Raw genomic sequence first — 56673 nt, forward strand, 5'->3', positions numbered from 1 at the left:
TAGTTTAGTTTTTAATAGTATAAAATACTAGTTAAGCTAATCTTAAAAATCTCATTCTGTACGATTTAGTTTTTATTTCTATGTCTATGCTCATAACACACTTTTTTAATTGATTCAAATACTTTCTCTTCAGGATCGTTTTCAATAAGAGGAGGTGGTCCTGAAGGAGAACTAGGAGGATTTAAAAACATAAAATAATTATCAAAAACATCAGTGAGTCTTTTCTCTATTTTATAATAATCTTTTGCATCTATATTAAGCTTTTCATCTCTACCCTCTATATTAAGTGGATTATCTTTGCCATATTTAATATGCTTAAGTAATTCTTTAACTTTTCCCTTATCATTCAGTTTTAATAAAAACCTTTTAATATATCCCTCTATTTTAGATACATCTCCTTGTAAATAAATATCAAAATGACTTGAACCACCCTTAGGTAATTCATTTTTTAACGCATTAACAAAAAAAGTTAATGTATCAAACTCTTCTTTATTAAGCTTAAGATTATCTCTCCAATCTGACTTTAAATTAACATGCCCTAGATTTTGAAATAAATCACCTTTATTATCAGAATTTTTAAATAATTCACAACTTACAAAACAAATTATACAAAATATAAATACAATTCTATATATAAAATTTATCTTCTCTCTCACACACAAAATCCAACATCAACTTACTTTTTATAAAGTATATCTCATTATTACTGTTATTCAACAGAATAATAGAAAAACTTTATTTTTATTATTTAATATTAAGCTTATCTTTTAATCTATTTAATGCCTTATCATCCAATTTGAGTTTACTAATATTTAATGCACCAGAAATAGCTATTATCTCTTCATAAGACAACCTACACCCTTTTAAGATATGATTCTTAAAACTTTTAGTAGCAATAGGCACAAGCTTTTCAATAACATCAAGCAATATTTTGGCATATTCACTCATCTCTTTTGATGAATTTTCACTAACCTCTTTCGATTCATTTAATGCCAACCTTAATTTGATAAAATGAAAAAGATTATTTAAATCAATCTGCCAATACCATTCAGTATACAAGCTTAAAGGTAAAGCTATTCTAGAAACTTCTTTTGAAACATTACTATTTATCATATCTTGATATAACTTGTAACAAGTTTTTTGACTCTCTCTTAAATCACTTAACACATTCTTTGCAAAATTAGCTTCAATTTGATTACTCTCAATATTTTGTATTTTTAGATCCTCCTCTAAAGGCACATAAAACTCTTCTCTAAGAAAACTATATGAACCAGATACTTCATTAATCCTTGCTGTTCTATGTCTCATCCATTGCCTTGCAACAAATATAGGAGCCTTAATATAAAATGTAAAAACCACTTGTTCAAATGGACTTGTGTGCTCATTTCTAACTAAATAATCTATAAGTTCAGCATCTGTCCTCCTAATTCTCTCACCTCGATATGAAATCCTTGCTGCATTCAATATTCTCTCCTCACTACCCATATAATCAACAAGTTTGATAAAGCCTTTATCTAAAACCTTATATTCCTTATTTAATAAATCTTCTCTCTCAATATCAGTATTCAAAACAATTACACCTCAACACCTTAAAATAATTCACTAGTTATTCAATTTAAATCATTATATAGTTTTTAGAAACTTATTTAAATAAAATTAAAGAAGGTCCCTTATAAAGGAACTCTTCTTGAAAATACTAATATTATAAAATATTTAAATTTTTCAGTCTCTATCTTGAAAGATTACCTAGAGCAGACTTTGCCTCACTAATAAGTTCTTCTATTTCTTTTATCTTTGCCATTGCTTCAATTAACTTCACAGAAGAAGATTCTAGTTGTTCTAAAGAACTTTCCGCATTACTTCGTGCCTTTCTAGCTAGAAAATCACCATTCCCTCTTCTTGACCAGTAACTTCTACGTTTGTTATTTCTTAATCTGTCAGTAATAGCTTCTTTTAAAATCTTTTCAGAATCTTCAAAAAAATATTTTGCAGAACTTCTTTCATTAAGTCCAACCTCAACTTCATTCATAAGCCTCTCGAGATTAGACCTTTCATCATTTAACTTATTTTGCAATTGAGTTAACTTTCTTATCTTTTCTATATTTTCCTTACGCTTTTTGGTTAGTGATATTCTTTCACTCTGAATTTTTCCCATTATATCATAAAAATCAGCTCTTCCTCGCTCACATCTATCTTTAAGCTCAAGTGCATTCTTAATTAATTGCTGGAATCCAGAATCTCCAAGAGCACCTTTTACTTTTTCAATTTCTGCTTGTGCTTCTTTTTCGGATTCAGTACTTGGAACTAAATCTTTTTCTTCTATTTTTATTACTTCTTCTTGAGGATAGTATGGATACTCTTGCCTAAACACCTCAAATCCCGCATTAACAGGTTTTACTTCCATGTCTTGTTGTATTTCTACTCCTTCTTCAAGAGAATCTATAACAACTTCTTTTTGTTCCTGATTTCCTTGTTCATGGTTTAAATATTTATTATCTTTGCTTTCATCTAAAACCTTTTCCCTTACTTCATTTAATAAATCATTAAGGGCATTCATATCACATGATAACAAACATAATAATGCTAACATACATACTGATAAAATATTTCTCTTCATATCTCCCTCCTGGGATATTAGATTATTTAATTATTGAATCTCGATATTGAAATACAATAATTACTGACAAATGTACACCCTTTTATTTTAAATAACAAAAATAAATTCCATAAAACCTCAATTATTCTATTCTGTAATAATTAAAGGTAATTCAAAATTATTTTAATAAGTAAATTTATACAATAAAGAACAAAAATATAATCTTAATCTAAAACTTGTAATCAATCACATCCAATTTAAACTTAAAAAAATAAATAATCAAAAAACAATTAACTAAAGTAAACATATCATTCAATAAAAACAAAAACTAAGAAACCTGGTTCCTACCTTTACTTTCAGAATAATTTTACTCACTTACTAATCAAAACTAATCTCATAATACTTACTTACACCTAATTAATATGGAACTGAATAAAAGTTACTGTCTTATCTTTAGTACAAATATCTATATAAATAAAGTCATTTGAGGAAAACGAATCTTATAAAAAGAATAGTTTTCCTCAAATGACTTTATTTAGTTATATATTTATTTTGTACTAGTTATTTATGTTAACTGTTAAAATTGCAGGTGTAATAGCATTTCAAGATTTATTTTATTATTTAATCGTTTAGTATATCTTCTAATTGCTATTAAAAATACTGTTGAAATTACTTTACAAGCACTAAAAACAGTTCTTGCGATAGATTAAATGTCTTAGAATTAGCACTAATAACAACACCATTAGCTGCATAAACAGATTTATCTTAACCTTTCTTAACATTAAACAAGATTGCTACAGGAACAAATAAACTAAATTAACTATAAGAGGTTAAAATACGGTTTGAAGATTCTCTGCATTACTACCGAACTATTCAACTTTTTAATTTCATTACAACTAATATAGAAGGCAGACTTAGAGATAAGTTTGCCTTCTAATCTTAATTTTAAGTAATGAATCTAACTATCTATTTTACTGCTGAGCTGCTGGTTTTGGGGATCTAGCTTTATCTATTTTTTCTTTTGCTTTCTCAAGAACATTCTTTTACTGCCTTCTTAATTATATCCTCTATTGATACCAATAACTTATTTACTGCACTTACTCCTACTGCTTGTACTACTTTGTCATCATCATTATTATTCGCAGCTAATTTACCATCCTTAACTAAAGAACGTAATGCTATACCTCCTGCTACAGCTGCTGCTTTAGCTACATCTTTTGCTAACTGACCTGTATCACTTCCTCCTCTTGCAAACTTTAGTGCACTTGTCTGTGCAGTTGCATCAACTGCTAGTGCTGCATCAGCATCACTTTCTTGTGACTTAACTATTGAAGCTAATATTTCTTCACCACTAACTGCTGCTACTATTGCTGCGGCTTTATCTCCCACAGCTGCTCCTGCATTAGCACCTGCAGCTAAGACTTTTACTCCATCTTTATTATCTGCATTACCTACTTTTACTGCTACATTTCCAGCTTCTGGCTTTGGAACACCTACCTTACCTGCTTCTTCTACAATTCCTTTCAATGCATTATATACTTTCTTTAATTCAACATCAGTTGGTGCTGTGCCTTGAGCATTACTTGCAGCCTCACCTACTGGTTTAGCATCACCGATATCTTTTAAAGAGTCCAAATGAGTTTTTAATGTGTTTAAAATAGACTTAGCAGAATCAACTGCACTTCTAATTATCTTGTTTAGCTCACCTTTATCAAGCTCTGTCTCTGACTTTTTTGCTATCTTTTCTAATTCTGTTGATGCGTCTCCAAGCTTAGCACCTAAGCTGTTAAAATACCCTCCTACATCCTCTTTCTTTGTAGTTGATTTAGCAGTAAAACCTAATGTACCAGAAAGTAGCTCTAAAAATGCATAAAAAGCATTCTTAGCACTTCTACCTACATCCATGAGAACAGAACTTAAACTGCTCCCTCCTGTAGCTGCCCCGCCACCATTAGCCGAATCAACCGACTGTTGTCCACTGCCACAACTAAGAAGTAAAAATAAAGTCAAAAATAACGCACATAAAGTAATTCTTTTCATTATCACGTGCCTCCTTTTTACCTCAGAAAGACTATATAAACACAAAAGGAAAACAATTCTTATGAAAAGAAAAGTTTTCCTCAAATGACTTTATTTAGTTATGTATATTGTTATTAAATTCTAACTAGTTTTTCTTAGCTTCAGAAGCCTGATTATCATTAGTTAAAGTAGTATCAGTAGGATTAATATTCATAGCATCTTTAATAGTTTTAAGGCCTGAGTCAATAGTATTTCTTATTGCTATTGTTAAAGTATCTAATGCTTTAGTAACTGCACTTATTGCTGCACCTTTAACTGCAGTAACAGCATCATCAGCAGCAGCACTAGGACCAGCAAATTTACCATTCTTAGCCATCGCTCGCAGTGCTATACCTCCTGCAATAGTAGCATCTTTAGGGGCAGCTCCAGCATTCTGAGAAGTAGCTAATTTAACAGCATCACCATCATCCTTAATCATAGCTTGTAAAATGTCAGCGCCAGTTACAGCCCCAACAGCTTTAGCAGCATCAGCTGCAACCTTTTTTGAATTGTTAACATCACCAACAGCTCCCGCACCAGTAGCAAATAATTTACCTGATTCACCATCCCCAGCAGCAGCGGTTCTTGCAGTAGAACCATCACTAGCCTTTTTATCATCCCCAGCATCGGAATTTCCTTTTTTTTCACCAAGTACCACATCTACAATTGATTTAATACCCTTTACTAGTTTATCGACTTCACTACCAGCAGCACCACCGTTATTCTGAGCAGCAACATTACCAAGCAGGTCATTACTATCAGTACCAATAGCCTCACTAGCAGTCTTAGCACCCTGGATTATTTGATCAAGAGTATTAGTAATTAGAGATTTTACAGCGGTATCAGTAGCCTCTGCATTAGGATTATTATCAGATTTCATGTCAGCAACAATTTTCTCAAGAGATGTCTTAGTAGATGAAAGAGTATCATGCATAGTCTTAAAATAGTTCCCAACATCAGATTTTTTAGTAGTAGTATTAAAACCTAAAACCCCTCCAACCATATCAGAAAGGGAAGTAAAAACATTTAAGAAATCATTACCTAAACTAATCACAGACTTTAAGAACCTACTCTGAGGATCTTCCATCTTAGTAGTACCACTGCCACAGCCAAGAAGTAAAAATAAAGTCAAAAATAACGCACATAAAGTAATTCTTTTCATTATCACGTGCCTCCTTATTACCTCAGGAAGTCAAGATATAAATAAAAGGAAAACAATTCTTATAAAAAGAAGAGTTTTCCTCAAATGACTTTATTTAGTTATGTATGTTTTATTGATAATTATTTATTATTACCTACCAATTGCTGTTTCTGCGGGTGTAGTAGAATCTACAGATTTATCTTCTTGTGTAACTGTAGCAAGAGCATCACTAATTGTCTTTAAACCACTATCAACAGTATTTCTTATTGCTATTATTAGAGTACTTAAAGTCTTACCAACAGCACTAGCAGTTGCCCCATTAACTGCATGAGCAGATTTTGCTTCATTCTTAGCAGCAAACTTACCATCTTTAGCCATTGCCCGAAGTGCAATACCAGCAGCAATAACAGCGTCTTTCTTTGCAGCATCTTTAATTTCTTTTTTGCCGTTAACAGCCGGAGCAATAGCAATCTCAGCAGCATCTGTAGCTTTTTCAATTCCATCAGTACTATTTGCAGTAGGATTTTCTGTGGATTTAGCAATAGCTTGCAAAATGTCAGCCCCGGTCACTGAACCAATACTAGCTGATGCCTTTGCAATATTTTCTTCTTTAGCATCATCTTTACCATTCGCATCAGCAAATAGATTACCAACATCCTTTTTATCATCCTCTCCTGTTTTAGTAGCACCTGCATCACCCTTATCTTTTAAAACCAAATCAACAATAGTTTTAATTCCTTTAACTAAGGAGATAACAGAGTCTTTGTCAGCAGGAGTAGCCCCATGTCCAGCCGAAGTAGCATTACCAATAGCATCGTTACCAGTAGCCCCAGTAGCAGCAGTCTTAGCCCCATCAGCGATCTTGTCTAATGTGTTAGTGATAAAGTTATCAACAACTTCCTTTATCTTTAGATAGTTACCATTCTTTTCAACTTGATCTTGTAATTTCTCTTTAACTGTGTTCATAGCTTTTTCAATAGAAGTGAAATAGTTACCAATATCAGATTTCTTAGTCTCAGCCTTAATACCAAAAGCCCCAGTAATCATATCAGAAAGAGAAGTAAAAACATCTAAGAACCCTTTACCTAAATTAGCAATAGAGTTTAAGAATGTGGTTTTAGGATCCTCAGCACTAGTAGTACCACTGCCACAACTAAGAAGTATAATAAAGAAGTAAAAGAAGTAAATAGAGAATAAAGGAACAAAAAAAGCTAAGAGAAGCAAACTCCTAGCTTATTATTTATAGACTTTATTTTATAAGAAAATAACGATTGATTAAAAAGTAATCATTATAATAGTTAATTAACTTGTTTATCCCTTAGGTGTTAGCGGGTTTAGAAGAAGTTGTAAGCTCATTAATTGAAGCTGTTACTGCAGCGTCTGCAGCTGTTAACAATGCATCAATTGCTGTGTTTAGTTCACCGAGCTCTTCCTTACCTTTACCTCCAGTATTATCATTTTTATCTATAGCTTTTTTTGCATCAGCATCAGAAGCATCTTCTTTACCAAGAGCTGCATTCTCACCTTTCAATTTGTCTAAGAATTTTTTACTTGATTGCTCAGCAGCAGTAACCTTTGCCTTAAGTGACTCAGGGAGTTTAGCTGACTGCTTTAATGATTTCAACTTGGTTTCTACAGTCAATATTACTTGAAACACCCCAGCAAGTAACGCTCCATTATGACCAGAATTGGTAGTATCAAGCTCATAAGAATCTTTAATTTTCGCTCCAATAGCTTTAGCAAGGTCATCAATAGACTTAACTAAAGAATGAACTTCTTTAACATCTTTAGCAAAAGCAACAGAATCTGTAATGTTCTTAGTTATTTTAGCTAGGTCAATAACAGAACCATCAGATTTAGCCACTTCATCATCTTTAAGATTTTTTCCTGAATTATTACAAGATAAGAGTAAAAATAAAGTCATTAATAACGCACATAAAGTAATTCTTTTCATTATCACGTGCCTCCTTATTACATCACAAGGGCAAAAATACAAACAAAAGGAAAACAATTCTCACAAAGATAAAAGTTTTCCTCAAATGACTTTATTTAGTTATGTATATTTTAATAATTATTTATTATTGCTGGCTACCGGTTGCTGAGTCTGCAGGTGTAGTAGAATCTAAAGATTTATCTTCTTGTGTAACTGTAGCAAGAGCATCACTAATTGTCTTTAAACCACTATCAACAGTATTTCTTATTGCTATTATTAGAGTCCTTAAAGTCTTACCAACAGCATTAGCTGCTATTCCATTGACTGCATTGGCAGATTTCTCTTCATTCTTAGCAGCAAATTTACCATCCTTAGCCATAGCTCTCAGTGCAATACCTGCAGCAATAACAGCGTCTTTCTTTGCTGAATCTTCTTTAATTTCCGTCTTGTTAACAGCAGGAACAATAGCGATCTCAGCTGCATCTTTGGCTTTTTCAATTCCATTAGCATTATCAACTTGAGGATCTTCTTTAGAGTTAGCAATAGCTTGTAAAATATCAGCACCAGTTACAGCTCCAATGCTAGCTGATGCCTTTGCAATATTTTCTTCTTTTGAACCATCTTTACCAGCATCATTAATAAAAAGATTACCAACGTCCTTTTTATCATCCCCTGTTTTATTAGCTCCTGCATCCCCCTCATCCTTTTTTAGAACCACTTCAACAATAGTCTTAATCCCTTTAACAAGAGAAACAACTGAATCCTTACTAGCAGGAGTAGCCCCATGTCCAGTTGCAGTAGCATTACCAATAACATCACCAGTAGCCCCTTTAGCAGCTTCTTTAGCCCCATCAGCAATCTTGTCTAATGTGTTAGTGATAAAGGTATCAACAACTTCCTTTATCTTTTGATATTTACCATTCTCTGCCACGACAGTGTTTAATTTCTTTTTAACAGATGTCATAGTGTTTTCAATAGAAGTGAAATACTTACCAATATCTTCCTTTTTAGTCTCAGCATTAATACCCAAAGCCCCAGTAATCATATCACTAAGAGAAGTAAAAACATCTAAGAACCCTTTACCTAAATTAGCAATAGAAGTTAAGAAAGTGGTTTTAGGATCCTCCATCTTAGTAGTACCACTTCCACAGCCAAGAAGTAAAAATAAGTAATCCAAGTTATTATTAAGAGATAAAACAAGATAAAAGCAATGAATAAAAATAAGTCTAAAAGATAAAAGAAATCATAAAAAATCTAAAGAAGTATAATAAAGTAGTAAAGGAAGTAAAGGAAGAATTAAAGAAACAAAAAAAGCTAAGAGAAGAATACTCCTAGCTTATTATTTATAGACTTTATTTTATCAGATAATTACGACTAATTAAAAAGTAATCTTATAGTAATAAATTAACTTGTTTATCCCTTAGGTGTTAGAGGGTTTAGCAGAAGTTGTAAGCTCCGCAATTGCAGCTGTTGCTGCACCATTAGCAGCCGTTAACAATTCATTAATTGCTGTATTAAGCTCCCCAAGCTCTTTAGCTCCTTTATCTTTAGTAGCATCAGTTGTCAATATAGCTGATTTTGCATCAACATCAGTAGCAGCATTTTTACCAAGATCAGCATGCTTATCTTTCAACTTACCTAAAAATGCTTCCGCTTTACTTTTAACATCAGTTATCTTAGTTTTTAACTCAGTAGAAATTCCACTTGTTGTTTCCAATGCTTCCACTTTAGTTTTTACAGCTGATATTACACTATGCACTCCTGCAAGCAATGATCCATTCTTATCCGTCTCATTTTCCAAAGTGCCATCATTTTTAATTTTCTTGCCAATAGCTTTAGCAAGTTCGTCAATGGACTTAACTAAAGAATGAATTTCTTTAACATCTTTAGCAAAAGCAACAGAGTCTGTAATGTTCTTAGTTATTTTAGCTAAATCAATAACAGTGCCATCAGATTTAGCAGCCTGCCCATCTTTAGTAGCAGCCCCAGAACTATTACAAGAGCTAAGTAAAAATAAAGTCAAAAATAACGCACATAAAGTAATTCTTTTCATTATCACGTGCCTCCTTATTACCTCAGGAGGGCAAGATACAACTAAAAGGAAAACGAATCTCATGAATAGAGAAATAGTTTTCCTCAAATGACTTTATTATTTAAATTATTTAATTAGATAATTTATTTAGTAATAGCAGTAACAGTGGGTTGAGTAGTACTAGCTTCAGTTGCTTCAGTAGTAGTTTTAAAGTACTGTATTCCCTTAACAGCTTTTCCTACTTTATCTAAATTGCTTGCTACTGTTTTCCTAATTATTAAGTCAAGTACTCCCAGTACCTTATTTACCGCACTTACAGCAGCAGCTTTCACTGCTTCAGAGTCATCATTAGCAGCACTAAATTTACCACCCTTAGTCATAGCTTTAAAAGCAACAGCAGCTGCTAAGTCAGCATTACTTTTAGCACCAGCATTAGCAGAAGCATTATTATTAGAAGCGGCTAATGTCCCAGCATCTTTCTCACCAGCATCAAGTTGAATACCATTAGTAGCCTTAGCATTTTTAATCTTATCAATCATTGCCCATGAATCAGCTTTAGCAACTTCAGCTGCTAATTTAGGGCCAGCACCAGCAGTAGCCTTGGCAGTATGCCCCCCAAGAACAGCAATAGCATCAGTAGCAGCATTAGCAGTGGCTATCTGATTACCAGCATTTCCAGCTTCAATATTTACATCAGACTTAACTGCTACTCCAATAATATCTTTAACTCCTGAAATAATAGCATCAATCCCAGCCTTTTCAGCTGCAGCAGGAGGATTATCAGCATTATCACCAATAACAGCACTATCATTAGTTACCCCAGCAAGTTTAGTGAGAGCAGTAATTAGTTGTTCAAAAATATCATTTGCACCTTTAATCGCATCCTCAACTAATTTAATTGTGCTCTCATCAGCGTTTTTTGCTTCAGATATTTTATTTGATAGCTCTTTTAACTTATCTTTAGTAGTTGTAAGTCCATTCCCTATAGTCTTAAAGTGTTCACCAATTTTACTTTTATTGTCACCCGATTTAACTTCTGTAAGTCCCAAAGTGTCTCCAATAGCATTACCAAAGATGCCAAAAATCTCGTAAAACCCATGACCTATCTTAACTAAAGAATCTAAGAAAGTATTCTTACTCTCAGCAGCCAATTTCTCAGCCTGAAGTTGTCCACTGCCACAGCTAAGAAGTAAAAATAAAGTCATCAATAACGCACATAAAGTAATTCTTTTCATTATCACGTGCCTCCTTATTAACTCAAGGGAGCAAGACATAAATAAAAGGAAAACAATTTTCATAAAGAGAAAAAAGTTTTCCTAAAATGAATTTATTTAGATTATTTAATTAGAAAATTTATTTAGCAGCAGGTTGAGTAGTAGTACTAGCTTCAGTTGTTTCAGTAGTAGTCTCAAAGTACTGTATTCCCTTAACAGCTCTTCCTACTTTATCTAGATTGATTGCAACTGTTTTCCTAATTATTACGTCAAGTACTCCCAATACCTTATTTACAGCACTTATAGCAGCAGCTTTAACTGCATCAGTATCTGCATTATTAGCACTAAATTTACCACCCTTAGTCATAGCTTTAAGAGCAACAGCTGCTACTAGGTCAGCATTACTCTTAGCATCAGCAGCATTATCAGCTTTATCGTTAGAAGCAGCTAGTACTCCAGTTTCATTATCAGTACCAGCATTAAGCTTAGCAGCAGCAGTAGCCTTAGCATTCTTAATTTTGTCAATCATAGCCCATGGATCAGCTTTAGCAACTTCAGCTGCTAGCTTATCACCAGCTCCAGCATTAGCCTTGACAGTATGCCCCCCAAGAACAGCAATAGCATCAGTAGCAGCATTAGCAGTAGCTATCTGATTACCAACAGCTCCAGCTTCAATCTTTACTCCAGATTTCTCTGCTGCAGCAATAATATCTTTAATTCCTGAAATAATGGCTTCAACCATAGTCTTATCAGCAGCACCAGGTACAGCATCAGCATTATCACCAATGTCAGCACCATCATTAGTTACCCCAGCAAATTTAGTTAAAGCAGCAATTAGCTGTTCAAAGACATCACTAGCACTGTTAATTGCACCCTTAACAGCATCAATTGAGCTGCTATTAGCATTTTTTGCTTCAGATATTTTATTTGATAACTCTTTTAACTTCTCCTTAGTATCACCTAAACCTTTTTTTATTTTTGCAAAGTGTTCACCAACTTTACTTTTCTTATCACCGGATTTAACTGCTGTAAGTCCAAAAGCGTCTCCAATAACATTACCAAAAAAGCCAAAAATCTCGTAAAACCCATGTCCTATCTTAACTAAAGAATCTAAGAAAGTATTTTTAGATTAAAAAAGCCAATTTAACTTTTTAAAGTTAAATTACAAAAATATAGAAGGCAATCTTATTTTTTAAGTAATTAATCTAAATATCTGTCTTATTTATTACTATGCTGTTTTTGGAGCTCTTGCTTCATCTATTTTTTCTTTTGCTGTTTTAAGCACATTATTTACTGTTTTTTTAATTATATCTTCTACTGCTACTAATAATTTATTCACTGCAGATACTCCTACAGCTTGTACTACTTTGTCATCATCATTATTATTAGCAGCTAATTTACCACCTTTAATTAATGAACGTAACGCTATTCCCCCTGCTACTGCTGCTGCTTTAGCTGCATCTTGTGCTAAGTGATCTGCAGTAGCTTCTCCTTTAGCAAAAGAAATTGCACTTGTCTGTGCAGTTGCAGCTGCTCCTAGCTGTGCATCATTCTCTCCTGATTTAACTATTGATGCCAGCATTTCCTCTCCAAGTACACTTGATACTATTGCTGCGGCTCTATCTCCCACTGCTGCTCCTGCATTAGCACCTGATGCTAAGACTTTAGCACCATCTTTATTATCTGCATTACCTACTTTTACTGCTGTGTCTCCTGCTTTTGGACTTTCAACACCATCTTTACCAGCTGTATCCACTATTCCTTTAAATGCATTGTATGCTTTCTTTAATTCAACATCAGCTGCTGCTGTTCCTGCAGCATTACTTGCTGCATCACCTACCTTTTGACTATCACCTACTGTTCCTAAAGACTCTAAATGTGTTTTTAATGTAATTAAAGTAGCTTTAGCAGTATCAACTGCATCCTTAATTACCTTGTTTAGACCACCTTTATCGACATCTGTTTCTGATTTTTTGGCTACCTCTTCTAATTCATCTGATACTTCTCCAAGCTTCGCACCTAGACTGTTAAAATAGCTTCCTACATCCTTTTTCTTTGTAGTTGATTTAACAGTAAAACCTAATGTACCAGAGAGTAACTCTAAAAAAGAATAAAAAGCATTCTCAGCACTTCTACCTATATCCATGAGAACAGAACTTAAACTGCTGCCTCCTGTAGTGCCCCGCCACCATTAGCTGAATCAACTGATTGTTGTCCACTGCCACAGCCAAGAAGTAAAAATAAAGTTATCAGTATACTTATATTTAAGTTTTTAAGTCTATCACTTAATCTATTATAGTCCCTCCTTATTAACTCAAAGGGACAAAAATACAAATAAAAGGAAAACGGTTCTTATGAAAAGAAAAGTTTTCCTCAAATGACTTTATTTAGTTCTGTATTTATTATTAAATACTCTTTAGTCCTGACTATTTGTTATTCTTGGTTTCAGGGATCTGATTATCATTAGTTATAGGAGTATCAGTAAAATTAAATTTCACAGCATCTTTAACGGTTTTAAGCCCCAAGTCAATAGTATTTTTTATAGCAATAGTTAAAGTATTTAGTGCCTTGGTTACTGCACTTACAGTCGCTCCTTCTACTATTTTCTTTGCATCAGCAACATTATTTCCATTAGCAAACTTACCACCTTTAGCCATTGCTCTAAGTGCAATACCTCCTGCAACTTCCGCATCTTTAGGAGCAGCAACACCGGAAGCAGCAATACCAGCATTATTCTTAGCTAATTTAGTAGCATTGCCATTGTCTTTAACCATAGCTTGCAAAATATCAGCCCCAATTACAGCACCAATAGCCTTAGCAGCATCAGCTGCTGCTTTTCTATCATCCGCACCAGCTCCAGTACTACCATCAAACAATTTACCTGCACCGTCATTATTCCTTGCGCTATTACCATCTTCAGCCTTTTTATCATCCCCCGCTTCAGGATTTCCTTTGTCTTTAAGTACCACGTCTACAATTGATTTAATACCCTGTACTAGTTTATCGACTTCAGTACCAGCAGCACCGCCATTATTATCAGCAGCAACATTACCAAGTAGCTCATCACCTGTAGTACCAATAGCCTCACTAGCGGTCTTAGCACCATCAATTATCTTATTAAGTGTTTCACTAACTAATTTATTAATAGCAGTCTCAGTACTAGCAGCATTAGGATTATTCTCAGATTTCATATCAGTAACAATTTTCTCAAGCTTATCCTTAGTGCCTTGTACAGTATCATGAACTTTCTTAAAGTAGTTCCCAACATCAGACTTTTTAGTATTAGTATTAAAACCTAAAACACCTCCAACCATATCACTAAGAGAAGTAAAAACATCTAAGAACCCTTTACCTAAATTAGCAATAGAGTTTAAAAATGTGGTTTTAGGATCCTCAGCACTAGTAGTACCACTACCACAACTAAGAAGTAAAAATAAAGTCAAAAATAACGCACATAAAGTAATTCTTTTCATTATCACGTGCCTCCTTTTATTACCTCAAAAGGGGCAAGATAGTTAACAAGCTTTGAATAAAATAAAAACAGAAACTAAAAATATAGGCACTATAATCTTAAAGATATTGAGCATGATATAACAATTAACAAAATTGATTGTTATTAACAATAATTAAATGATTTTGATAAGAAAATAACTGATATATAATCAAATAAAGAAAGGTCCTAGTTAATTCAAATTTATTTATTTAACAATGAATAGACTATGGATATTAATGTTAAAAATATTCCTATATTAAGTGTGATAAGGGTACCAAACATCCAATTATGTAGTCTTGATGTACTTTTAAATTCTGATGTGGTTTTATCAAGTTTACTATTAAGCTCCATTTTATTAATTTCCATATCTTTTCTAACAAGAGAAATCTCAGATTTTAACTCATTTTTAACAATGTCTATTTTGTTATCAAGGTCATTAAATTTGGTATCAATCTTTACATTTAAATTACTCTCAACAGAGTCTATTTTGTTATCAAGTTCAGTTTTCACAAAAATAATTTCAGATTTTAAACTACGTTCTAACATCTCAAACTTAAGATTAAAATTACTCTCTAAATACTCAATGTCTTTATAAGTCAATTCATTACGGTAATATCTTTTAGAGAGATCATTTGCAATAAAATCTTGCATACCCATCTTTACAAATTCTTGATATATAATCTCTTCTGTAATATGCCCATTAAAAATTTGTGTACTCTCAACAGAATGTAATGACGAATCTTGCATAAAAACTTCCTTATTTAATTATTATATAATATTTTAAATATTATAGGAACTTTATTTCAGTAAAATGTGATTTAAGAGTGTCCCTAACCATAAATCTGTTGTTAAAAGATTTCTATCAATAAGCTTTAGACCTGAGTATTATTACAGATAGTAAAAAAGGAAAACAAATCTCATGAAAAGAAAAGTTTTCCTCAAATGACTTTATTTAGCTATGTATTTATTATTAAATCTTAATTAGTTTTTCTTAGCTTCAAGGATCTGCCTATAAGTAGTTACAGAAGGATCTGCAGAATTAAATTTCATAGAATCTTTAACTTCCTTAAGTCCTCTGTCAATTGTTTTTCTTATTGCTATTGTAAGAGTACCCAATGCTTTAGTTACAGTACTTACAGCTGCTCCCTTAACTGCAGCAGTAACCTCCTCGGTTCCAGCATTATCATTAGCGAATTTACCACCTTTAGTCATAGCTCTTAACGCTATTCCTCCTGCAATAGTTGAATCCTTAGGAGCAACAGTAACATTACCACTTGTTTCTTTAGCTAATTTAGCAGAATCATCATTATCTTTAACCATAGCTTGTAAGATGTCAGCTCCAGTTACAGCTCCAACAGCCTTAAGAGCATCAACAGCTGATTTTTTAGGATCATTAGCAATAGCAAACACCTTACCTGCCTCACCATCAGCAGCATTATTACTTCTATCTCCAAGATCATCAGCTTTTTTTTCGGTACCCGCCTCAGGATTTCCTTTGCCTTGAAGTACCACATCCACAATTGATTTAATACCCTTTACTAACTTATCGACTTCAGTACCAGCAGCACCACCGTTATTCTGAGCAGCAACATTACCAAGCAGGTCATTAGTATCAGAACCAATAGCCTCACTAACAGTTTTAGAACCCGCAATTATCTTATCAAGAGTATTAGTAATTAGAGATTGTACAGCGGTATCAGTAGCCTCTGCATTAGGATTATTCTCAGATTTCATATCAGCAATAATTTTCTCAAGAGATGTCTTAGTTGTTGTTAAGCTTTTTTCTATAGTCTTAAAGTAGTTCCCAACATCAGACTTTTTAGTAGTATTATTAAAACCTAAAATCCCTCCAACCATATCAGAAAGGGAAGTGAAAACATTTAAGAAGTCATTACCTAAACTAATAAGAGATTTTAAGAATCTACTCTGAGGATTCTCAGCATTAGTACTCCCACTGCCACATCCAAGAAGTAAAAATAAAGTCAAAAATAACGCACATAAAGTAATTCTTTTCATTATCACGTGCCTCCTTTTTACCTCAGGAAGGCAAGTTATAACTAAAAGGAAAACTCTTCTCTATTCATGAGAGTTGTTTTCCTCAAATGACTTTATTTAGTTATGTATATTTTATTAATAATTATTTATTATTGTCCACTAGTCGCTGCTTCTGTAGGTGTAGTAGAATCTGCAGACTTATCTTCTTGTGTAACTGTAGCAAGAGCATCGCTTATTGACTTTAACCCACTATCAATAGTATTTCTTATTGCTATTATTAGAGTACTTAATGTTTTGTTCACAGCATTAGCAGCAACCCCTTTAGCTGCATCATCTTCGATCTTATTATCACCAGTATCCTTAACAATAAATTTACCATCCTTAGCCATTGCTCGTAGTGCAATAGCTGCTGATATTACTGCATCCGTAGCCTCACTAACTTTACCATCTTTCTTAGCATCAGCATTAGCAACAACAATAGCTTTCAAGATGTCAGCACCGGTTACAGCGCCAATAGAAGCACTAACAGCCGCTACATGTTTATTTTCAGCACCATTATCAGCCTAATTTTTAGCCTCAAATAACTTACCAATATTCTTTTTATCATCATCAACAGGATTAGTTTTATCTGCTTGTCCATTACCTTCTTTTATTACCAAATCAACAATTTGTTTAATCCCTTTAACAAGATTCTTTATACTCTCTGCATCAGTAGTAGCCCCAACAACAGCATTAGCCTTTACAACTTCACCAACAGCTACACCAGCAGCCCCACTAACAGCTGTTTTAGCCCCTTCTGCAATCTTGTCTAATGTGCCTGTAATAAACGTATCAACAACTTCCTTTATTTTTACATAATTACCATTCTTTTCAACTTGATCTTGTAACTTCTCTTTAACTGTTTTCATAGTTTTTTCAATATCAGTGAAATAGTTACCAATGTCAGATTTCTTAGTCTCAGCATTAATACCCAAAGCCCCAGTAATCATATCAGAAAGAGAAGTAAAAACATCTAAGAACCCTTTACCTAAATTAGCAATAGAAGTTAAGAAAGTGGTTTTAGGATCTTCCATCTTAGTAGTACCACTGCCACAACTAAGAAGTAAAAATAAAATTACAAATAAGCAATATAAATTATCATTAAATGATAAAACAAGATAAAAACAATGAATAAATATAAGTCTAAAAGGTAAAAATAATTAAAGAAATCTTAAAGATTATAACAAAGTAATAAAGGAAGTAAAGAAAGAAATCAAGAAACAAAAAAAGCTAAGAGAAAAAAACTCTTAGCTTATTATTTATAGACTTTATTTTATAAGAAAATAACGATTGATTAAAAACTAATCTTATAATAATTTATCTCTTAGTTAAGGTTTCACAGGTGTTGTAAGCGCATTAATTGCAGATGTTACTGCAGCTTCAGCATCCTTTAACAACGCATCAATAGATGTGTTGAGAGCCTTAAGTTCATTACCACCTTTACTGCCATCACCAGTTATATCTATAGCTTTTTTTGCATCATCACTTGTAGCAGCACCACTTGCCACACCAAGTGTAGCGGCTTCGCCTTTCAACTTGGCTAAGAATTCTGTACTTTTAGTTTTAGCCTCAGTAACCTTTGTCTTAAGCACAGCAGAAATTGCGACATCTTTTTCTAATTCTGTCAATTTAGAACTCACAGTCAATACTATCTGAAACACCCCTGCAATTAATGTAGTATTATGACCATTACCAGCATCATTGGTTAAAGGACTTTGATCTTGATTTTGAATTTTCTTACCAATAGCTTTAGCTAGTGTATCAATGGACTTAACTAAAGAATGAATTTCTTTAACACTCTTAGCAAAAGCAACAGAGTCTTTGATGTTCTTAGTTATTTTAGCTAAATCAATAACAGTGCCATCAGATTTAGCCACTTCATCATCTGTAAGATCTTTTCCTGAAGTATTACAAGAAATAAGTAAAAATAAAGTCATTAATAACGCACATAAAGTAATTCTTTTCATTATTACGTGTTTCATTTTTTACTCAAGGGAAAGTTAAATATAACTAAAAGGAAAACAATTCTTATGAAGAGAAAAGTTTTCCTCAAATGACTTTATTTAGTTATGTATTTGTTATTAATAATTTATTATTGTCCACTAGCTGTTGAGTCTGCAGGTGTAGTAGAATCTACAAATTTATCTTCTTGTGTAACTGTAGCAAGAGCTGCATTAATTGTTTTCAATCCACTATCAACAGTATTTCTTATTGCTATTATTAGAGTACTTAAAGTCTTACCAACAGCACTAGCAGCAACACCATTAACTGCATTAGCAGATTTATCTTCATTATTCTTAGCAGCAAATTTACCATCCTTAGCCATAGCTCGAAGTGCTATACCAGCAGCAACAACCGCGTCTTTTTGGTCTGCTTTTAAATCTTTACTATCAGCCTTAGCAGCCGCAATCTCAGCAGCATTCTTTGCTTGATCAATATCAACTCCACCAGCAGCAGCATCACCAGAACTAGCAATAGCTTTTAGAATATCAGCGCCGGTTACTGCTCCGATTGAAGCACTAGCTGCAGCAGCATGTGATTCTGTACCATCAGCGGCACCTTTCCCAAGCAACTTACCAATTGATTTCCTCTCAGTATCTTCAATTTTAGCACCATTAGCATCTGCATTTCCTTTATCCTTTAAAACTACACCAACCATTTCTTTAATTCCTTTAACAAGAGCGTTGACACTTGTAGCATCTGCGGGTTTAGCATCCTCATTTTTAACAGCATTGCCAATAGTAACATCACCAGTAGCCCCTTTAGCAGCTGTCTTAGCCCCTTCTGCAATTTTATCTAATGTGTTAGTGATAAAGGTATCAACAACTTCCTTTACTTTTAGATAATTCCCATTCTTAGCAACTTGATCTTGTAACTTCTTTTTAACAGATGTCATAGTGTTTTCAATATCATTGAAATACTTACCAATGTCAGATTTCTTAGTATCAGCCTTAATACCCAAAGCCCCAGTAATCATATCAGAAAGAGAAGTAAAAACATCTAAGAACCCTTTACCTAAATTAGCAATAGAGTTTAAGAAAGTGGTTTTAGGATCCTCAGCACTAGCACTCCCACTGCCACAGCTAAGAAGTAAAAATAAAGTCAAAAATAACGCACATAAAGTAATTCTTTTCATTATCACGTGCCTCCTTATTAACCTAAAAGGGAACAAGATGACTAACAACCTCTGATAAACATAAAAACAAAAACTAAGATTATAGTGCCTATAATCTCACACTGTAACTGTGTGCAATATAACAATTAGAAATATTAATTGTTATTAATAAATAATTAAAGAATCTTGTTAAGAAAATAACTGATATGTAGTCAAATAAAGAAAAGGTTTACTTAATTCAAAATTACTTACTTAACAATGAATACACTATAGACATTAATGTTAAAAAAATTCCTATATTTAGGGTAATTAGAGTTCCAAACATCCAATTATGTAATCTTGATGTACTTTTAAATTCTGATGCGGTTTTATCAAGTTTATTATCAAGCTCCACCCTATTAATTTCCATATCTTTTCTAACAAGAGAAACCTCATTTCTAACATTATCGATCTTATTATCAAGATCCTTAATGTCAGATTTTAACTCATTTCTAACATTATCAATCTTCACATTTAAGTTATTCTCAACAGAGTCTATTTTGTTATCAAGTTCGGTTTTCACAAAAATAACTTCAGATTTTAAACTACGCTCTAACATTTCAAGCTTAAGGTTAAAAGTAGTCTCTAAATACTCAATATCCCTATAAGTCAGTTCATTACGGTAATATCTTTTAGAGAGATCATTCGCAATAAAATCTTGCATACCCATCTTAACAAATTCTTGGTATATAATCTCCTCTGTAATATGCCCATTAAAAATTTGTGTACTCTCAACAGAATGTAGTGATGAATCTTGCATAAAAGCTCCTTATGTAATCATTATATAATATCTTAAGTATGATAGGAACCTTATGTTAGTAATATGTAATTTAAGAGGGTACCTAACCATAACATAAATGTTTAGTCTATTTTTTTATCTTATAAAAAAACTCAAATGTAGTCTTACAATCAATCTGTTGTTAAAGGATTGCTATCACTATGATTTAGGACCTGAGTATGATTACAGATAGTAAAAAAGGAAAACGGTTCTCATAAATAGAGAAATAGTTTTCCTCAAATGACTTTATTTAGTTATGTATATTTTATTGATAATTATTTATTATTGTCCACTAGCTGTTGAGTCTGCAGGTGTAGTAATTTCTGCAGACTTATCTTCTTGTGTAACTGTAGCAAGAGCATCACTAATTGACCTTAACCCACTATCAACAGTATTTCTAATAGCAATAATAAGAGTACTTAAAGTTTTACCAACAGCATTAGCAGCAACACCATTGACTGCATGAGCAGATTTTTCTTCATTACTCTTAGCAGCAAACTTACCACTCTTAGCCATTGCCCGAAGTGTTATGCCAACAGCAATAATTGCATCTTTCTTTGCTGAATCTTTAATTTCTTTTTTATTATCTTCCTTCTTAGCAGCAGCAATACTTGCAGCATCTGTCGCCGCCTCAATATCTTTGCTATTATCAGCAGTCTCTCCAGACTTAGCAATAGCTTTTAAGATGTCAGCCTCAGTTACTGCTCCGATTGATGCACTAGCCTTAGCAGCCTCAGTTTCAGTAGCACTATCCTTATTTTCAAATAATTTTCCAATGTCTTTTTTATCACCTTCTGCTGTTTTAGTAGCAGTAGCATTTCCCTCATTTGATTTTAAAACTACGTCAACAATAGTTTTTATTCCTTTAACTAGACTCTTTATACTCTCTGCATCAGGACCATTCCCAGCAGAATCAGATTTCACGACTTCACCAACAGCTCCACCAATAGCCCCTTTAGCAGCTTCCTTTGCACCAGCAGCAATCTTGTCTAATGTGCCTGTAATAAACGTATCAACAACTTCCTTTACCTTTGAATATTTACCATTCTCTGCCACCACAGTGTTTAATTTCTTTTTAACTGTATTCATCGTTGTCTCGATAGAAGTGAAATACTTACCAATATCTTCCTTTTTAGTCTCAGCCTTAATGCCAAAGACCCCAGCAACCATATCAGAAAGAGAAGTAAAAACATCTAAGAACCCTTTACCTAAATTAGCAATAGAAGTTAAAAATGTGGTTTTAGGATCCTCAGCACTAGCAGTACCACTCCCACAGCTAAGAAGTAAAAATAAAGTCATCAATAAATGCACATAAAGTAATTCTTTTCATTATCACGTGCCTCCTTATTACCTCAAGGGGAATAAACGAATAATAAGCTTTGATAAACATAAAAACAAAAACTAAGAACATAGGCACTATAATCTTAAAGATATTGAGCATGATATAACAATCAACTATGTTGATTGTTATTAATAAATAATTAAATAATTCCGTAAAAAAATAATTGACAGAAAATCAATTAAATAAATTTACTTTACTAATAATGACATTAATGCTAAGAATATTCCTATATTAAGTGTGATAAGGGTACCAAACATCCAACCATGAAGTCTTAATGTACTCTTAAATTCTGATGCGGTTTTATCAAGTTTATTATCAAGATCCATCCTATTAATTTCCATATCTTTTCTAACAAGAGAAACCTCATTGCTAACATTATTAATCTTATTATCAAGTTCATTAAATTTAGTATCAATCTTATTATCAAGCTCCTTAATGTCTGATTTTAGTTCACTTCTAACATTGTCAATCTTGTTATCAAGTTCATTAAATTTAGTATCAATTTTGTTATCCAGGTCGGTTTTGACAGATTTAATCTCAGCGTGTAAGAGTGATTCAACTTTTTCAAGTTTTATATCAAAGTTTTCTTTTAAGAATTCAATATCTTTGTAAGTCAGCTCATTACGATAATATCTATAAGACAAATCAATAGCAATATCTCTTTTAATACCGGCTTTAGTAAGTTCAGCTATAACCATTTGTTGAGTAATAACAGGCTGTGCAAGTCCCATAAAAAACTCCTTATGTAATTATTATATAATATTTTAAGTATTATAGAAACCTTATTTTAGTAAAATGTGCTCTGAGGGTACGCATACTTAGAGTCAATAACATATATGATGCTGATAGGCTATCTAATGAATCATCATCACTCTTACCATCTCCTTTGTACTTATAAATATCAGATATAGCTGACTTACTTGAATAATCCATAATACTAAGTTTAGATGTTGCAAATGGCTCTATTAACGTAGCAATTCTAGTAAATTTATTACTTATAGGTTTAATTGGAGCAATTTTAAAATTATGACTCATACCCGCCCTAAGTTTAAGAAACATTTTAGTCACATTCCCATGCCCAGAAACGTTATCCCTATCTTCAACATATAGTTTGTGTACATTAAGATTTGTAAGTATAGTTTTAATTGTATTTAACATCTTAGGATCACCTACTGGTAACTTTTCTTGAAAAATAAATGCATAATAACTTTGATCTACTCGCTCCAAAACACAAAGGGCTGTATTATCTCCTCCTATACTATATGCAGGATCTAAATATGCTATTGGGGATATAAATTCATGCTTACTTGTAAGATTAACATTAGTAAATATAAAGTCACAGGACGGGACCCATTCTCCAAGTAGAACCCTTGCTTTATATGTTGGAATGTCCCTGTAAATCTCTTCTTGGGTTTTAATAAAATCTGAAGGTATTAATTCATTATCATATGTTGTAAAGTTATATGTAAAGTAAATTTTTGTATTATCAATATAATTCCTTTTAAAGAAATGCTCCGGGCTGTCAGGATTGGTATCAAATATAATTGCCTGCATTCCTACTCTAAGCCTTTTTAAACATTCTATTAATGTTTCTTTATGCAGTGTAGTTGCTTCATTAACGTAAATAAGCGCCGAATTAGACCCTCTAAACCGTTCAAAATCACTCACCTTATCTCCTCCATACAGATTAACTTTTAGTGAGTCTATTTCAAAATATGATGTGTTAGAAAATTTTGGCTTAAAGGATATCTTAAGCATACTAGCAATCTTTTCAAACTGCCCTAAAACATTAATCTTTAATCATTTTTGTGAATTACCCAAAATAAAATTATTTGTATCTTCCTTGTATAGATGTCTATTCTTAATTAGAGTTTTGAGATATAAATAACAAGCCAAAAATGTTTTTCCACTTGCTATATCATCAGATAAAATGATATTGGTTTCTCTATGTTTCTCAATACTATTTAAAACATCATGTTGATTTGAAGTTAAATATTTACTTGCAAATCCTTTAAAATCAATTATTATCTTATTTGGTTTAATAAAAGACGTAATATCAATATCAAATGAACGTTTATATTCTCTTTGCATCTCTCTAAATAACGGTAACTTGTATATATCCACACTATATCCTCTAGATTGTAAATTTATTTTGTGAATCAATATCAGTAGCTTTTAATTTAACCATTACTTGATAAAGTAAATTTATTTGCTTAAGTTCCTTTGCACGTTTAACATTATTAAGTTCTAATATCTTATTACTAATCTCTTCATTATCTTCATTACCAAGCTCTCTCTTAAGATCTATAATCTGACTCTCTAATATCTCTATCTCTTGACTATAAGATTTAAGTTCCAATTCCAAATATCTCTTAAATGAAGCGGTAAACTCAATTCCTAACTAATTTTTGACTATACTGAACTGGCTTTTAATATTACTTGCTTGCAAATTACTCTCAGATGCCCGAATTAAAATATTAATTAGTGTATCTTTACTTATTGTTAGTTTGGAAGCACTATCCATATTATTAACATCTCTACTTTCCCATTTACGTCTCATCTTACACATATTAGCACGACTGACTCCCATATCTTTTACAATATCACTAAGCCTATCTTCATTAAAATACACAATATAATCATCAAATGACTTCTTTTCTCTATTCATCTTTCTTTAACCCTGTTTTAAGTAAACTCAATTTAATTTTTGTTAACTAATTTTAACATAAACTATATAACACAAGTAATAAGATTATAAGAATCTATACATTATTAAAACAATATATTATTATATTAATAATTAATTAAATAAATTAATAAGGAGAATCTTTATATGAATAAATATATAAAATTAGTGATAATTTGTAGCACACTGCTGTGGTGATAATCAATCTCTAATAACAGAAGAACAACGAATAGCAAAAACAATAAAAGAAAACATACCAAAAGGAATAGATGCATCAGCAAACACAATACAAGCAACAATAATAGCAGAAGAAAAACGAATAGCAGAAGAAAAATTTAAATCTTTCATAAACGCATTTGATTTCGCATATAGTCATCATAGTTCAATAATCAACCACCAGTATAAACAAGGATACACAGACTTTAAAACATGGCTTGAAAATAATCCACAAAAACAAAAAGAATTGGCTGATGCGTTTACTGAAGCTTATGATTTCTTAGAGGAACAAAGAAAAAAACATGCACCTAACGAAAAGTTTGATGAATATATAACAAATGCTATTCTTGCTAATGATGGTAATGGTAAGATTTCATATAATACTCAAAACGGTAAATATGGAAACACCGTAGCTCAATACTTTGAGGAAAGGACGTTTGGGGGAAATTCTATAAGTATCTTCTTTGCAGCACAGCTTATAGAAAGTATAACCACATCATTCAAAACCAAAAGCAATGAAAAAACTTTCGAACATGTTATAGCAAACATATCGTATCAAACAAGTCAGTTGAAACAATACTGGCCAGAGGAAACAAATTAGTCACAAGAAACAATAGAATTTAATAAAAGTAAATTAAGATAGTAGCAAATCTATTATCTTAATAATAAATAAGTTTTTAAGTCAAATAGTGGATAAAATAGAGAATTTAAGAAAAGAGATTTAAAAAGAAATGGGTAAAAGGATTAAGAAAGTGTGTAAGTAAACATTTTGTTAACTTGAGGTTAACATAGAGAGAGAAGTTAAAATATAACACAGAAGAATGCCATTGCAAAAAGAGAATTAGGCAAACAAGCAATATAAAGTAAAAATAAAAGTATTTGTAAGGAAAAGGAGAAAGAGTACTAGATATATTCCCTAAGTTCTCAAAAAAATAACATTTATATTTATTACAAATACGTATAACAGCATATTTTATATACAATGAAGACCTTTAAAAATTGACTCTACGTATAAGTATTTGCTAATATTTTCATATACCTCGATACTACTTCCCATTTCAAAATTTTTACCAACTTCAAAGTAAAGACATAATTTGACCTTTAAGTATTTATTTACAAAAAATTATTTGTTAAACTTTAAATTTTAATAATTATTTGATTTATAATAAATATAAATTTTTCAAGATTTAACCAATATTTCAATTTTTATTTATAAAAGTAACAAACTAAATCTTAATCAAGCATAAATATACGCTTAGACGTTAAAGAACACTAAATTGCAAATTTTTATACTTTTCTATGTAATAATGAATACATAAAAAATGACACCCCCATTGCTTTCTTTGTACAATTCTTATATCTTAAAGACCTATTAACCACAATTTAGTTGACTTTCATAACAAAGATAATAAAACCTTCGGTTTTTTAAAAAAAAAACACAATCACAAAACTAACCTGGCTAAAAAATCCCTTTCAACGCTGCTTCCCACCTCCATTAATCTCAAGTTGACTTGATTTTACAAATTTTAAAAATTCGAACTTAAAATCTACATCACATAGCTCCTCATATACAAAACTATTTTTCAAAAAATCCCTGATAATATCACTAAGCTTGTATAACTCAATATTTTTAATATCAATATCACTATTTGACTTTAAAGATTTGGCAATACTAATTACATCCCGCTCCAATCTTGAAATATCAACCATTACATAACTAATAAAATCATCACTCTTATCAATTACACAGTTGACCAGCTCACCACCTATGATAAAAAATAAATTTCCCTTATCTAAACCTGTACAGAGTAGCTGCATTTGTACTTGAACATAATACTTGAAGAAATATTTATCTTCTAAAAAATTAGAAAGTCTATTGTATTCAAAAGCAGCACTTTTTAAGTAAAAATTATCAATAAATTTGATCTCAAGTAACTCGGCTTCGCAATCGCTGTTCACAAACCATCCATCAATTATCAAACCAACTAATGTCTCACAGTCCTTAATTTTTTAAAGTAATTACATTTATCAATACCGTTTGCATATTTGTTTTTATGTAACACCTCAATATTACCCACGTGCATACGCACAAATTCTTCAAATCCTAGGTTTTCTAGCTCCTTTCCCTTTCTCATGCTCAAGTTATCTTCAAATGGTATTTCCCTTCCTATAGCTTTAAGTATTCGCTCTCGCATTAATTTTTCTAAAGCACCAGCACCACTAAACATGCTTCCAACTTCACTTGCTCCCATACGCTTTAACGATTCTCTTTGCATACTAAAGTCAACCTTACTATTAAATTTAAAACATTCATTCTTACCAATTTTTGGTAATTTACGTCCTACCTTATTTATTTTACTTAACTGTTTTTGTTTACTTTTAAGATTTTTTTGACTTTGATATGCAAAAGATTCAAAACCCTTAAACACCATTTGTCCGTACAAATCAAATTGTTGCATCTCTACCCCCGTTCTTTGATTATTTATTTTTATTACATTTATGTTTGTCATATCAACCGTCTATATCGGTTATTTACAAATAAAAATAACATAACAAAAAATTATTTTTGTAAAAGATTGGTTTACTTTTCGGTAATAATTACGTTATTATGGTTAGTAATAATAAACCAAAAAAACAATAGGAGCTTAAAAATGAAAAATACAAAAAAACCTACCAACAAACACCAACATAAATTAATCGTTTTAGTATCAACACTAGATTACGTGAACTTAAATATTCAGCAATACACTCAAAGCAACATACTTTATTACTTTAATAACAATATGAAAAAAAACGACCAAAAACCTATTAAACTTAAAACTCTACAAAGCTATCTCTATAAATTAGAAAAAGTATTTAAAGTAACAATTAATTATTACAAACATTTGGGTGTTAACATGGGTACTGAAATTCATTACAAACTTAAATACTCTAAAAAAGAATGTTACCGAATAATCAATAAACACTTTAGAGATAAAAAAGAAGAAAGACACAAAAACCGTGTTAGTGTATATCTTGAAAAGACTTGTACTAAAAATAGCAGTGTAGAAAAATGGGAGTGTTCTAATAATACTTATAATAATAAAGAAAAAGATAAGAACAACGTAAAATCTATAGAAAAACTACAAGTAAAAAAGTACGCTAAGAAATGCAATTTTAAATCAAATGCTTTCCTTTCTATTTTGAATTTAGAAGCGAACAAAAATTTTAAAATTCAATTACTGAAAGCAATTAAAATAGCTGAAAATAGTGAGTACAAAAGAATAAATGATATTAAATCAAATAACAGTAAACTTAAGAGTAAGCAAAAAGAATTAAGTAAAATACTAGACGAAATAAAAGCTGGTCTAGAGAATAAAGGGTATGACACCAAGCAATTAGAAACCCAAATACAAAACGTATATGAACAATATAAAAATAAACCCCACTTTATCATAGAAAAAAATAAATACAATGATTTAAAGAAGATAATAGGAAAACTTAAAAAAACAGTTGAATTTGCTAATAAAAACACACAGAAAAATGAGAGAGACATTAGGGATAATATCTTTAGCATACTTCTTGAACAATTAAGACATAAAGTAGAAATGTCGGTTTTGGTACCAATATTAAAGAATTATTTAAGCAGACAGAACAAATTAGAATATGACAAGGTATTTAGTAACCATTACTACTATGAACTTTTAGAATTAATGGAAGATAATAAAAATTATTTACAATTGGAAGAATCTAAAAAAATTACAAGTTAAGGATTAGTTATGCAGAGCGTGTTAGAATGCCTTAAAGAGAAAAAGTTAGAAATTAAGGATAAAGTAAAAAGCAGAGGTCTTTTTATAAAAATAGAAAAAATTGATAACAAAACAATATATCACACAAAGATAATGAATGATTTCTATGCGTTTGGAATTGATGAAAAACAAAAGGATAAATTCTTTATTTCATTTAGAAAGCTATTTAATCAATTAAAAGTAGAGTGGTTTAGTTTATTTCCTATAAAAGAAAGTGATAAATTTTTAGGCATTCATTATGGCTATAGAAAGCCTTTACAAAACATTATAGTAAGATATGAGCATGAAGGAGTATCTAAAACATATACCTTTTCAAAAGTTTATTACATAGAATTTAGATTTAAAAAAGGAAGTGTGTTTTGTTATATTAAGGGAATTTATCGTTTAATTAAAAAAGAAAGGTTACAGACAACTTATAATAATTTGCTGCTTAGTCGAATGCTCAATTTAGAAGAACAAGTATATGAATTTTATAATAAGAAACTACCTAAAGGAGGCATTATAACTAAATGGATAGAAAAAAACCTAAAATAATTACTATTGCTTCAATTAAAGGAGGTGTTGGGAAAAGTACAAGTGCTATAATATTTGCAACTCTTTTGGCAAAAGATCATAAAGTACTTTTAATCGATATGGATACTCAAGCATCTTCTACTAGCTATTTTATTAATACAATAGAAAAACAAAAAGTGGATATTATTCAATATAATATATATGAGGTAATAAAAAATAATATAAATGTTAACGAATCAATTATCAATATCTATGATGGTTTAGATTTAATTCCAAGTTATTTGAGTCTGTATCAATTCAATGCAGAAACGATTTTATTTAAAGAAATGAGATTAAAAGAAAATTTAAAATTACTCAATATCAAATACGATTATATAATATTAGATACTAATCCAAGTTTAGATTTTACTTTAGTTAATGCTTTAGTTGTTAGTAATTATATTATAGTTCCAATGACGGCTGAAAAGTGGGCTGTAGAGAGTTTGCAATTATTAGAGCATTTCATTAAAAAGGCAGGATTTAAAATACCTATATTTTTAATTGTAACAAGATTTAGAACCAATAAAACGCATAAATATTTGTTAAACTTAATAAAACCTAGAGAAAATTTTTTAGGTTCTATCAAGGAACGAGAAGATTTAAATAGAAAAATAGCCAATAATGCTACTTTTGATATTGATAAAGATTATATAAAAGAATATCAGGATATTTTTAATAAATTTTTAAAAAAAATAAATACAGTATAGGTTTTTCGTCCATTTAATGGACAAAAGGAGGATAAAAGTGCAAATTCAAGTAAATGATAGAGTTTTAAAAAAAATTGATAGCGAAGAAGAATTAAGGATTTATTATAATAGATTAAAGGAAAATTTTATAAATTCTTTTAAAAAGGAAATAGTCTATAAAATAGAGTGTATGAAGATCTTAAAGGAAATAAAGGATAATGAGTATTATAAGATGGATGGATTTAAGACTTTTGATTCATTTACTAAAAATTTTAAAATAGCAAGGAGTCAGATATATAACTATTTAAAGTTAGCAGGTGCCATGGAAAATGGACTTATCAGTGAAGAGTATCTATTAGAGAATGGTATTAATGATTCGCTTGATTTAATAAAGAATAAGGAAAGATCAACACTTAAAACATCAAAACAAAATCCAATAAAGCCATTAAAATTTCAACTTAAAAAACAAGAAAGTTATGATTTTTACAAACAAGATTCAAAATTTATAGCGTTCTTTTTAGATGAAATTTTTTCAAATCAGAAAGATTTACTTGACAAGCTTCTGAAAAAATTTAAGGATTTAAAAAATGAATGATAAGCTTTTATAGCTATTTAAATAGCAGTTGATTTTACTTTAATTTTGATGTATTGTACTATTAGTAGGTTCTCTTTTTGAACTACCTATTTTTTTTTGGTTATTTTGTTGAGGCAATAGGCCTTACTTAAGTATTTTATCAAGACTTCTTAAGTAAGGCCTATAATTTTTTTATTCTTAAGTTTTAAATACCACACTATTAAAACTTAAGAATAAAAAAATTATAGGAGTTAATCACAACAAATAAAATAACAAGAAATAAAATATAAAATACAAAACCTAGAATGTGTAAAGCAGTTAAGAAACTAAATAAACAACAAAGAAAAAAATAACAGATATAATAATAAATGAGCAAAATTCAGTAGCAAATGAAAATCAAGTAAAAAGAGACTTTCTAAAGTCTCTCTACAGTTTACGTATGAATTTAAGTAGTGTTGCTAAGAACCTTAATGGATATGGATATAAGTATCAAGATTTTAATGAGATAATAAGGGAAATCAAGAGTGTTATAAAGAGCAATAATCTAGATATTGATTTTGTACAATATCCAACTATAAAGAATTTTGATGGTGATTTAGTTAAGGTTATTACAACAACATTTTACAGTCCAAGTAGTGGTTACTGTGAGTCATTTGATACGACTATTTATACAGAAGAATTTTTTTCTCTAGGCGCCAAGAATCAAAATATATTACCTCAATTTATAGGTTTATGTATGATATACACTAGAGGATATGCTCTTGTAGGATACTATCAATTGAGAGTGAAATTGACACTAATGCTAGTTCCTTGGAGCGTATTTAAGAAGCTAATGAAGAACAAGCTAGTAGTGTAAATGTTCCATCTATAAATTCTCTAAAGAAAGATAAAGGTATTAGTAGTAAAGAAGCAAATACTAAATTAGTAATTAAAAGCACAATAAAACAGCAATCTGTGAGTTATACATCTATAACTAAGCTTGAGAGTTTCCTTAAACATATACCGCTAAGTATCCTTATTATAAGGAGTTGTTACAAGTATCTAAGAGAATGCATTCGGTATTAGATGAGATACCTTTTGATAATTTAGAGATAATAGATAAGTTTTTATTACAATTACAGAGTGATGATGATTCTAATATATTCAGTTATTTTGAAACTAAACCAGAGCTTAAAACTATAGAATATTGGACCGAGTTTATAAATAATTATTTAACTTATTTTATCTTTTAACGAGAACTTGGATTACTTTCATTGCAGAGTTCTAAGAATAGATTCTTAAAATCTATTCTTAGTTTAAGTAATGGATTCTTAAATGTTTTTACTTCCCTTTCTGATATGGTTGGAGGGGTTTTAGGGTTTAATACTGCTACTAAAAAGTCTGACGTTGGGAACTATTTTAAGACTATAGAAAAAAGCTTAACAACAACTAAGACATCCCTTGAGAAAATTGTTGCTGATATGAAATCTGAGAATAATCCTAATGCTTCTGCAGTTGAGAGTGCTGTAACTAAATTAGTTGGTGAATCACTTAGTAAGATAATTGATGGAGCAAAGACCGTTAGTGAGGCTGTTGGTACTACAGGTGATGACCTACTTGGTAATGTTGGTGCTACTAATGCTGCTGGTGTTGCTGGTACTAAAGTTGATGAATTAATAAAAGGGATTAAATCAATTGTTGATGTGGTACTCGGAGATAAAGGTAATCCTGAAGCAGGTGATAGTAAAAAAGCCGAAGATGGTTCTACTGCAAGAACCGCTAATGCTGGTGCGGGTAAATTGTTTGCTAACGATAATGCCGGAGCTGCAGCTGCTGCAAAAAAATCAGCTGCTGATGCTGCTAAGGCTGTTGGGGCTGTAACTGGTGCTGACATTTTACAAGCTATAGTTAAAAGTGGCTCTAGCGCAGCAGCTGATGCTGCTAAGGCTAATGCTAAAGATGGCACCATTGCAGGTGCTATTGCATTAACAGCTATGGCTAAGAATGGTAAATTTTCTGGTCCTAGTGCTGAAGCTGCTGAATATGCTCCGGCAGTTAAAGGGGTGGCTGTAAGTGCTGTTACTAAAGCATTAGATACTCTCACCATAGCAATAAGAAACACTATTGACTCAGGCCTTAAAACTGTTAAAGATTCTATGAAAATTAATCCTACTGATACTCCCGTAACTAATGATAAGCAGACCCCTGAAACTAAAAATTAATAACAAATACATAATTAAATAAAGTCATTTTAGGAAAACTTTTCTCTTCATAAGAAATTGTTTTCCTTTTGTGTTTATATAGTCTTTCTGAGGTAATAAGGAGGCACGTGATAATGAAAAGAATTACTTTATGTGCGTTATTTTGACTTTATTTTTACTTCTCAGTTGTGGCAGTGGTACTACTAGTGCTGGGGATCCTAAAACCACTTTCTTAACTTCTATTGCTAATTTAAGTAATGACTTCTTAAATGTTTTTACTTCCCTTTCTGATATGGTTGGAGGGGTTTTAGGGTTTAATACTAATACTAAGAAGTCTGATGTTGCAGTTTACTTTAAAACTGTTCAGGAGACTCTTTCATCTACGAAGAGATCCCTTGAGAAAATTGTAGAAGACATGAAATCTGAAAATAATCCTAATGCTTCTAAAACTGAGACTACTGTAAGAACATTAGTTGATGATACTCTTAGTAAGATAATTGATGGTGCTAAAACTGCTAGTGAGGCTATTGGTTCTGATGCTAGTGACCTACTTGGTAATGTTGCTGCTGGTGGGGCTGGTGCTGCTGCCGGTGCTAAAGGTGAAAATGTTGAAAACTTAATCAAGGGAATCAAACATATAGTAGACATAGTTCTTAAAGGCAAAGGAAGTGCTGATGCTGGTACCGATAAAAAAGCTGATGATCTTGCTGCAAGAACCGCTAATGATGGTGTAGCAAAACTATTTGCTTCTGATAATGCTGGTGATGAGGCCAATTTAAAAAAAGTTGCAGCTGATGCAGCTAAAGCTGTTGGAGCTGTAACTGGTGCTGACATATTACAAGCTATAGTTAAAGATGGTGGTGCTGCTGCTAAATTGGCTATTAATAATACTGCCTCTGCTGGTGGTGTTGCTACTGCCGATAATGCAAAAGATGCAACTGTTGCAGGAGGCATAGCTTTAAGAGCTATGGCTAAGAATGGTAAATTTGCTGGTTCTAGTGATAATGCTAATGATGATGCTAAAAAAGCAGTAGAGGGAGCAGCTCTGAGCGCAGTAACTAAAGCATTAGATACTTTAACTATTGCTATAAGAAACACTATAGACGGGGGGCTTAAGACTGTTAAAGATGCAATAAAATTTAATTCTACTGATACCTCTGTAACTACTGATAAGCAGGTTCCTGAAACTAAAAGTTAATAATCAAAATTATTAATAACAAATACATAACTAAATAAAGTCATTATTAGGAAAACTATGTCTCTCTTTATGAGAATTGTTTTCCTTTTCCTATATCTTGTTCCCTTTTGAGTAAAAAAGGAGGGCATGTGATAATGAAAAGAATTACTTTATGTGCGTTATTAATGACTTTATTTTTACTTTTCAGTTGTGGCAAGTGGTACTACTAAGATGGAGGATCCTAAAACCACTTTCTTAAACTCTATTGCTAATTTAGGTAAAGGGTTCTTAGATGTTTTTACTTCTCTTTCTGATATGATTACTGGGACTTTTGGTATTAAGGCTGACACTAAGAAATCTGACATTGGTAACTATTTCACTTCTATTGAAAAAACTATGATATCTGTTAAAAAGAAGTTACAAGATCAAATTGCTACTAATGGGAATTATGAGAAAGTTAAGACAGTTGTTGATACGTTTATTACGGGCACATTAGACAAGATCGCTGAAGGGGCAAAAGAGGCATCAAAAGGGGCTACTGGTGAGGCTATAGGAAATGCTACTTCTGCTGGGCATGGGGCTACTCCTGCTGACAAAGACTCTGTTATCTCATTAGTTAAAGGAATTAAAACTATTGTTGATGTGGTTTTAAAAGATAAGGGTGATGCAGGTGCTACTAAAACAGGAGATGATAAAAAAGCAGCAGCTGATGCTAAAGAAGAAAATATTGCAAAGGCATCAGCTAGTATTGGAGCGGTCACTGGTGCTGACATCCTAAAAGCTATTGCTAACTCTAAAGAAAACCCTAATACTGATAGTAATGAGGGAATAGAAAAAGCTACAGATGCTGCTGAGATTGCTATTTCTAAGGCTGTTGCTAACAAAAAAGAGATTAAAGAGGCAGGAGCTAAGAAAGATGCTATTATTGCTGCTGGAATAACTCTAAGAGCTATGGCTAAGGATGGTAAGTTTGCGGCTAATAACAATGCTAAAGATGCTGATGCAGTCAATGGTGTTGCTGCTAATGCTGTGGGTAAAACTTTAAGTACTCTTATTATTGCTATTAGGAATACTGTTGATAGTGGTTTAAAGACAATAAGTGAAGTACTAGCAGCAGTTAAACAAGAAGATAAATCTGTAGATTCTACTATACCTGCAGACTCAGCAACCGGTAGCCAGCAATAATAAATAATTATTAAAATATACATAACTAAATAAAGTCATTTGAGGAAAACTCTTCTCTTTATGAGAATTGTTTTCCTTTTAGTTATATTTGTCCTTCCCTGAGAAAAAAGGAGGCACGTGATAATGAAAAGAATTACTTTATGTGCGTTATTAATGACTTTATTTTTACTTCTTAGTTGTGGCAGTGGGAGTACTAAGATGGAGGATCCTAAAACCACTTTCTTAGATTCATTAGTTAAGATAGGTCATGGGTTTTACGAGATTTTTGGTATTTTTGGTAATGCTATTGGGGATGCTTTTGGACTTACAGCAGTTAAATCGGGTGACAAGAAAAGTAAAGTTGGTGAACACTTTGATAAGATAAAAAAAGGTTTGGAAGATACTAATGGGAAATTAAAAGAGCTATCAGGTGAAATATCTGGAGCAAAGAATGCTAATAGCAGCACAATTGAATCTGTTAAGAGTGCAATTAACAGTGCTAATGATGTCTTTGAACAACTAATTGCTGCTCTAATTACACTTGCTGATGTAACTAAAGAAGATGTTCTGCTTGGTGGTCATAATAATAATGCTGCTCCTGGTGCTGCTGATGAAAATGACGTTAAGACTATTATTGAAAATGTAAAGACAATTATTGAGGTAGCAGATAAGTCTGATGTAAAGATTGAGAAAGGGACTGAAGGTGGTGCTATTACTGCTAATGCTTCTACTGATGCCCCTGCTGTTCTTGGTGGTAATAATGCTCATGCTGCTGCTGGAGCTGGTTCTAAATTAGCTGATGAAGTAACTAAAGCTGATCCATGGGCTATAATAGATAAGATTAAAAATGCTACTGCTACTACTCCTGCTAAACTTAACGGTGCCAATAATGAAGTTGGAGCACTTGCTGCTTCTAATGACAAGGCTGATGCTGCAGCTGGTGCTAAAAGTAATGCTGATCTAGTAGCAGCAGTAGCCCTCAAAGCTATGACTAAGAATGGTAAATTTAGTGCTGTTGATGCTGATAAAGATATTGTTAAGGCGGCAGCAGCTAGTGCTGTAAATAAGGTACTGGGAATACTTGATTTTATAATTAGGAAAACAGTAAGTAGCAATCTAAATAAGATAAAAGAAGCTGTTAAGGGGATACAGTACTCTGAGACTACTACTCAATCAACAGAAGCTAGTGCCGCTCAACCTACTGCTACTAAATAAATTATCTAATTAAATAATCTAAATAAAGTCATTTGAGGAAAACTCTTCTTTTTATAAGAATTGTTTTCCTTTTATTTGTTTTGCCCCTTTGAGGTAATAAGGAGGCACGTGATAATGAAAAGAATTACTTTATGTGCGTTATTTTTGACTTTATTTTTGCTTATTTCTTGTAATACTTCAGGAAAGAATCTTACAGATGATGAAGTGGCTAAATCTGATGGTACTGTTATTGACCTAGCTAAAATAACTAAGAATATAACAGACACTGTTGCTTTTGCTAAAGATGTTAAAGAAATTCATTCTTTAGTTAAATCCATTGATACACTAGCTAAAGCTATTGGTAAGAAGATAGTTGCTGGTGGTGCTACTGGTACTGTATCTAATAAGAATGCTTCTTTGGTGGCAGGAGCATATAATGTAATAGTTGCAGTAGAGACTAAGTTGGGAGAATTAGAGAAGAAAGTTGGGCTTTCTAGTGATTTGAAGGGTAAAGTTACTGCTGCAATGGCTGCAGGTACAAAATTTTTGACTACGTTAAAGGGAGCAACTAATGAGATTGGACAAGATGAGACTACTGATGAAAATGCAAAAAAAGCTATAGATATAAGTGATGCTACTGGAGATAAAGGTGCCAAAGATCTTATTGCCTTGAACACATCAGTTAATGAGTTGTTAACGGATGCTGAAGCTGCAGTAACGTCTGCTATTAAGGAGCTTGCAAGTCCTGTTAAACCCTCTAACTAAGGATAAATTATTATTATAAGATTAGTTTTTAATTAATAGTAATTTTCTTATAAAATAAAGTCTATAAATAATAAGCTAAGAGTTTCCTTCTCTTAGCTTTTTTTGTTTCTTTATTTCTTTTTTTACTTGTTTTAGCATTGATTTTATCTTGTTTTATCTCTTAATAATAACTTAAGATTACTTACTTTTACTTCTTAGTTGTGGCAGTGGCAGTACTAGTGCTGAGGATTCTCAGGGTAGATTCTTAAAGTCTGTTATTAGTTTAGGTAATGACTTTTTAAATGTTTTTACTTCCCTTACTGATATGGTTGGAGGGGTTTGAGGATTTAATACTACTACTAAAAAATCTGATGTTGGGAACTATTTTAAGACTATAGAAAAAAGCTTAACAACAACTAAGACATCCCTTGAGAAAATTGTTTCTGACATGAAATCTGAGAATAATCCTAATGCTGATGCTACTGATATGGCAGTAAAAAAACTAGTTAGTGAATCACTTGATAAGATAATACAGGGTGCTAAGACTGCTAATGAGGCTATTGGTGATGCTGGTGACCTGCTTGCTAATGTTGCTGCTCAGGGTTCTGGTGGTGTTGCTGGAGATGTCGATAAATTAGTACAGGGTATTAAATCAATTGTAGACGTAGTTCTTAAAAATGAAGGTAAACATGATGCTGGTACTGCTAAAAAGGCTGATGATCTTGGAGATCGTGCTGCAGGTAATGCTCAGAATGGTGAAGCAGGTAAATTATTTACCAATGCTGCTATTGGTACTGATGTAAAGAAATCAGCTGCTGATGCCTCTAAAGCAGTTGGGGCTGTAACTGGTGCTGATATATTACAAGCTATGGTTAAAGAGAATGGTGATGCTGCTAAGTTAGCTAAAAATAATGATGGTAATGCTAATATTGGTGTTGCCCCTAAAGATGCGACTATAGCAGGAGGTATTGCACTGCGAGCAATGGCTAAGGATGGTAAATTTGCTACTGATGCTGCAGGTGATGCTGATGCTAAAAAAGCAGTAGAGGGAGCAGCTCTGAGCGCAGTAACTAAAGCATTAGATACTTTAACTATTGCTATAAGAAACACTATTGATGCAGGTCTTAAGACTGTTAAAGATGCTATGAAAATTAATCCTACTGATACCCCCATCACTACTGATATGCAGTTTACTGAAACTAAAAGTTAATAATCAGAATTAATAAAATATACATAACTAAATAAAGTCATTTGAGGAAAACTCTTCTTTTCATAAGAATTGTTTTCCTTTTAGTTATATTTAACTTTCCCTTAGTAAAAAAGGAAGGACTATAATAAGAAGAATGGATTAAGTAAGAGAATTAAAACTTAAATATAAGTATACTTATGACTTTATTTTTACTCTTATCTTGTAATACTTCAGGAAAAAATCTTAAAGGGGATGAAGTGGCTAAATCTGATGGCACTGTTATTGATTTAGCTAAAATAACTAAGAACATTACAGACACTGTTGCTTTTGCTAAAGGTGTTAAAGATGTTCATTCTTTAGTTAAATCCATTGACGAGCTCGCTAAAGCTATTGGTAAGAAAGTTGAGGCTGCTGGTGGTGCTACTGGTACTGTATCTAATAAGAATGCTTCTTTGGTGGCAGGAGCATATAATGTAATAGTTGCAGTAGAGACTAAGTTGGGAGAATTAGAGAAGAAAGTTGGGCTTTCTAGTGATTTGAAGGGTAAAGTTACTGCTGCAACAGCTGCAGGTACAAAATTTTTGACTGCGTTAAAGGGAGCAACTAATGAGATTGGGCAAGATGAGACTATTGATGAGAATGCAAAAAAAGCTATAAAGAAAGATAATGATGATAAAACTAAAGGAGCTGAAGAACTTCTTGCTTTAAACACAGCAATTGATGCGTTGTTAACGGCTGCTGATGCTGTAGTAACATCTGCTATTAATGAGCTTACAACCCCCGCTAAACCTTAACTAAGGGATAAATTATTATTATAAGATTAGTTTTTAATTAATCGTTATTTTCTTATAAAATAAAGTCTATAAATAATAAGCTAAGGGTTTTCTTCTCTTAGCTTTTTTTGTTCTTTTATTTCTTTCTTTACTTCCTTTACTACTTTGTTATACTTCTTTAGATTTCTTTGATTTCTTTTGTCTTTTAGACCAATATTTATTCATTGATTTTATCTTGTTTTATCTCTTAATAATAACTTAAGATTACTTACTTTTACTTCTTAGTTGTGGCAGTGGACAACAGTCGGTTGATTCTGCTAAGGGTGGCGGGGCAGCTACAGGAGGGAGCAGTTTAAGTTCAGTTCTAATGGATATAGGTAGAAGTGCTGAGAATGCTTTTTATTCATTTATAGAATTACTTTCCGGTACATTAGGCTTTACTGCTAAATCAACTACAAAGAAGAGTGATGTAGCTGGTTATTTTAGTAGCCTAGGTGCTAAACTTGGAGAAGCATCAGATGAATTAGAAAAGGTAGCAAAAAAGTCAGAGACAGATGTTGATAAAGGTGGTCTAAACAAGATAATTAAGGATGCAGTTGATACCGCTAAGGCTACTTTAATTACATTGAAAACACATTTAGAATATTTGGGACAAGTAGGTGATGCTAACAAGGTGGGTGATGCAGCAACTAATACTCAAGGAACAACACCAACTGATGTTGAATTAAAGAAAGCCCTGAAGGCTTTGCAGGAGATAGTAAAAGTAGCAAAGGAAAAAGGTGTGAAAGAGCCAGAGGCTGGAAATGTAGCAGTAAAAGTAGGTAATGCAGATAATAAAGATGGAGTTAAAATATTAGCTACAGATGCAGCATCATCAGTGGGAGATGCGGGTAAAGCCGCAGCAATAGTATCAAGTGTAAGTGGAGAGGAAATGCTGGCATCAATAATTGAATCAACAGAAAATAAAGCTGTGAAAATATCAAATAATGTAACTGCAAATACAACACCATTGGAATTTGCAAAAGGAGGTAATGGAGCTCATCTGGCACAAGATGCAGCGTTAGCGAGTGCAGTGAGTGGAGGTATAGCGTTACGCTCATTGGTTAAAGATGGTAAACTAGCTTCAGGAGCTGCAGATGGTAATGCTGGAGGAAAAGAAGAGGTGCAAAAAATAGGAATAACAGCAGCAAACAAACTATTGAGAGCAGTAGAGGATATAATTAAAAAGACAGTAAAGAATGTTCTTGAGCAAGCAAAAGCAAAAATAGATGAAGCAAGAACTCCAAAACCAGCAGCTTAGCAGTAAACTAGATAGTTAGATTAAATTGCTTAAAAATAAGATTAGAAGGTATGCTTAGAGATGTATCTAGGTTTCCTTCTTTTTGTTGTAAGGAAAATAATAAATTAAATAATAAAGAAAAAAAGAAAAACATTAAGTGCGTTATTAATGACTTTATTTTTACTTCTTAGCAGTGGCAGTGGCAGTGCTAGTGCTGAGGATCCTAAAACCACTTTCTTAACTTCTATTGCTAATTTAGGTAAGGGGTTCTTAGATGTTTCTACTTCTCTTTCTGATATGGTTTCTGGAGCTTTTGGTATTAAAGCTGACACTAAAAAATCTGATATTGGGAAATACTTTTCTGATATTGAAAAAACTATGACATCTGTTAAAGAGAAATTACAAACGGAAGTTGCTACTAATGGGAATTATGAGAAAGTTAAATCAGTTGTTGATACCTTTATCACTGACACATTAGACAAGATCGCTGATGGGGCTAAAGAAGCTGCTAAAGGGGCTACTGGTGATGCTATTGGTAATGCTACTTCTGCTGGACATGGGGCTACTGCTGCTAGCAAGGATTCAGTTGTTTCACTGGTTAAAGGGATTAAGACAATTGTTGATGTGGTTTTAAAGAAAGGTGAAGGTGATGCAGGTGCTACTAAAACAGGAGAAGGTGATAAAAAAGATATTGGCAAGTTGTTTGATGGAAAAAAAGATGATGCTAAAGAAGAAAATATTGCAAAAGCATCAGCTAGCATTGGTTCAGTGACCGGTGCTGACATCTTGCAAGCTATTGCTAAATCTACAGAAAATCCTAATGTTGATAATGCTAATGGAATTGAAAAAGCCAAAGATGCTGCTGAGATTGCTATTGCTAAGGCTGTTAACGACAAGAAAGAAATTAAAGAAGATTCAGCAAAAAAAGATGCAGTTATTGCTGCAGGAATAGCATTGCGTGCAATGGCTAAAGATGGTAAATTTGCTGCCAATGCTGAAAAAGATGCTAATGCAGTTAATGGTGTTGCTGCTAATGCTGTTGGTAAGACTTTAAGTACTCTTATTATTGCTATTAGAAATACTGTTGATAGTGGATTGAAGACAATAAGTGAAGCACTAGCAGCTCTTAAACAAGAAGATAAATCTTCAGATTCTACTACACCTGCAGATTCAACAGCTAATGGACGGCAATAATAAGTAATTATCAATAAAACATAACTAAATAAAGTCATTTGAGGAAAACTATTTCTCTATTCATGAGATTCGTTTTCCTTTTAGTTATGTCTAGCTTCCCCTTGAATAAAAAAGGAGGCACGTGATAATGAAAAGAATTACTTTATGTGCATTATTAATGACTTTATTTTTACTTATTTCTTGTAATACTTCAGGAAAAAATCTTAAAGAGGATGAAGTGGCTAAGCTTGATGGCACTGTTATTGATTTAGCAAAAGTAAGTGCAGAAATAAAAGAGACTACTGTCTTTGTGGCAGGTCTTAGAGAGGTGCAGGTTTTAGTTTTTTCAATAGATGATCTTGCTAAAGTAATTGGAAAAAAAATTGATGCTAATGGTAGTCTTGTTGATGATTCTAATCATCATGGACCATTGGTTTCTGGAGCATATCAAATTATAACTTCTGTAAATACAAAATTGAAAGCATTGGAATTAGAAGCTGAGAAATTTGATGGAATGAAGTCTAAGATTGTAGCTGCTAAGACTTTAGGGGAAGGATTTTTAACTAAATTGAAGACAGCTCATTCTGATATTGCTAAAAACGATGCTCAAGATACCGATGTAAAAAAAGCCCTAGTTAAAGATAATGATGATAAAACTAAGGGAGCTGAAGAACTTGGTAAACTAAACGCAGTAGTTAATGATTTGGTAAATTCAGCTAAAGAACTTGCAGAAAATGCAATCAAAAAACTTACAGTATCTGTCAAAAAGATTTCTACTCAATCAAGTTAAATAATTTAAGTAATGATTCTGAGATTAGTTTTTAATCAATCGTTATTTTCTTATAAAATAAAGTCTATAAATAATAAGCTAAGAGTTTTCTTCTCTTAGCTTTTTTTGTTTCTTTTATTCTTCCTTTACTACTTTATTTTTACTTCCTTTAGATTTCTTATGATTACTTTTAGCTTTTAGACTTATATTTATGATTTGATTTTACCTTATTTTAGAACTTAATAATAACTTAGATTACTTTTTAGCTGTGGGAGTGGACAACAGTCTGTTGATGCAGCTAATGGTGGCGGGGCAGCTACAGGAGGGAGCAGTTTAAGTGCAGTTCTAATAGATGTAGGTAGAAGTGCTGAGAATGCTTTTTATTCTTTTTTAGAATTACTCTCCGGTACATTAGGTTTAAGAGTAACTAAAGATACAAAGAAGAGTGATGTAGGGGGTTATTTTAACAGTTTAGGTGCGAAGCTTGGAGAAGCATCAGAAGAGTTAGAAAAGGTAGCAAAAAAGTCAGAAGGAGAAGGCGCTAAAGATGGACCAATAGCCGTAGCAATTAGAAGTGCAATTGATAAAGCTAAGACCACTTTAAACACATTAAAAGAGCATTTAGAGTCTTTAAAAAATATAGGTGATGTTAACAAGGTAGTTGAGGTAGTTAACAACCAAAACGGAGTAGCAGCAGATACAGAAAAATTAAAAATAGCCCTTAAGGCATTTCAAGGAATAGTTGAAACAGCTAAGACAGAAGGTGTTGAGGAACCAAAAAAGAGTGGGGTAACATTGGCCTCAAATTCAATAGGAGTTGATGCAAAAGATGGAGCTAGGGTTTTAACAGCAGGTGTTAATGCAGGAGCAGCAACGGGAGGTAAATCATCGTTAATAGTATCATCAGTGAGAGGTGAGGAAATGCTAGCATCAATAGTTTCGTCAACAGAAGATAATGCAGATACAGGAGTAGCAAATCAGGCAGATGGAGATACAACTGCGGTGGCATTTGCAAAAGGAGGAAATAATGCAGGTAATCTAGCAAAAGATACAGATAAATCATCAGCAGTAGCAGGAGGAATAGCACTGCGTTCGTTAGTTAAAGATGGTAAATTAGCTTCACATAATGATAACAGTGAAAAAGCAGTACAAGGAGCAGGAGTAACCGCAGCAAATAAGTTATTAGTAGCAGTAGAGGACGTAATTAAAAAGACAGTAAAGAAGGTTCTTGAGAAAGTAAAAGGAGAAATAGATAAAGCAAGAGCCCCAAAACCAACAGTTCAGTAATAAGATAGATAGTTAGATTAATTGCTTAAAAATAAGATTAGGAGGCAATCTTAGAGATAACTTTAGGATGCCTTCTATATTGTATTGTTGTAATAAAACTAATGCTGAGAAATTGGATGCTGAAAATAAGAATACTTTCTTAGATTCATTAGTTAAGATAGGTCAAGGATTTCAAGAGGTTTTTGGTATTTTTGGTAATGCTATTGGTGATGCTTTTGGACTTACAGCAGTTAAATCGGGTGACCAGAGAAGTAAAGTTGGTGAACACTTTAAGACTATAGGTGATGGACTTTCAACTACTAAGGAGAAGTTAAAAGAGCTATCAGATGAAATATCTGGAGCAAAAAATGCTAATGGGAGTACAATTAAATTAGTTGAGGATGCTATTAAAGGAGCAAATGATGTTTTTGATAAACTAATTGACTCTGTAACTAAATTATCTGGTGTAGCTAATGATGCTAGCCCAATTGGTGATAATGCAGCTAATGCTGCAGTGGCTGCTGATAAAGATAGTGTTGAAGCTATTATTAAAGAAGTTAAAGCTATTATTGAGACTGCTAAAGAATCAGGCGTAAAGATTGATTCCGGTAAAGCTGGTAGTCCAGTGGCTGCTAATGCTCAAACTGATGCTACTGCTGTGCTTACTGCCAATGCTGCTGCTGGTGCTAATGCTGGGCTTAAGCTAGCAGAGGAGGTATCTAAAGCTGATCCGTGGGCTATGATTGATAAGATCAAAGATTCTAAAACTACGGCTGGGAATCTTAATCAAAATAATAATTATGATGCTGGGGAATTGGCAACTGGTACTCCTAATCAAGCTAATGGTTCTAAAGCGGCTACTAATGCAGACCTAGCAGCTGCTGTTGCTCTTAAAGCTATGACTAAGACTGGTAAATTTAGTGCTAATGCTGCAGATGATGGCGCAGTTAAAGCTGCTGCTGTAACTGCTGTAAATAAGGTATTAGGAATACTTGATTTGATAATTAGGAAAACAGTATCAAGCAATCTAAATAAGATAAGAGAAGCTGTTAAGGGAATACAATATTCTGAAACTACTATTGAATCAACTGAAGCTAGTTCTACTCAACCTACTGTTACTAAATAAATTATCTAATTAAATAATCTAAATAAAGTCATTTAAGGAAAACTATTTCTTCATAAGAATTGTTTTCCTTTTAGTTATATCTAACTTCCCCTTAGTAAAAAAGGGAAGGACTATAATATGAAGAATGGATTAATTGAGAGAATTAAAACTTAAATATAAGTATACTTATGACTTTATTTTTACTTCTTAGCTGTGGCAGTGGACAACAATCACTTGATTCTGCTAATGGTGGCGGGGCAGCTACAGGAGGGAGCAGTTTAAGTTCAGTCCTCATGGATATAGGTAGAAGTGCTGAGAATGCTTTTTATTCGTTTTTAGATTTACTTTCCGGTACATTAGGATTGAGAGTAACTAAAGATACAAAGAAGAGTGATGTAGCTGGTTATTTTAGTAGCCTAGGTGCTAAGCTTGGAGTAGCGTCAAAGGAGTTAGAAGAGGTAGTAGTTAAAGCAACATCAGGTGTTGATACAAGCGATGCATCTAAAAATCCTATTAAAGTCGCTATTGATACTGCTAAGGCTACTTTAAGCACATTAAAAACTCATTTAGATTCTTTAAAAGATATAGGTGATGATAACAAAGTTGTTGATGTAACAGTCAGCCAAAGCGGAGTAGCGGCAAATCAAGCTAAATTGGAATCAATATATGATGCATTGAAAGGAATAGTAACAGCAGCTACTACAGAAGGTATTGCAGAACCAAAAAAAAGTACTGTAAAAGTAATTAACACATCATTAGGAGGAACTAATCCAGAAAATGGAGCTAAGGTTTTAACATCAGGTGCTGTGGCAGGAGGAGATGCGGGACTGGAAGCAGCAACAATAGTGTCAACGGTGAGTGGTGAAGAAATATTAGCAGCTATTGTTGGATCTTCAAAGTCAGATGCAGCTGGAACAATATCAAGCAATGTAAATCAGGATACAAGTGCACTAAAGTTTGCAAAAGGAGGAGCTACTGCATCTCACTTAGCACAAACTTCAGCATTGGCAGGTGCTGTAAGTGGAGGAATAGCGTTACGTTCATTAGTTAAAGATGGTAAATTAGCTTCTCATTCTGGTAACGATAACAAAGCAGTACAATCAGCAGGAATAACAGCGGTAAATAAACTGTTGGTAGCAGTAGAGGATGTAATTAAGAAGACAGTAAAAAATGTGCTTAAAACAGCAAAAGACAAAATAGATGAGGCAAGAGCTCCAAAAGAAGCAGGTCAGCAGTAAAATAGATAGTTAAATTAATTACTTAAAATTAAGATTAGAAGGCAAGCTTATCTCTAAGTCTGTCTTCTTTTTTGTTGTAATTTAACTTAAGAATTTAAATTGGATGCTGAATCTAAAAATACTTGCTTTGATTCTTTAGTTAAGATAGGTCATGGGTTTTACGAGATTTTTGGTATTTTTGGTAATGCTATTGGTGATGCTTTGGGACTTACAGCAGTTAAATCGGGTGACCAGAAAAGTAAAGTTGGTGAACACTTTAAGACTATAGGAAATGGACTTACAACTACTAAGAATAAGTTAAAAGAGCTATCAGGTGAAATATCTGAAGCAAAGAATGCTAATAGCAGCACAATTGAATCTGTTAAGAGTGCAATTATCAGTGCTAGTGATATCTTTGAAAGACTAATTACTGCTCTAACTACACTTGCTGGAGTAACTAATGATGGTGCTGAGATTGGTGATACTGCTAATGCTGCTGCAGTTGCTGCTGATGAAAATAGTGTAAAAGCTATAATTGAGAATGTAAAGACAATTATTGAGGTAGCAGATAGGTCTGGAGTAAAGATTAATGCTGGAGATTCTGGTGGTCAAGTAGCCGGTGGTGATGCTACTGCACCTGCTGCACTTGTTGGTAAAGCCAATGCTGCAGCACCCGATGCTAATTCTGGTCCTGCTCTAGCAGAGGAGGTATCTAAAGCTGATCCATGGGCTATGATTGATAAAATAAAAAATGCTAAGGTTACTGATGCTGCTAATACTGATGACAATAATGATGCTGCTACACTAGCTACTAAATTACCTAATGCTGCGAATAAGAATGGTGCGGTTACTAATGCAGACTTAGCAGCTGCTGTTGCTCTTAAGGCTATGACTAAGACTGGTAAATTTAGTAATGCTGCTAATGAGGCTGGAGCAGTTAAAGCCGCAGCTATAACTGCTGTAAATAAGGTATTAGGAATACTTGACTTGATAATTAGGAAAACAGTAGCAAGCAATTTAAATAAGATAAGAGAAGCTGTTAAGGGAATACAGTACTTTGAAACTACTACTGAATCAACTGAAGCTAGTACTACTCAAGCTACTGCTACTAAATAAATTGTCTATTAAATAATCTAAATAAAGTCATTTGAGGAAAACGGTTCTTATGAAAAGAAAAGTTTTCCTCAAATGACTTTATTTTTACTTCTTGGCTGTGACAGTGGTACTACTAGTGCTGAGGATTCTCAGGGTAGATTCTTAAAGTCTGTTATTAGTTTAGGTAATGACTTCTTAAATGTTTTTACTTCCCTTTCTGATATGGTTGGAGGGGTTTTAGGGTTTAATACTACTACTAAGAAGTCTGATGTTGAAAACTACTTTAAGACTATAGAAAAAAGCTTAACAACAACTAAGACATCCCTTGAGAAAATTGTTTCTGACATGAAATCTGAAAAGAATCCTAATGCAGAGGCTACTGATACGGCAGTGAAAAAACTAGTTAGTGAAATACTTAATAAAATAATTGAAGGAGCTAAGACTGCTAGTGAGGTTATTGGTGATGCTGGCGACCCAATTGGTAATGTTGGTGCTAATAATGCTGCTGGTGTTGTTGGGACTGAAGTCGATAAATTAGTTAAGGGTATTAAAGATATAGTAGCTGTGGTACTTAAAGAAGGAAATCCTGAGGCGGGTACTGATAAAAAAGCCGAGGATCTTAGCGCAAGAACAGCTAATGGTAATGGTGAAGCAGGTAAATTATTTGCTGCTAATGCTGGTGATGATGCTAATGCAAAAAAGGTTGCAGCTGATGCAGCTAAGGCTGTTGGGGCTGTAACTGGCGCTGACATCTTGAAAGCCATGATTAAAAATGGTGCTAATTCTGCTGTTGAGGCTGCCAAGGCTAATGCTAAAGATGGAACTATTGCAGGTGCTATTGCATTAACAGCTATGGCTAAGGATGGTAAATTTGCTGGTCCTACTGCTGATAGTGTTGATTATGTTACTGCTGCTAAAGGAGCAGCAATAAGCGCAGTAACTAAAGCATTGGGTACTTTAACTATTGCTATAAGAAATACTGTTGACGTGGGACTTAAAACTGTTAAAGATGCTATGAAATTTAATTCTACTGATACCCCTGTAACTACTGATAATACAACCTCTGAAACTAAAAAATAATCACAGAATTAATAACAAATACATAACTAAATAAAGTCATTTGAGGAAAACTATTTCTCTATTCATGAGATTCGTTTTCCTTTTAGTTGTATCTTGCCCTCCTGAGGTAATAAGGAGGCACGTGATAATGAAAAGAATTACTTTATGTGCGTTATTAATGACTTTATTTTTACTCTTATCTTGTAATACTTCAGGAAAAAATCTTACAGATGATGAAGTGGCTAAATCTGATGGCACTGTTATTGATTTAGCTAAAATAACTAAGAACATCAAAGACTCTGTTGCTTTTGCTAAGAGTGTTACAGAAGTTCATTCTTTAGTTAAGTCCATTGATGAGCTTGCTAAAGCTATTGGTAAGAAAATTCAGAATCAAGATACACTTGGTACTGATAGTGGTAAAAATACTGCATTGATAGCAGGAGTTTTTAGTATCACATTAGATATAGTAAAAAAATCAAAAGCTTTGCAAATTTCAGAATTTATTAAAGATCAACAAAATTTAACCCAAAAAGTTAGTGGTGTTACGACTGCAGCTGAAGCATTTATAAATAAGTTGAAAAATAAAACTGGTGAGTTAGCGGTTGATAGTGGAGCAACTACTGATGATAATGCACAAAAAGCTATAGATAGAAATGGTAAGCCTAGTGGGGAGAATGGAGCAAAAGAGCTTGGTGATTTAAATACAGCAGTTGATACTTTGTTAAAAGATGCTGAAGCTGCAGTAACGTCTGCAATTAAGGAGCTTTCAACTTCTGTTAAACCCTCTAACTAAAGATAAATTATTATTATAAGATTAGTTTTTAATTGATCGTTATTTTCTTATAAAATAAAGTCTATAAATAATAAGCTAAGAGTTTGCTTCTCTTAGCTTTTTTTGTTCTTTTATTTCTTTATTTACTTCCTTTACTACTTTGTTATACTTCTTATGATTCCTTTGATTTCTTTTTTCTTTTGGTCCTTATATTTATTCATTGATTTTATCTTGTTTTATCATTTGATGATAATTTATATTGCTTATTTGTAATTTTATTTTTACTTTTTAGTTGTGGCAGTGGTACTACTGGTGCTGAGGATCCTAAAACCACATTCTTAAACTCTATTGCTAATTTAGGTAAAGGGTTCTTAGATGTTTTTACTTCTCTTAGTGATATGGTTGCTGGAGCCTTTGGTATTAATGCTGAGACTAAGAAATCTGACATTGGTAACTATTTCACTTCTATTGAAAACACTATGACATCTGTTAAAGAGAAGTTACAAGATCAAGTTACTAAAAATGGGAATTATGAGAAAGTTAAGACAGTTGTTGATAAGTTTATCACTAACACATTAGACAAGATCGCAGAAGGAGCAAAGGAAGCTGCTAAAGGGGCCACTGGTAGCGATGCTATTGGTGGTGCTACTACTGCTGGTCAAGATGCTGTAGCAGCAGACACTACAAGTGTTAACTTACTTGTTAAAGGGATTAAAGAAATAGTTGGTGTGGTTTTGAAAGATGGTGATGGAGATGCTACTAAAACCAAAGATGAACAGCAAAAAACAATTGGTAAGTTACTTGGTGCTAACGCTAATAGTACTGATGCAGAGGCAGCAGCAGCTAGTGCTTCAATCGGAGCTGTAACTGGGGCTGATATCTTACAATCTATTGCTAAGTCTGGTGAGACTGCTAATAATGATGTTGAGATTGAAAAAGCAAAAAATGCTGCTGAGATTGCTGCTGCCAAGAAAGAGGCTAATAAAGAAATTAAAGATGAAGCACAAAAGGATGCAGTTATTGCTGCTGGAATAGCTCTAAGAGCAATGGCTAAGGATGGTAAATTTGCTGCTAAGACTGAAGAGAAATCTGCCAATGCAGTTAATGGTGTTGCTGCTAGTGCTGTAAACAAAACATTAAGTACGCTAATAATAGCAATAAGAAATACTATTGATAGTGGGTTAAAGACAAGCAGTGATGCACTAGCAGCTGTTAAACAAGAAGATAAATCTGCAGATGTTAATACACCTGTAGATGCAGCAACTAGTGGACAATAATAAATTATTATCAATAAAATATGCATAACTAAATAAAGTCATTTGAGGAAAACTCTTCTCTTCATAAGAATTGTTTTCCTTTTATCTATATATTTGTAATAATACTCATATTTAAATAGTACTGATATCAATTTTAATAACATATGATTAGTTTAAACTAATTAATAAACTAAAGAAAATATACACTAAATATTTATGTTATAGTTAGGTACCCTCTTAAATCATATTTTACTAACATAAGGTTCCTATAACAGTTAACATATTATATAATAATTACATAAGGAGTGTTTTATGGGACTTGCTCAACCAGTAGTTACTCAACAAATGGTTATAGCTGAACTTACTAAAGCTGGTATAAATAGAGATATTGCTATTGATCTCTCTTACAGATATTATAAAAATGAGCTTACGCACAAGGATATTGAGTATTTAGAGACTACTTTTAACCTTAAGCTTGAAAAGGTAGAAGCAACTTTACAAGCCGATATTAGAGACCTTGATAATAAAATTGACAACGTTAGAAATGAGTTAAAATCTGATATTAGAGACTTGGATAACAAAATTGATTCTGTTGAGAATAATCTTAACATCAAGATTGATAACGTTAAAAGTGAATTAAAATCTGACATTAGAGACCTTGATAACAAAATTGATTCTGTTGAGAATAATCTTAACATCAAGATTGATACTAAATTCAATGAACTTGATAATAAGATTGATAACGTTAGAGGTGAATTAAAATCTGACATTAAAGATCTAGATACTAAAATCGATACTGTTGAGAATAATCTTAACATCAAAATTGATACTAAGTTCAATGAACTTGATAATAAGATTGATACTGTTAGAATTGAATTGAAATCTGATATTAAAGACTTGGATAATAAAATTGATGTTAACAAAATGGAACTTAAGAGTACATTAAGACTTCATGGTTGGATGTTTGGAACTCTAATTACCCTTAATATAGGAATATTCTTAGCATTAATGTCATTATTAGTAAAGTAGATTTATTTAATTGAGATATTATCAATTATTTTTTTTTATCAAAATCATTTAATTTTTCGTTAACAACAATCAATATGGTTTATTGTTATATCATTTCGAAGTCTTTTTTGCCTCTTAAAAAGTAATAAGGAGGCACGTGATAATGAAAAGAATTACTTTATGTGCGTTATTTTTGACTTTATTTTTACTTCTTGGCTGTGGCAGTGGTACTACTAAGATGGAAGATCCTCAGAGTAGGTTCTTAAAGTCTGTGATTAGTTTAGGTAATGATTTCTTAAATGTTTTTACTTCCCTTTCTGATATGGTTGGAGGGGTTTTAGGTTTTAATACTACTACTAAAAAATCTGATGTTGGGAACTATTTTAAGACTATGCATGATACTCTTTCATCTACTAAGACATCTCTTGAGAAAATTGTTGCTGACATGAAATCTGATAATAATCCTAATGCAGAGGCTACTGATACCGCTGTAAAATCTCTAATTACTAATACTCTTGATCAAATAATCCAGGGTGCTAAGACTGCTAGTGAGGCTATTGGTACTGATAGTAATGACCTGCTTGGTAATGTTGCTGCTCAGAATAACGGTGGTGCTGCTGGTAGTGAAGTCGATAAACTAGTAAAGGGTATTAAATCAATTGTAGATGTGGTACTTGGTGAAAAAAAAGGAAATTCCGATGCTGGGGATGATAAAAAGGCTAGTGATGGTTCTACTGCAAGAACCGCTGCTGCTGGGGATGGTGAATCAGGTAAATTATTTGCTACTGGTGCGGGAGCTGTTGGTGATGTTAACAATTCAAAAAAGGTTGCAGCTGATGCTGCTAAAGCTGTTGGGGCTGTAACTGGCGCTGACATTTTACAAGCTATGATTAAGGATGATGGTGATGCTGTTAAATTAGCTACTTCTCAGAATGCTGGAGCTGCCCCTAAAGATGCTACTATTGCAGGAGGTATAGCACTGCGAGCGATGGCTAAGAATGGTAAATTTGCTGGTCCTAGTGCTGCTGCTGATGATGCTGTTACTGCAGTTAAAGGTGCAGCAATAAGTGCAGTTACTAAAGCATTAGATACTTTAACAATAGCAATAAGAAATACTATTGACTCAGGCCTTAAAACTATTAAAGATGCTATGAATATTAATCCTACTGATACTACTTTAACTAATGATAATCAGGCTTCTGAAGCTAAGAAAAACTAGTTAGAATTTAATAACAATATACATAACTAAATAAAGTCATTTGAGGAAAACTTTTCTTTTCATAAGAATTGTTTTCCTTTTGTGTTTATATAGTCTTTCTGAGGTAAAAAGGAGGCACGTGATAATGAAAAGAATTACTTTATGTGCGTTATTTTTGACTTTATTTTTACTTCTTAGTTGTGGCAGTGGACAACAGTCGGTTGATTCGGCTAATGGTGGCGGGGCAGCTACAGGAGGGAGCAGTTTAAGTTCTGTTCTCATGGATGTAGGTAGAAGTGCTAAGAATGCTTTTTATGCATTTTTAGAGCTACTTTCTGGTACATTAGGTTTTACTGCTAAATCAACTACAAAGAAAGAGGATGTAGGAGGGTATTTTAACAGCTTAGGTGCTAAGCTTGGAGACGCATCAACAGAATTAGAAAAGATAGCAAAAAGTCAGAGACAGAGCTTGATAAAGGTGAGCTAAACAAGATAATTAGAAGTGCAGTTGATTCTGCTAAGTCTATTTTAAACACATTAAAAACTCATTTGGACTCTTTAAAAGATATCGGTGATGCTAAACCAGTAGGTGAGGCTGCAAGTAATGCTCAAGGCACAGCACCAACTGATGTTGAATTAAAGAAAGTATATAATGCATTGAAAGGAATTGTAGAAGAAGCAGGTAAGGTAGGTGTTCCAAAGCCAGAAGCTGGAAATGTAGCAGTAAAAGTAGGTAATGCAGATAATAAAGATGGAGTAAAAGTCTTAGCTGCAGGTGCTAATGCAGGAGCAGCTGTGGGAGATAAAGCCGCAGCAATAGTAGCAGCAGTTAGTGGTGAAGAAATATTAGCTTCAATAGTTAAGTCACAAGAAAGTGATGCTGATGCAGCACTAGCAGTTGATGCAACTGCACAGACAAGTGCACTAAAGTTTGCAAGAGGAGGAAGTGATACAGGTCAGTTAGCAAAAGATGTAGCTAAAGCAGCAGCTGTAGCAGGAGGTATAGCATTACGTTCTTTAGTTAAGGATGGTAAATTAGCTGCGAATAATAATGATGATGACAAAGTAGTACAAGCAGTAGGAGTAAGTGCAGTAAATAAGTTATTGGTATCAATAGAGGATATAATTAAGAAGGCAGTAAAAGAATGTTCTTGAGAAAGCAAAAGAAAAAAATAGATAAAGCTAGATCCCCAAAACCAGCAGCTCAGCAGTAAAATAGATAGTTAGATTCATTACTTAAAATTAAGATTAGAAGGCAAACTTATCTCTAAGTCTGCCTTCTATATTAGTTGTAATGAAATTAAAAAGTTGAATAGTTCGGTAGTAATGCAGAGAATCTTCAAACCGTATTTTAACCTCTTATAGTTAATTTAGTTTATTTGTTCCTGTAGCAATCTTGTTTAATGTTAAGAAAGGTTAAGATAAATCTGTTTATGCAGCTAATGGTGTTGTTATTAGTGCTAATTCTAAGACATTTAATCTATCGCAAGAACTGTTTTTAGTGCTTGTAAAGTAATTTCAACAGTATTTTTAATAGCAATTAGAAGATATACTAAACGATTAAATAATAAAATAAATCTTGAAATGCTATTACACCTGCAATTTTAACAGTTAACATAAATAACTAGTACAAAATAAATATATAACTAAATAAAGTCATTTGAGGAAAACTATTCTTTTTATAAGATTCGTTTTCCTCAAATGACTTTATTTATATAGATATTTGTACTAAAGATAAGACAGTAACTTTTATTCAGTTCCATATTAATTAGGTGTAAGTAAGTATTATGAGATTAGTTTTGATTAGTAAGTGAGTAAAATTATTCTGAAAGTAAAGGTAGGAACCAGGTTTCTTAGTTTTTGTTTTTATTGAATGATATGTTTACTTTAGTTAATTGTTTTTTGATTATTTATTTTTTAAGTTTAAATTGGATGTGATTGATTACAAGTTTTAGATTAAGATTATATTTTTGTTCTTTATTGTATAAATTTACTTATTAAAATAATTTTGAATTACCTTTAATTATTACAGAATAGAATAATTGAGGTTTTATGGAATTTATTTTTGTTATTTAAAATAAAAGGGTGTACATTTGTCAGTAATTATTGTATTTCAATATCGAGATTCAATAATTAAATAATCTAATATCCCAGGAGGGAGATATGAAGAGAAATATTTTATCAGTATGTATGTTAGCATTATTATGTTTGTTATCATGTGATATGAATGCCCTTAATGATTTATTAAATGAAGTAAGGGAAAAGGTTTTAGATGAAAGCAAAGATAATAAATATTTAAACCATGAACAAGGAAATCAGGAACAAAAAGAAGTTGTTATAGATTCTCTTGAAGAAGGAGTAGAAATACAACAAGACATGGAAGTAAAACCTGTTAATGCGGGATTTGAGGTGTTTAGGCAAGAGTATCCATACTATCCTCAAGAAGAAGTAATAAAAATAGAAGAAAAAGATTTAGTTCCAAGTACTGAATCCGAAAAAGAAGCACAAGCAGAAATTGAAAAAGTAAAAGGTGCTCTTGGAGATTCTGGATTCCAGCAATTAATTAAGAATGCACTTGAGCTTAAAGATAGATGTGAGCGAGGAAGAGCTGATTTTTATGATATAATGGGAAAAATTCAGAGTGAAAGAATATCACTAACCAAAAAGCGTAAGGAAAATATAGAAAAGATAAGAAAGTTAACTCAATTGCAAAATAAGTTAAATGATGAAAGGTCTAATCTCGAGAGGCTTATGAATGAAGTTGAGGTTGGACTTAATGAAAGAAGTTCTGCAAAATATTTTTTTGAAGATTCTGAAAAGATTTTAAAAGAAGCTATTACTGACAGATTAAGAAATAACAAACGTAGAAGTTACTGGTCAAGAAGAGGGAATGGTGATTTTCTAGCTAGAAAGGCACGAAGTAATGCGGAAAGTTCTTTAGAACAACTAGAATCTTCTTCTGTGAAGTTAATTGAAGCAATGGCAAAGATAAAAGAAATAGAAGAACTTATTAGTGAGGCAAAGTCTGCTCTAGGTAATCTTTCAAGATAGAGACTGAAAAATTTAAATATTTTATAATATTAGTATTTTCAAGAAGAGTTCCTTTATAAGGGACCTTCTTTAATTTTATTTAAATAAGTTTCTAAAAACTATATAATGATTTAAATTGAATAACTAGTGAATTATTTTAAGGTGTTGAGGTGTAATTGTTTTGAATACTGATATTGAGAGAGAAGATTTATTAAATAAGGAATATAAGGTTTTAGATAAAGGCTTTATCAAACTTGTTGATTATATGGGTAGTGAGGAGAGAATATTGAATGCAGCAAGGATTTCATATCGAGGTGAGAGAATTAGGAGGACAGATGCTGAACTTATAGATTATTTAGTTAGAAATGAGCACACAAGTCCATTTGAACAAGTGGTTTTTACATTTTATATTAAGGCTCCTATATTTGTTGCAAGGCAATGGATGAGACATAGAACAGCAAGGATTAATGAAGTATCTGGTTCATATAGTTTTCTTAGAGAAGAGTTTTATGTGCCTTTAGAGGAGGATCTAAAAATACAAAATATTGAGAGTAATCAAATTGAAGCTAATTTTGCAAAGAATGTGTTAAGTGATTTAAGAGAGAGTCAAAAAACTTGTTACAAGTTATATCAAGATATGATAAATAGTAATGTTTCAAAGAAGTTTCTAGAATAGCTTTACCTTTAAGCTTGTATACTGAATGGTATTGGCAGATTGATTTAAATAATCTTTTTCATTTTATCAAATTAAGGTTGGCATTAAATGAATCGAAAGAGGTTAGTGAAAATTCATCAAAAGAGATGAGTGAATATGCCAAAATATTGCTTGATGTTATTGAAAAGCTTGTGCCTATTGCTACTAAAAGTTTTAAGAATCATATCTTAAAAGGGTGTAGGTTGTCTTATGAAGAGATAATAGCTATTTCTGGTGCATTAAATATTAGTAAACTCAAATTGGATGATAAGGCATTAAATAGATTAAAAGATAAGCTTAATATTAAATAATAAAAATAAAGTTTTTCTATTATTCTGTTGAATAACAGTAATAATGAGATATACTTTATAAAAAGTAAGTTGATGTTGGATTTTGTGTGTGAGAGAGAAGATAAATTTTATATATAGAATTGTATTTATATTTTGTATAATTTGTTTTGTAAGTTGTGAATTATTTAAAAATTCTGATAATAAAGGTGATTTATTTCAAAATCTAGGGCATGTTAATTTAAAGTCAGATTGGAGAGATAATCTTAAGCTTAATAAAGAAGAGTTTGATACATTAACTTTTTTGTTAATGCGTTAAAAAATGAATTACCTAAGGGTGGTTCAAGTCATTTTGATATTTATTTACAAGGAGATGTATCTAAAATAGAGGGATATATTAAAAGGTTTTTATTAAAACTGAATGATAAGGGAAAAGTTAAAGAATTACTTAAGCATATTAAATATGGCAAAGATAATCCACTTAATATAGAGGGTAGAGATGAAAAGCTTAATATAGATGCAAAAGATTATTATAAAATAGAGAAAAGACTCACTGATGTTTTTGATAATTATTTTATGTTTTTAAATCCTCCTAGTTCTCCTTCAGGACCACCTCCTCTTATTGAAAACGATCCTGAAGAGAAAGTATTTGAATCAATTAAAAAAGTGTGTTATGAGCATAGACATAGAAATAAAAACTAAATCGTACAGAATGAGATTTTTAAGATTAGCTTAACTAGTATTTTATACTATTAAAAACTAAACTA

45 protein-coding genes and 13 pseudogenes are annotated in these 56673 nt (G+C 32.3%); 31 read left to right on the plus strand and 27 right to left on the minus strand.

Features of this window, described 5'->3' with window-relative positions; translation table 11 throughout:
* Positions 1-65: 65 nt before the first annotated feature.
* The 25 genes and pseudogenes from bpuSUM_RS09285 to bpuSUM_RS09405 all read right to left on the minus strand — a co-directional run bounded on the left by bpuSUM_RS09285 (position 66) and on the right by bpuSUM_RS09405 (position 24809).
* The gene (locus bpuSUM_RS09285) at positions 66-656 is read right to left on the minus strand and encodes a hypothetical protein (RefSeq protein ID WP_247067731.1); all 591 of its coding nucleotides are present in this window, start codon (positions 654-656) and stop codon (positions 66-68) included.
* Between the two features lie 88 nt (positions 657-744).
* Positions 745-1569 (minus strand): FAD-dependent thymidylate synthase, encoded by an 825-nt coding sequence (thyX, locus tag bpuSUM_RS09290; RefSeq protein WP_247068007.1) that lies wholly within the window; start codon positions 1567-1569, stop codon positions 745-747.
* Between the two features lie 160 nt (positions 1570-1729).
* Positions 1730-2617, minus strand: coding sequence for a P12 family lipoprotein (locus bpuSUM_RS09295; protein WP_247068000.1), 888 nt, complete (start codon positions 2615-2617; stop codon positions 1730-1732).
* A 950-nt stretch (positions 2618-3567) separates the two neighbouring features.
* Positions 3568-4636: pseudogene (locus bpuSUM_RS09300) on the minus strand (variable large family protein).
* A 124-nt stretch (positions 4637-4760) separates the two neighbouring features.
* The gene (locus tag bpuSUM_RS09305) at positions 4761-5816 is read right to left on the minus strand and encodes a variable large family protein (RefSeq protein WP_247067998.1); all 1056 of its coding nucleotides are present in this window, start codon (positions 5814-5816) and stop codon (positions 4761-4763) included.
* Between the two features lie 129 nt (positions 5817-5945).
* Complete coding sequence (locus bpuSUM_RS09310) at positions 5946-6983, minus strand: variable large family protein (protein WP_247068111.1); 1038 nt, start codon at positions 6981-6983, stop codon at positions 5946-5948.
* A gap of 130 nt (positions 6984-7113) precedes the next feature.
* Positions 7114-7749: a Vsp/OspC family lipoprotein gene (locus bpuSUM_RS09315; RefSeq protein WP_430644684.1), complete on the minus strand. Its 636-nt coding sequence runs from the start codon at positions 7747-7749 to the stop codon at positions 7114-7116.
* 124 nt (positions 7750-7873) lie between these two features.
* Entirely contained in the window at positions 7874-8905 is a 1032-nt protein-coding gene (locus tag bpuSUM_RS09320) for a variable large family protein (RefSeq protein ID WP_247068223.1), read from the minus strand.
* Between the two features lie 243 nt (positions 8906-9148).
* Entirely contained in the window at positions 9149-9781 is a 633-nt protein-coding gene (locus bpuSUM_RS09325) for a Vsp/OspC family lipoprotein (RefSeq protein ID WP_430644694.1), read from the minus strand.
* Positions 9782-9903: 122 nt separating this feature from the next.
* Positions 9904-10995 (minus strand): variable large family protein, encoded by a 1092-nt coding sequence (locus bpuSUM_RS09330; protein WP_430644695.1) that lies wholly within the window; start codon positions 10993-10995, stop codon positions 9904-9906.
* Positions 10996-11113: 118 nt separating this feature from the next.
* Positions 11114-12103 (minus strand): annotated as a pseudogene (locus tag bpuSUM_RS09335) (variable large family protein); the annotation flags it as partial.
* A gap of 99 nt (positions 12104-12202) precedes the next feature.
* Positions 12203-13284, minus strand: a pseudogene (locus bpuSUM_RS09340) (variable large family protein).
* A gap of 116 nt (positions 13285-13400) precedes the next feature.
* Positions 13401-14447 (minus strand): variable large family protein, encoded by a 1047-nt coding sequence (locus bpuSUM_RS09345; protein WP_430644696.1) that lies wholly within the window; start codon positions 14445-14447, stop codon positions 13401-13403.
* 221 nt (positions 14448-14668) lie between these two features.
* On the minus strand, positions 14669-15214 hold the full coding sequence (gene bdr, locus bpuSUM_RS09350; RefSeq protein ID WP_247068224.1) for a Bdr family repetitive protein: 546 nt from the start codon (positions 15212-15214) through the stop codon (positions 14669-14671).
* A gap of 234 nt (positions 15215-15448) precedes the next feature.
* Positions 15449-16483 carry a variable large family protein gene (locus bpuSUM_RS09355; RefSeq protein ID WP_247068226.1) on the minus strand — a complete coding sequence of 345 codons (1035 nt, stop codon included), beginning with the start codon at positions 16481-16483 and terminating at the stop codon, positions 15449-15451.
* A gap of 128 nt (positions 16484-16611) precedes the next feature.
* Positions 16612-17634: pseudogene (locus tag bpuSUM_RS09360) on the minus strand (variable large family protein).
* A 195-nt stretch (positions 17635-17829) separates the two neighbouring features.
* On the minus strand, positions 17830-18468 hold the full coding sequence (locus bpuSUM_RS09365) for a Vsp/OspC family lipoprotein (protein WP_347343319.1): 639 nt from the start codon (positions 18466-18468) through the stop codon (positions 17830-17832).
* 125 nt (positions 18469-18593) lie between these two features.
* A complete protein-coding gene (locus bpuSUM_RS09370; RefSeq protein WP_430644697.1) occupies positions 18594-19637 on the minus strand; it encodes a variable large family protein in 1044 nt (347 codons plus the stop codon).
* Between the two features lie 223 nt (positions 19638-19860).
* A complete protein-coding gene (bdr, locus tag bpuSUM_RS09375; RefSeq protein ID WP_347343320.1) occupies positions 19861-20415 on the minus strand; it encodes a Bdr family repetitive protein in 555 nt (184 codons plus the stop codon).
* Positions 20416-20715: 300 nt separating this feature from the next.
* Positions 20716-21732, minus strand: coding sequence for a variable large family protein (locus bpuSUM_RS09380; protein WP_247068228.1), 1017 nt, complete (start codon positions 21730-21732; stop codon positions 20716-20718).
* Positions 21733-21963: 231 nt separating this feature from the next.
* Positions 21964-22506 carry a Bdr family repetitive protein gene (bdr, locus tag bpuSUM_RS09385; RefSeq protein ID WP_247068230.1) on the minus strand — a complete coding sequence of 181 codons (543 nt, stop codon included), beginning with the start codon at positions 22504-22506 and terminating at the stop codon, positions 21964-21966.
* A 40-nt stretch (positions 22507-22546) separates the two neighbouring features.
* Positions 22547-23899: pseudogene (locus bpuSUM_RS09390) on the minus strand (PBSX family phage terminase large subunit).
* A 10-nt stretch (positions 23900-23909) separates the two neighbouring features.
* Positions 23910-24134, minus strand: coding sequence for a hypothetical protein (locus tag bpuSUM_RS09395; protein WP_247067940.1), 225 nt, complete (start codon positions 24132-24134; stop codon positions 23910-23912).
* Positions 24135-24176: 42 nt separating this feature from the next.
* A complete protein-coding gene (locus tag bpuSUM_RS09400; protein WP_247067942.1) occupies positions 24177-24443 on the minus strand; it encodes a DUF603 domain-containing protein in 267 nt (88 codons plus the stop codon).
* Positions 24444-24662: 219 nt separating this feature from the next.
* A complete protein-coding gene (locus bpuSUM_RS09405; protein WP_247067943.1) occupies positions 24663-24809 on the minus strand; it encodes a hypothetical protein in 147 nt (48 codons plus the stop codon).
* A gap of 40 nt (positions 24810-24849) precedes the next feature.
* On the opposite strand from bpuSUM_RS09405, the gene bpuSUM_RS09410 reads away from it, so the two are divergent.
* Positions 24850-25278, plus strand: a complete 429-nt coding sequence (locus tag bpuSUM_RS09410; RefSeq protein ID WP_347343314.1) for an Mlp family lipoprotein — start codon at positions 24850-24852, stop codon at positions 25276-25278.
* Between the two features lie 872 nt (positions 25279-26150).
* On the opposite strand, the gene bpuSUM_RS09415 is transcribed toward bpuSUM_RS09410, so the two are convergent.
* Entirely contained in the window at positions 26151-26657 is a 507-nt protein-coding gene (locus bpuSUM_RS09415) for a hypothetical protein (RefSeq protein WP_247067945.1), read from the minus strand.
* 5 nt (positions 26658-26662) lie between these two features.
* Positions 26663-27187, minus strand: a complete 525-nt coding sequence (locus bpuSUM_RS09420; RefSeq protein ID WP_247068232.1) for a hypothetical protein — start codon at positions 27185-27187, stop codon at positions 26663-26665.
* A gap of 141 nt (positions 27188-27328) precedes the next feature.
* On the opposite strand from bpuSUM_RS09420, the gene bpuSUM_RS09425 reads away from it, so the two are divergent.
* From bpuSUM_RS09425 to bpuSUM_RS10030, 30 genes and pseudogenes are all read left to right on the plus strand, one after another.
* Complete coding sequence (locus bpuSUM_RS09425; protein ID WP_247068234.1) at positions 27329-28426, plus strand: plasmid maintenance protein; 1098 nt, start codon at positions 27329-27331, stop codon at positions 28424-28426.
* Between the two features lie 9 nt (positions 28427-28435).
* A complete protein-coding gene (locus tag bpuSUM_RS09430) occupies positions 28436-28999 on the plus strand; it encodes a DUF226 domain-containing protein (RefSeq protein ID WP_247068235.1) in 564 nt (187 codons plus the stop codon).
* Positions 28975-29724 carry a ParA family protein gene (locus bpuSUM_RS09435; protein WP_247068237.1) on the plus strand — a complete coding sequence of 250 codons (750 nt, stop codon included), beginning with the start codon at positions 28975-28977 and terminating at the stop codon, positions 29722-29724. The genes bpuSUM_RS09430 and bpuSUM_RS09435 overlap by 25 nt, the downstream gene beginning before the upstream one ends.
* A 37-nt stretch (positions 29725-29761) precedes the next feature.
* A complete protein-coding gene (locus bpuSUM_RS09440; RefSeq protein WP_247068246.1) occupies positions 29762-30298 on the plus strand; it encodes a chromosome replication/partitioning protein in 537 nt (178 codons plus the stop codon).
* A 343-nt stretch (positions 30299-30641) separates the two neighbouring features.
* Positions 30642-31133, plus strand: coding sequence for an ERF family protein (locus bpuSUM_RS09445; RefSeq protein WP_430644699.1), 492 nt, complete (start codon positions 30642-30644; stop codon positions 31131-31133).
* A gap of 172 nt (positions 31134-31305) precedes the next feature.
* Positions 31306-31509, plus strand: a complete 204-nt coding sequence (locus tag bpuSUM_RS09450; RefSeq protein ID WP_247068257.1) for a hypothetical protein — start codon at positions 31306-31308, stop codon at positions 31507-31509.
* 9 nt (positions 31510-31518) lie between these two features.
* Positions 31519-32478 (plus strand): annotated as a pseudogene (locus tag bpuSUM_RS09455) (variable large family protein); the annotation flags it as partial.
* A gap of 130 nt (positions 32479-32608) precedes the next feature.
* Positions 32609-33655, plus strand: coding sequence for a variable large family protein (locus tag bpuSUM_RS09460; protein ID WP_247068259.1), 1047 nt, complete (start codon positions 32609-32611; stop codon positions 33653-33655).
* Between the two features lie 164 nt (positions 33656-33819).
* Positions 33820-34819: pseudogene (locus bpuSUM_RS09465) on the plus strand (variable large family protein).
* A gap of 120 nt (positions 34820-34939) precedes the next feature.
* Positions 34940-36013, plus strand: coding sequence for a variable large family protein (locus bpuSUM_RS09470; protein ID WP_247068297.1), 1074 nt, complete (start codon positions 34940-34942; stop codon positions 36011-36013).
* 114 nt (positions 36014-36127) lie between these two features.
* A complete protein-coding gene (locus tag bpuSUM_RS09475) occupies positions 36128-36757 on the plus strand; it encodes a Vsp/OspC family lipoprotein (protein WP_347343321.1) in 630 nt (209 codons plus the stop codon).
* Between the two features lie 181 nt (positions 36758-36938).
* A pseudogene (locus bpuSUM_RS09480) lies at positions 36939-37946 on the plus strand (variable large family protein); the annotation flags it as partial.
* A 176-nt stretch (positions 37947-38122) separates the two neighbouring features.
* Positions 38123-38719: a Vsp/OspC family lipoprotein gene (locus tag bpuSUM_RS09485; RefSeq protein WP_247068261.1), complete on the plus strand. Its 597-nt coding sequence runs from the start codon at positions 38123-38125 to the stop codon at positions 38717-38719.
* Positions 38720-38966: 247 nt separating this feature from the next.
* Positions 38967-39998, plus strand: a pseudogene (locus bpuSUM_RS09490) (variable large family protein); the annotation flags it as partial.
* A 147-nt stretch (positions 39999-40145) separates the two neighbouring features.
* Positions 40146-41171, plus strand: a complete 1026-nt coding sequence (locus tag bpuSUM_RS09495; RefSeq protein WP_247068270.1) for a variable large family protein — start codon at positions 40146-40148, stop codon at positions 41169-41171.
* Between the two features lie 127 nt (positions 41172-41298).
* Complete coding sequence (locus bpuSUM_RS09500) at positions 41299-41940, plus strand: Vsp/OspC family lipoprotein (RefSeq protein ID WP_247068272.1); 642 nt, start codon at positions 41299-41301, stop codon at positions 41938-41940.
* 234 nt (positions 41941-42174) lie between these two features.
* Positions 42175-43206 (plus strand): annotated as a pseudogene (locus bpuSUM_RS09505) (variable large family protein); the annotation flags it as partial.
* 67 nt (positions 43207-43273) lie between these two features.
* Complete coding sequence (locus tag bpuSUM_RS09510) at positions 43274-44311, plus strand: variable large family protein (protein ID WP_430644698.1); 1038 nt, start codon at positions 43274-43276, stop codon at positions 44309-44311.
* 167 nt (positions 44312-44478) lie between these two features.
* Positions 44479-45528 carry a variable large family protein gene (locus bpuSUM_RS09515; protein WP_247068275.1) on the plus strand — a complete coding sequence of 350 codons (1050 nt, stop codon included), beginning with the start codon at positions 44479-44481 and terminating at the stop codon, positions 45526-45528.
* Positions 45529-45624: 96 nt separating this feature from the next.
* Positions 45625-46623, plus strand: a pseudogene (locus tag bpuSUM_RS09520) (variable large family protein); the annotation flags it as partial.
* Between the two features lie 72 nt (positions 46624-46695).
* Positions 46696-47682, plus strand: a complete 987-nt coding sequence (locus tag bpuSUM_RS09525; RefSeq protein ID WP_247068278.1) for a variable large family protein — start codon at positions 46696-46698, stop codon at positions 47680-47682.
* A gap of 127 nt (positions 47683-47809) precedes the next feature.
* The gene (locus bpuSUM_RS09530) at positions 47810-48454 is read left to right on the plus strand and encodes a Vsp/OspC family lipoprotein (protein ID WP_247067987.1); all 645 of its coding nucleotides are present in this window, start codon (positions 47810-47812) and stop codon (positions 48452-48454) included.
* A 251-nt stretch (positions 48455-48705) separates the two neighbouring features.
* The gene (locus bpuSUM_RS09535; RefSeq protein WP_247068019.1) at positions 48706-49710 is read left to right on the plus strand and encodes a variable large family protein; all 1005 of its coding nucleotides are present in this window, start codon (positions 48706-48708) and stop codon (positions 49708-49710) included.
* A 291-nt stretch (positions 49711-50001) separates the two neighbouring features.
* A complete protein-coding gene (gene bdr / locus bpuSUM_RS09540) occupies positions 50002-50718 on the plus strand; it encodes a Bdr family repetitive protein (protein WP_247067996.1) in 717 nt (238 codons plus the stop codon).
* A 142-nt stretch (positions 50719-50860) separates the two neighbouring features.
* Entirely contained in the window at positions 50861-51916 is a 1056-nt protein-coding gene (locus bpuSUM_RS09545; protein WP_247067998.1) for a variable large family protein, read from the plus strand.
* Positions 51917-52040: 124 nt separating this feature from the next.
* Positions 52041-53109: pseudogene (locus bpuSUM_RS09550) on the plus strand (variable large family protein).
* A 949-nt stretch (positions 53110-54058) separates the two neighbouring features.
* Positions 54059-54946, plus strand: coding sequence for a P12 family lipoprotein (locus tag bpuSUM_RS09555; protein WP_247068000.1), 888 nt, complete (start codon positions 54059-54061; stop codon positions 54944-54946).
* 160 nt (positions 54947-55106) lie between these two features.
* Positions 55107-55930 (plus strand): annotated as a pseudogene (thyX, locus tag bpuSUM_RS09560) (FAD-dependent thymidylate synthase).
* 88 nt (positions 55931-56018) lie between these two features.
* Entirely contained in the window at positions 56019-56225 is a 207-nt protein-coding gene (locus bpuSUM_RS10025; RefSeq protein ID WP_247068078.1) for a hypothetical protein, read from the plus strand.
* A 257-nt stretch (positions 56226-56482) separates the two neighbouring features.
* Positions 56483-56608: a hypothetical protein gene (locus tag bpuSUM_RS10030; RefSeq protein ID WP_347343318.1), complete on the plus strand. Its 126-nt coding sequence runs from the start codon at positions 56483-56485 to the stop codon at positions 56606-56608.
* Positions 56609-56673: the final 65 nt, after the last annotated feature.

The sequence above is a fragment of the Borrelia puertoricensis genome (assembly GCF_023035875.1).
In the GTDB taxonomy this organism is placed as follows: domain Bacteria; phylum Spirochaetota; class Spirochaetia; order Borreliales; family Borreliaceae; genus Borrelia; species Borrelia puertoricensis.

What these genes read in the sequence shown, in the direction of transcription:
- bpuSUM_RS09460 (WP_247068259.1), top strand. Translation starts at nt 32,609, where the DNA reads ATGTGCGTTATTTTGACTTTATTTTTACTTCTCAGTTGTGGCAGTGGT.
- bpuSUM_RS09345 (WP_430644696.1), bottom strand. Translation starts at nt 14,447, where the DNA reads ATGAAAAGAATTACTTTATGTGCGTTATTTTTGACTTTATTTTTACTT.
- bdr (WP_247068224.1), bottom strand. Translation starts at nt 15,214, where the DNA reads ATGCAAGATTCGTCATTACATTCTGTTGAGAGTACACAAATTTTTAAT.
- bpuSUM_RS09555 (WP_247068000.1), top strand. Translation starts at nt 54,059, where the DNA reads ATGAAGAGAAATATTTTATCAGTATGTATGTTAGCATTATTATGTTTG.
- bpuSUM_RS09380 (WP_247068228.1), bottom strand. Translation starts at nt 21,732, where the DNA reads ATGACTTTATTTTTACTTCTTAGCTGTGGGAGTGGTACTGCTAGTGCT.
- bpuSUM_RS10030 (WP_347343318.1), top strand. Translation starts at nt 56,483, where the DNA reads ATGTTTTTAAATCCTCCTAGTTCTCCTTCAGGACCACCTCCTCTTATT.
- bpuSUM_RS09405 (WP_247067943.1), bottom strand. Translation starts at nt 24,809, where the DNA reads ATGAAAGATTTAAATTTTTCTTCTGCTATTCGTTTTTCTTCTGCTATT.
- bpuSUM_RS09510 (WP_430644698.1), top strand. Translation starts at nt 43,274, where the DNA reads ATGCCTTCTATATTGTATTGTTGTAATAAAACTAATGCTGAGAAATTG.
- bpuSUM_RS09475 (WP_347343321.1), top strand. Translation starts at nt 36,128, where the DNA reads ATGAAAAGAATTACTTTATGTGCGTTATTTTTGACTTTATTTTTGCTT.
- bpuSUM_RS09425 (WP_247068234.1), top strand. Translation starts at nt 27,329, where the DNA reads ATGAAAAATACAAAAAAACCTACCAACAAACACCAACATAAATTAATC.
- bpuSUM_RS09325 (WP_430644694.1), bottom strand. Translation starts at nt 9,781, where the DNA reads ATGAAAAGAATTACTTTATGTGCGTTATTTTTGACTTTATTTTTACTT.
- bpuSUM_RS09420 (WP_247068232.1), bottom strand. Translation starts at nt 27,187, where the DNA reads ATGACAAACATAAATGTAATAAAAATAAATAATCAAAGAACGGGGGTA.
- bpuSUM_RS09365 (WP_347343319.1), bottom strand. Translation starts at nt 18,468, where the DNA reads ATGAAAAGAATTACTTTATGTGCGTTATTAATGACTTTATTTTTACTT.
- bdr (WP_347343320.1), bottom strand. Translation starts at nt 20,415, where the DNA reads ATGCAAGATTCATCACTACATTCTGTTGAGAGTACACAAATTTTTAAT.
- bpuSUM_RS09400 (WP_247067942.1), bottom strand. Translation starts at nt 24,443, where the DNA reads ATGAATAGAGAAAAGAAGTCATTTGATGATTATATTGTGTATTTTAAT.
- bpuSUM_RS09305 (WP_247067998.1), bottom strand. Translation starts at nt 5,816, where the DNA reads ATGAAAAGAATTACTTTATGTGCGTTATTTTTGACTTTATTTTTACTT.
- bpuSUM_RS09370 (WP_430644697.1), bottom strand. Translation starts at nt 19,637, where the DNA reads ATGAAAAGAATTACTTTATGTGCGTTATTTTTGACTTTATTTTTACTT.
- bpuSUM_RS09435 (WP_247068237.1), top strand. Translation starts at nt 28,975, where the DNA reads ATGGATAGAAAAAAACCTAAAATAATTACTATTGCTTCAATTAAAGGA.
- bpuSUM_RS09515 (WP_247068275.1), top strand. Translation starts at nt 44,479, where the DNA reads ATGACTTTATTTTTACTTCTTAGCTGTGGCAGTGGACAACAATCACTT.
- bpuSUM_RS09530 (WP_247067987.1), top strand. Translation starts at nt 47,810, where the DNA reads ATGAAAAGAATTACTTTATGTGCGTTATTAATGACTTTATTTTTACTC.
- bpuSUM_RS09500 (WP_247068272.1), top strand. Translation starts at nt 41,299, where the DNA reads ATGAAAAGAATTACTTTATGTGCATTATTAATGACTTTATTTTTACTT.
- bpuSUM_RS09355 (WP_247068226.1), bottom strand. Translation starts at nt 16,483, where the DNA reads ATGAAAAGAATTACTTTATGTGCGTTATTTTTGACTTTATTTTTACTT.
- bpuSUM_RS09430 (WP_247068235.1), top strand. Translation starts at nt 28,436, where the DNA reads ATGCAGAGCGTGTTAGAATGCCTTAAAGAGAAAAAGTTAGAAATTAAG.
- bpuSUM_RS09315 (WP_430644684.1), bottom strand. Translation starts at nt 7,749, where the DNA reads ATGAAAAGAATTACTTTATGTGCGTTATTAATGACTTTATTTTTACTC.
- bpuSUM_RS09545 (WP_247067998.1), top strand. Translation starts at nt 50,861, where the DNA reads ATGAAAAGAATTACTTTATGTGCGTTATTTTTGACTTTATTTTTACTT.
- bpuSUM_RS09330 (WP_430644695.1), bottom strand. Translation starts at nt 10,995, where the DNA reads ATGAAAAGAATTACTTTATGTGCGTTATTGATGACTTTATTTTTACTT.
- bpuSUM_RS09295 (WP_247068000.1), bottom strand. Translation starts at nt 2,617, where the DNA reads ATGAAGAGAAATATTTTATCAGTATGTATGTTAGCATTATTATGTTTG.
- bdr (WP_247068230.1), bottom strand. Translation starts at nt 22,506, where the DNA reads ATGGGACTTGCACAGCCTGTTATTACTCAACAAATGGTTATAGCTGAA.
- bpuSUM_RS09525 (WP_247068278.1), top strand. Translation starts at nt 46,696, where the DNA reads ATGACTTTATTTTTACTTCTTGGCTGTGACAGTGGTACTACTAGTGCT.
- bdr (WP_247067996.1), top strand. Translation starts at nt 50,002, where the DNA reads ATGGGACTTGCTCAACCAGTAGTTACTCAACAAATGGTTATAGCTGAA.
- bpuSUM_RS09485 (WP_247068261.1), top strand. Translation starts at nt 38,123, where the DNA reads ATGACTTTATTTTTACTCTTATCTTGTAATACTTCAGGAAAAAATCTT.
- bpuSUM_RS09495 (WP_247068270.1), top strand. Translation starts at nt 40,146, where the DNA reads ATGACTTTATTTTTACTTCTTAGCAGTGGCAGTGGCAGTGCTAGTGCT.